Source organism: Nostoc sp. ChiVER01 (assembly GCF_034531155.1).
Lineage (GTDB): Bacteria > Cyanobacteriota > Cyanobacteriia > Cyanobacteriales > Nostocaceae > Nostoc.
The window spans coordinates 1-57,671 of sequence record NZ_JAVRBS010000042.1 but is presented as its reverse complement, the minus strand read 5'-3'; the positions used below and the strand labels follow the sequence as shown (position 1 = coordinate 57,671).

Annotated in this window: 42 protein-coding genes (1 of these 42 running past the window's edge); 26 read left to right on the top strand and 16 right to left on the bottom strand. The window is 41.1% G+C overall.

The window, feature by feature from the left end; all coding sequences use genetic code 11:
• Both RMY00_RS33335 and pip read left to right on the top strand, forming a co-directional pair.
• Positions 1-811, top strand: partial view of a hypothetical protein gene (locus RMY00_RS33335; RefSeq protein WP_322651639.1) — the 3' portion only. Its footprint begins 86 nt before the window's first position; 811 of the gene's 897 nt are visible here — the last part of the coding sequence; its start codon lies off the left edge, out of view; it ends in the stop codon at positions 809-811.
• Between the two features lie 130 nt (positions 812-941).
• A complete protein-coding gene (pip, locus tag RMY00_RS33330; protein WP_322651638.1) occupies positions 942-1,889 on the top strand; it encodes a prolyl aminopeptidase in 948 nt (315 codons plus the stop codon).
• A 193-nt stretch (positions 1,890-2,082) separates the two neighbouring features.
• On the opposite strand, the gene RMY00_RS33325 is transcribed toward pip, so the two are convergent.
• Positions 2,083-3,099, bottom strand: coding sequence for an SMP-30/gluconolactonase/LRE family protein (locus RMY00_RS33325; RefSeq protein ID WP_322651637.1), 1,017 nt, complete (start codon positions 3,097-3,099; stop codon positions 2,083-2,085).
• Positions 3,100-3,611: 512 nt separating this feature from the next.
• Between RMY00_RS33325 and RMY00_RS33320 the strand changes: the two genes are divergently transcribed.
• Both RMY00_RS33320 and RMY00_RS33315 read left to right on the top strand, forming a co-directional pair.
• Complete coding sequence (locus RMY00_RS33320) at positions 3,612-4,256, top strand: DUF4232 domain-containing protein (RefSeq protein WP_322651636.1); 645 nt, start codon at positions 3,612-3,614, stop codon at positions 4,254-4,256.
• Positions 4,257-4,354: 98 nt separating this feature from the next.
• The gene (locus RMY00_RS33315) at positions 4,355-5,149 is read left to right on the top strand and encodes a GH25 family lysozyme (protein ID WP_322651635.1); all 795 of its coding nucleotides are present in this window, start codon (positions 4,355-4,357) and stop codon (positions 5,147-5,149) included.
• Between the two features lie 533 nt (positions 5,150-5,682).
• Here RMY00_RS33315 and RMY00_RS33310 read toward each other — a convergent pair.
• Together RMY00_RS33310 and RMY00_RS33305 are read right to left on the bottom strand one after the other, a co-directional pair.
• A complete protein-coding gene (locus RMY00_RS33310) occupies positions 5,683-6,132 on the bottom strand; it encodes an NUDIX hydrolase (RefSeq protein ID WP_322651634.1) in 450 nt (149 codons plus the stop codon).
• Between the two features lie 604 nt (positions 6,133-6,736).
• Positions 6,737-7,702, bottom strand: a complete 966-nt coding sequence (locus tag RMY00_RS33305) for an RsmB/NOP family class I SAM-dependent RNA methyltransferase (RefSeq protein WP_322651633.1) — start codon at positions 7,700-7,702, stop codon at positions 6,737-6,739.
• A 164-nt stretch (positions 7,703-7,866) separates the two neighbouring features.
• Here RMY00_RS33305 and RMY00_RS33300 point away from each other — a divergent pair, with 164 nt between their 5' ends.
• From RMY00_RS33300 to RMY00_RS33280, 5 genes are all read left to right on the top strand, one after another.
• Complete coding sequence (locus RMY00_RS33300; protein WP_322651632.1) at positions 7,867-9,282, top strand: DUF2157 domain-containing protein; 1,416 nt, start codon at positions 7,867-7,869, stop codon at positions 9,280-9,282.
• A 172-nt stretch (positions 9,283-9,454) separates the two neighbouring features.
• Entirely contained in the window at positions 9,455-10,165 is a 711-nt protein-coding gene (locus tag RMY00_RS33295; RefSeq protein ID WP_322651631.1) for a GDYXXLXY domain-containing protein, read from the top strand.
• Positions 10,166-11,789: 1,624 nt separating this feature from the next.
• On the top strand, positions 11,790-13,166 hold the full coding sequence (locus RMY00_RS33290) for a cytochrome P450 (RefSeq protein ID WP_322651630.1): 1,377 nt from the start codon (positions 11,790-11,792) through the stop codon (positions 13,164-13,166).
• A gap of 328 nt (positions 13,167-13,494) precedes the next feature.
• Positions 13,495-13,950: a DUF1392 domain-containing protein gene (locus tag RMY00_RS33285; protein ID WP_322651629.1), complete on the top strand. Its 456-nt coding sequence runs from the start codon at positions 13,495-13,497 to the stop codon at positions 13,948-13,950.
• Between the two features lie 304 nt (positions 13,951-14,254).
• Positions 14,255-15,046, top strand: coding sequence for a DUF3891 family protein (locus tag RMY00_RS33280; protein ID WP_322651628.1), 792 nt, complete (start codon positions 14,255-14,257; stop codon positions 15,044-15,046).
• A gap of 299 nt (positions 15,047-15,345) precedes the next feature.
• Here RMY00_RS33280 and RMY00_RS33275 read toward each other — a convergent pair whose 3' ends face one another.
• Positions 15,346-15,609: a hypothetical protein gene (locus RMY00_RS33275; protein ID WP_322651627.1), complete on the bottom strand. Its 264-nt coding sequence runs from the start codon at positions 15,607-15,609 to the stop codon at positions 15,346-15,348.
• A 114-nt stretch (positions 15,610-15,723) separates the two neighbouring features.
• On the opposite strand from RMY00_RS33275, the gene RMY00_RS33270 reads away from it, so the two are divergent.
• From RMY00_RS33270 to RMY00_RS33255, 4 genes are all read left to right on the top strand, one after another.
• Positions 15,724-16,680, top strand: coding sequence for an ABC transporter substrate-binding protein (locus RMY00_RS33270; RefSeq protein ID WP_322651626.1), 957 nt, complete (start codon positions 15,724-15,726; stop codon positions 16,678-16,680).
• A 171-nt stretch (positions 16,681-16,851) separates the two neighbouring features.
• Positions 16,852-18,405 (top strand): sugar ABC transporter ATP-binding protein, encoded by a 1,554-nt coding sequence (locus tag RMY00_RS33265; protein WP_322651625.1) that lies wholly within the window; start codon positions 16,852-16,854, stop codon positions 18,403-18,405.
• Complete coding sequence (locus tag RMY00_RS33260) at positions 18,398-19,345, top strand: ABC transporter permease (RefSeq protein WP_322651624.1); 948 nt, start codon at positions 18,398-18,400, stop codon at positions 19,343-19,345. Before RMY00_RS33265 ends, RMY00_RS33260 begins: the two co-directional genes overlap by 8 nt.
• A gap of 6 nt (positions 19,346-19,351) precedes the next feature.
• Positions 19,352-20,320, top strand: coding sequence for an ABC transporter permease (locus RMY00_RS33255; protein WP_322651623.1), 969 nt, complete (start codon positions 19,352-19,354; stop codon positions 20,318-20,320).
• Between the two features lie 586 nt (positions 20,321-20,906).
• On the opposite strand, the gene RMY00_RS33250 is transcribed toward RMY00_RS33255, so the two are convergent.
• Positions 20,907-21,317, bottom strand: coding sequence for a universal stress protein (locus RMY00_RS33250; RefSeq protein WP_322651645.1), 411 nt, complete (start codon positions 21,315-21,317; stop codon positions 20,907-20,909).
• Between the two features lie 89 nt (positions 21,318-21,406).
• Here RMY00_RS33250 and RMY00_RS33245 point away from each other — a divergent pair, with 89 nt between their 5' ends.
• Positions 21,407-22,609 (top strand): phosphoglycerate kinase, encoded by a 1,203-nt coding sequence (locus tag RMY00_RS33245; RefSeq protein ID WP_322651622.1) that lies wholly within the window; start codon positions 21,407-21,409, stop codon positions 22,607-22,609.
• A gap of 66 nt (positions 22,610-22,675) precedes the next feature.
• Positions 22,676-23,293 (top strand): NUDIX hydrolase, encoded by a 618-nt coding sequence (locus tag RMY00_RS33240; protein ID WP_322651621.1) that lies wholly within the window; start codon positions 22,676-22,678, stop codon positions 23,291-23,293.
• Positions 23,294-23,646: 353 nt separating this feature from the next.
• Here the strand turns inward: RMY00_RS33240 and RMY00_RS33235 are convergent, their stop codons facing one another.
• The 5 genes from RMY00_RS33235 to RMY00_RS33215 all read right to left on the bottom strand — a co-directional run bounded on the left by RMY00_RS33235 (position 23,647) and on the right by RMY00_RS33215 (position 34,269).
• Positions 23,647-25,437 carry a calcium-binding protein gene (locus tag RMY00_RS33235; RefSeq protein WP_322651620.1) on the bottom strand — a complete coding sequence of 597 codons (1,791 nt, stop codon included), beginning with the start codon at positions 25,435-25,437 and terminating at the stop codon, positions 23,647-23,649.
• Positions 25,438-25,912: 475 nt separating this feature from the next.
• Complete coding sequence (locus RMY00_RS33230) at positions 25,913-27,724, bottom strand: DVUA0089 family protein (RefSeq protein ID WP_322651619.1); 1,812 nt, start codon at positions 27,722-27,724, stop codon at positions 25,913-25,915.
• A 743-nt stretch (positions 27,725-28,467) separates the two neighbouring features.
• Positions 28,468-28,749 (bottom strand): peptidase, encoded by a 282-nt coding sequence (locus RMY00_RS33225; protein WP_196525661.1) that lies wholly within the window; start codon positions 28,747-28,749, stop codon positions 28,468-28,470.
• A 235-nt stretch (positions 28,750-28,984) separates the two neighbouring features.
• Entirely contained in the window at positions 28,985-29,410 is a 426-nt protein-coding gene (locus RMY00_RS33220) for a DUF4363 family protein (RefSeq protein ID WP_322651618.1), read from the bottom strand.
• 182 nt (positions 29,411-29,592) lie between these two features.
• On the bottom strand, positions 29,593-34,269 hold the full coding sequence (locus tag RMY00_RS33215; RefSeq protein WP_322651617.1) for a GAF domain-containing protein: 4,677 nt from the start codon (positions 34,267-34,269) through the stop codon (positions 29,593-29,595).
• A gap of 242 nt (positions 34,270-34,511) precedes the next feature.
• Here RMY00_RS33215 and RMY00_RS33210 point away from each other — a divergent pair, with 242 nt between their 5' ends.
• The 4 genes from RMY00_RS33210 (at position 34,512) to RMY00_RS33195 (ending at position 39,120) form a co-directional block, all read left to right on the top strand.
• A complete protein-coding gene (locus tag RMY00_RS33210; protein ID WP_322651616.1) occupies positions 34,512-34,835 on the top strand; it encodes a YnfA family protein in 324 nt (107 codons plus the stop codon).
• Positions 34,836-35,338: 503 nt separating this feature from the next.
• Positions 35,339-36,763: an ammonium transporter gene (locus tag RMY00_RS33205; protein ID WP_416212124.1), complete on the top strand. Its 1,425-nt coding sequence runs from the start codon at positions 35,339-35,341 to the stop codon at positions 36,761-36,763.
• A gap of 166 nt (positions 36,764-36,929) precedes the next feature.
• The gene (locus RMY00_RS33200) at positions 36,930-37,796 is read left to right on the top strand and encodes an SGNH/GDSL hydrolase family protein (RefSeq protein ID WP_322651614.1); all 867 of its coding nucleotides are present in this window, start codon (positions 36,930-36,932) and stop codon (positions 37,794-37,796) included.
• Between the two features lie 115 nt (positions 37,797-37,911).
• Positions 37,912-39,120: a 4-hydroxy-3-methylbut-2-enyl diphosphate reductase gene (locus RMY00_RS33195; protein ID WP_322651613.1), complete on the top strand. Its 1,209-nt coding sequence runs from the start codon at positions 37,912-37,914 to the stop codon at positions 39,118-39,120.
• A 225-nt stretch (positions 39,121-39,345) separates the two neighbouring features.
• On the opposite strand, the gene RMY00_RS33190 is transcribed toward RMY00_RS33195, so the two are convergent.
• Positions 39,346-39,603: a hypothetical protein gene (locus tag RMY00_RS33190; RefSeq protein ID WP_322651612.1), complete on the bottom strand. Its 258-nt coding sequence runs from the start codon at positions 39,601-39,603 to the stop codon at positions 39,346-39,348.
• Positions 39,581-39,802, bottom strand: a complete 222-nt coding sequence (locus RMY00_RS33185; protein ID WP_322651611.1) for a hypothetical protein — start codon at positions 39,800-39,802, stop codon at positions 39,581-39,583. Before RMY00_RS33185 ends, RMY00_RS33190 begins: the two co-directional genes overlap by 23 nt.
• A gap of 106 nt (positions 39,803-39,908) precedes the next feature.
• Between RMY00_RS33185 and cbiE the strand changes: the two genes are divergently transcribed.
• The 4 genes from cbiE to RMY00_RS33165 all read left to right on the top strand — a co-directional run bounded on the left by cbiE (position 39,909) and on the right by RMY00_RS33165 (position 42,460).
• Positions 39,909-41,117, top strand: a complete 1,209-nt coding sequence (gene cbiE / locus RMY00_RS33180; RefSeq protein WP_322651610.1) for a precorrin-6y C5,15-methyltransferase (decarboxylating) subunit CbiE — start codon at positions 39,909-39,911, stop codon at positions 41,115-41,117.
• Positions 41,118-41,402: 285 nt separating this feature from the next.
• Positions 41,403-41,663 (top strand): hypothetical protein, encoded by a 261-nt coding sequence (locus tag RMY00_RS33175; RefSeq protein WP_322651644.1) that lies wholly within the window; start codon positions 41,403-41,405, stop codon positions 41,661-41,663.
• A gap of 370 nt (positions 41,664-42,033) precedes the next feature.
• On the top strand, positions 42,034-42,237 hold the full coding sequence (locus RMY00_RS33170) for a type II toxin-antitoxin system HicB family antitoxin (RefSeq protein ID WP_322651609.1): 204 nt from the start codon (positions 42,034-42,036) through the stop codon (positions 42,235-42,237).
• Positions 42,215-42,460, top strand: a complete 246-nt coding sequence (locus RMY00_RS33165; RefSeq protein ID WP_322651608.1) for a type II toxin-antitoxin system HicA family toxin — start codon at positions 42,215-42,217, stop codon at positions 42,458-42,460. The genes RMY00_RS33170 and RMY00_RS33165 overlap by 23 nt, the downstream gene beginning before the upstream one ends.
• 20 nt (positions 42,461-42,480) lie before the next feature.
• On the opposite strand, the gene RMY00_RS33160 is transcribed toward RMY00_RS33165, so the two are convergent.
• The gene (locus tag RMY00_RS33160; RefSeq protein WP_322651607.1) at positions 42,481-48,159 is read right to left on the bottom strand and encodes an alpha-2-macroglobulin; all 5,679 of its coding nucleotides are present in this window, start codon (positions 48,157-48,159) and stop codon (positions 42,481-42,483) included.
• A gap of 494 nt (positions 48,160-48,653) precedes the next feature.
• On the opposite strand from RMY00_RS33160, the gene pbpC reads away from it, so the two are divergent.
• Positions 48,654-51,047, top strand: a complete 2,394-nt coding sequence (pbpC, locus tag RMY00_RS33155; RefSeq protein WP_322651606.1) for a penicillin-binding protein 1C — start codon at positions 48,654-48,656, stop codon at positions 51,045-51,047.
• Positions 51,048-51,230: 183 nt separating this feature from the next.
• Here pbpC and RMY00_RS33150 read toward each other — a convergent pair whose 3' ends face one another.
• The 3 genes from RMY00_RS33150 to RMY00_RS33140 form a co-directional block, all read right to left on the bottom strand.
• Positions 51,231-52,877 carry a sensor histidine kinase gene (locus RMY00_RS33150; RefSeq protein ID WP_416212123.1) on the bottom strand — a complete coding sequence of 549 codons (1,647 nt, stop codon included), beginning with the start codon at positions 52,875-52,877 and terminating at the stop codon, positions 51,231-51,233.
• A 16-nt stretch (positions 52,878-52,893) separates the two neighbouring features.
• The gene (locus RMY00_RS33145) at positions 52,894-53,394 is read right to left on the bottom strand and encodes a hypothetical protein (RefSeq protein WP_322651605.1); all 501 of its coding nucleotides are present in this window, start codon (positions 53,392-53,394) and stop codon (positions 52,894-52,896) included.
• A gap of 256 nt (positions 53,395-53,650) precedes the next feature.
• On the bottom strand, positions 53,651-54,580 hold the full coding sequence (locus tag RMY00_RS33140; protein ID WP_322651604.1) for an NmrA family NAD(P)-binding protein: 930 nt from the start codon (positions 54,578-54,580) through the stop codon (positions 53,651-53,653).
• A gap of 261 nt (positions 54,581-54,841) precedes the next feature.
• Here RMY00_RS33140 and RMY00_RS33135 point away from each other — a divergent pair, with 261 nt between their 5' ends.
• Both RMY00_RS33135 and RMY00_RS33130 read left to right on the top strand, forming a co-directional pair.
• A complete protein-coding gene (locus RMY00_RS33135; protein WP_322651603.1) occupies positions 54,842-55,906 on the top strand; it encodes a nitrilase-related carbon-nitrogen hydrolase in 1,065 nt (354 codons plus the stop codon).
• A 150-nt stretch (positions 55,907-56,056) separates the two neighbouring features.
• A complete protein-coding gene (locus RMY00_RS33130) occupies positions 56,057-57,475 on the top strand; it encodes an aldehyde dehydrogenase family protein (protein WP_322651602.1) in 1,419 nt (472 codons plus the stop codon).
• The last annotated feature ends 196 nt before the right edge of the window (positions 57,476-57,671 follow it).

Sequence of the window (57,671 nt, the reverse complement as noted above, 5' to 3'; positions counted from 1 at the left end):
ACATCAACATCAAAATTTAGGAGAATTTTTAGGCGCTAGAGTCTATGAAATGTGGCGTGGTGAAGGGCGTTGGGACAAAATTGAAAAAGGCAGTCATGTGATAGTTGTTTTCTATCCTGATGAAGCTACATTTGCAAAAGCTAGTAAATTTTATAATTCATGGAGATACTTGTTTTACTGTAGACATAAAATCCTTTGGGCCTATGAACAGGGACGGGAACTAAAAGAAAGACTGTCGAAGCAATATAAGCATGGTTTAATAGACCAGAATAGTTTAGAAAGTTTATCAACGAAAGGATTGCAAGAGCTAAAAAGCGAATTGCAAAAAAACATTAATACTGTATTTAATTACGTCCAAGATATAAACCTGCTACAAACTCAACAGCACACAGTTGAAGTTAATGAGCGTAACTACGAAAAACACTGTAAAAACAATTTTACAACTGAGAAATTTTTAGAAGAATTTAGCAAGATAGTCAAAGACAAATATCAGGTACAATTAGAAAAAGACTATCTCGGTCTAAATCCAGGATTAGCAATATTAGAAAACTTGACCGCTACAATTCGCGGCATGGTGGAGATAGAAGAAGCACAGCGCGATCGCAACCTCAACACTAATATTGCGATTGTAGGTATTGGACTAGCAACAAGCCAGATTGCATCCTCTGTCATTCTCGCTCAACAAACTCCACCTAAAGATATTCTTTTCTACCAAACAAAAGCTTTTTGGTACAGTATTGGCACAGGTGCGATCGCCAGCCTTGTTTTCTGGATTATTCTAACCAAAATCCTACCCCGGCTTCGTCGTTAAATTCAGCCGTGTAAAACTAGGAATTTTTAGAAGATAATCTTCCTTGTGTAATGCGTGCGAGCGCGCCAACGATCTAACAACTCAGGGCTGACGCGATCGCGATGATAATATTACTGATAAAATATCGAAAATGCGAGAACTTTACCCAGCGATCGAGCCTTATTTAGAAGGTAATTTACAGGTTTCTGACCTTCATACCATTCATTTTGAAGAGTCAGGGAACCCGCAAGGTCAACCCATCGTTTTGCTGCATGGGGGCCCTGGTGGTGCATGTCCAGCTTTTTATCGGCAATATTTCCACCCCGAAAAATGGCGGTTAGTCATGTTTGACCAGCGCGGTTGTGGTCAAAGTACGCCTCATGCTGAATTACGAGAAAACACCACTTGGGATTTAGTCAGTGATATTGAAAAACTGCGCCAACATTTAGGTATAGAAATGTGGGTGGTCTTCGGTGGTAGTTGGGGTAGCACTTTATCATTAGCCTACAGTCAAACCCATCCCTCTAGCTGCGCGGGATTAATTCTGCGTGGTATTTTCATGCTAAGGCAAAAAGAGTTGCGATGGTTTTACCAAGAGGGTGCTAGCTATATTTTTCCTGATGCTTGGGAAGAATATCTCAAACCAATTCCCATAGACGAACGTGATGATTTAATCGCAGCATATTACAAACGTTTGACCAATCCAGATTTAGAAATTCAATTAACAGCAGCGCGTGCTTGGTCAATTTGGGAAGCTAGTACCAGTAGACTTTTCTTAGATCCAGAACTCATGCAAAAGTTTGGGGAGAATGAATTTGCTTCAGCTTTTGCACGTATTGAATGCCATTACTTTATGAATAAGGGATTTTTGGAAACAGAAGATCAATTACTCTTAAATGTAGACCGTATCCGCCATATTCCGGCTGTAATTATTCAGGGACGCTATGATGTAGTCTGCCCAATGATATCAGCTTGGGAATTACATCGCGCTTGGCCAGAAGCTGAATTTATAGTGGTTCCTGATGCCGGACATTCGATGAGTGAAGCAGGAATTCGTAGTGCTTTGATTGAAGCAACAGATAATATCGAATTTGAGTAATGCACTTCCAAAAAATAAAATCGCCAATCAATAGTAGTAATAATTTTTATTAGAAGGGGAGTAGTAATCATTGGCTACTACTCCCCCTCCAAATTGTAATAAATTCCATTTAGATGCAAATTTTTGGGTATTTGGAATCAAAATGCTCAAATCGCCTGGGCTGCCTACTCAAACTACAGTGATTGCTGGATTTTTATGATGTGGCTTTTTGCTTACGCCTAAGTACCTTGCTTGCTCCTAGCACAGCACCAAGTGCCAACACAGCTAGCCCCATTCTAGGTTCAGGAATAACAGTGCTATCTTCAGTGAAAGCCAAAAAGCCAGCCCCATTTAACCCACCTCGACCGGCAGGGATAAAGGTGTCAATAAAAGCTCCAGTCTTGCCATCGTAACGCAACACGTTGTTACTATTTAAGCCACTAACGTAAAGGTTGCCGTTGTTACCAAAGATTGGCTTGACAGGCCCGTTAAGTCCCCCACTGCCAGCAGGAATAAAGGTGTCAATAAAAGCTCCTGTTTTTCCATTAAAGCGCGAAATATTGTTACTCACAAAGTTAGCAACATATAGATTGCCATCTGCTCCAAAGGTCAAACCAGCAGGTTCTGAACTTTTTGCCTCTGTAGCAAAAGTGTCAATAAAAGCTCCTGTTTGTCCGTTGTAGCGAAGAATATTATCCGTTAGAGAGCTACTGACGTAAAGGTTATTGTCTGAACCAAAGCTCAAACCAAAAGGAGAAGTGAGTCCGCCGCTACTTGAAGGAACAAAAGTATCAATAAAAGCTCCTGTTTGTCCGTTGTAGCGGAGAACACTATTACTAGTGCGGCTGTTAATACTGGTAACGTAGAGGTTGCCATCAGGCCCAAAAACTAAGTTTTCAGGTGCATCTAGTCCACCACTACCGGAAGGAACAAAGGTACTAATGAAATTCCCTGTTTTCCCGTCGTAGCGTTGGATACTACCGTTCAAAATACTGCTTACATAAAGATTATTATCCGGGCCAATAGTTAAACCAGTTGTTCCCTTTAGTCCACCACTACCTGAAGAAACAAAGTCATCAATGAATTCTCCCGTTTTTTCGTCGTAGCGCAGAATAGAATTATTATTAAAACTCCCGACTAAAACTGCTGCATTAGCTCTTGGGGCTATCCATCCTAGCAAGGCAAAGCCGATCAGTGGAAGACTGATCTGACAAAAATTGAAAAATCTCATAATTTTGTTAGCTACAACAATCGTAATTACTTACTATAGTTAACCATACATTTGTAGCGTTTCTATAGTTATGTAAAGTAAGTTGCTAGTTAATGCTCCTAACCTGTATCAAAAAGATACAAAAATCGAGATTTGAAGCATTGCTAAATACCAAAAATTCAAAATTTATAGTTCTAAGTAGGCGCTTTTTGATAACTAGTAACTTGGGTTATGTAGATAGACGATCTGAACCAGATATAAATCTATTTCTCTACATTATTTAAAATTCCAAAGGATAAATCGCATTTTGTCAATACGTTTCTTTATAAACTTACACTTAATTATTAGTTTCTATCTTTTCTAAGAGATGCTCTGCGAACGCGGAGAGTACTTGACGGTTCGTTTAATAATTCAGTGGATCTTTATAGTAAATTTGTATAAGATAAAACGCACAACGAGGCAATCCTTAGTGAATCTGGAAACTTATACTGTGTGTGAAGCATCAGTGTAAGTAGTTAACTACAAAAAAAGATATGCGAATTTCAATTGTGAAAAGCAGTATATTGTTGCTCCTAACTGCAATGACAACTGGCTGTGTCGGTTCTTCCTCTGTTACAAAACAGCCGCAAGCTTTGCCAACAAGCACTGAGCAGCCGACGAAAGAAGCTGTATTAAACTCAACAGCTACACCGACAGCAAAACCTATAGAGCATTCCACCCCTGAAGCCACTATTGCTGCAAATCCGACGCGCTGTGAAACTAGCCAATTATCAGTGCGCCGAGTCTCTGAAGATGCTGGAGTTGGGAATGTTGCACTTACCTATGCCTTCACAAATAACGCCTCATCCCCTTGCACCCTCTACGGTTATCCAGGATTGGCACTACTGGATGAAAAAGATCAGCCTTTGAAGAAAGTAAAAATTCTTCGCTCCGAGAGCACTTACTTTTCGAGTAAGCAACCTCGACAACAAGTAACTCTAGCTCCGGGAAAACAAGCCTCATTTCAGATAGCATATAACCACATTCGTTCCACGGAGGAACAATGCCCAATGTCTAGTAAGATTGAAATCACACCTCCTAATGCTTATAAGCACTTTACCCTCACAGAACAAATTAATCCTTGTACAGGTAAAGTCAGAGTGACTCCAGTGCGATCTGCTGACGCTCAACCTAAGTAAATTTCAGTAATTCACTCAAATACCCAAAAAAAGCATAAATTTAATCAAAGCCTCTGATAAGTTCACTATTGTACTAATCAAAAAGGTTAAAGAGTTATATGGAAGGAATTGATGTTTTCGATCAAGACGGCAGAGTAGATTGGACAGCAGTAAAAAACTCTGGTAAAACTTTTGCATTTGTCAAAGCCACAGAAGGAGTTACTATCAAAGATTCTGCTTTTGCTCATCACTGGCAAACCATGAAAACTGTTGGTATTATTCGGGGTGCTTATCATTTCCTTCATTCCCATACATCAAACCCGGTTGAGCAAGCAAAGGAATTCTTGAAAACGCTGGGTAAATTAGAACCAGGAGATTTACCACCAGTTTTGGATGTAGAGGTAACTGATAAAGGAGGAAATAGCCAAGAAGTAATTAATGCAGCTAAACAGTGGTTAGCAGAGGTGGAAAAAGCCCTTCTACAACAAACACAAAAACCAATCAAACCGATTATTTATACTTACCCTAATTACTGGGAACAAATTGGCAATCCATCTGATTTTGCTAGTTATCCATTATGGATTGCCCACTACGGAACTAAGAACCCAACTATTCCTAGTGCTTGGCAGGGACAATACCTAATCCATCAATATGAAGGTGACGTATCTGGTGTAGCTGGTGTTAGTGGTCGAGCCGATTTGAATAGATTTAATTCCTTACAGCTAGGAGATTCTGGGCTAAGAGTCAAACAATTACAACAGCAATTAAAAAATATTGGATTGTATACTGATAGCATTGATGGGCTTTTTTCTGAGTCAGTTAAGAATGCAATTGTTAGTTTCCAAACATCTAAAGGATTGCAAGCTGATGGAATTGTCGGGATCAAAACTTGGGTAGCTTTATTGTGGATTTAGAACGAACACTCAATAAATATATCCATACCACCATTAAATAAATGTAAATATGGGTAATGTTTAACGTCTAATATTTACTTGTTTTAACTATAGCTACTTATTGAAAATCTCTCAGAGGCTGTTTTAAAAGTAGTTTGCTGTAATTTTAATCACATTCTTACCTCTCTTAATCCCCCCGATGTTTTAGGGGTAAACAAGAAAAATCTGGTTCCCTCCCCTTTATAAGGGGAGGGTTAGGGTAGGGTAAAAAATATTTGATACATCAATTATGACTTTTCAAACAATCTCTCAAATTGTTCCAGGGTTTTTCAATAAGTAGCTATTACCGCAAGGCGGAAGTCAAAAGTCAAAAGTGTTATGAAATAAGCTCTTCAAGGCTTTTCAATGAGCTGCTTATTTACGCCATGCTGTACTAGCCATAAATTCATTTAATTTTGTATGTAGTAGAAACCTTGCTATAAGCAATGAATCGCTCAGTACAAACTAGGATTTTATTGTATGTTTAATTATGCATATTTAATTACTAGATGTTTCTATACTTGAGTAGAATCTCGAAATGCACAAAAGTGAGATTCGACCTGGAAAAAACCTTTAAGAATTCGTTTAAGTGAATTAAACTTAACCCGCCTGATAGCTTTAGTAACTTCTACCCACTGCCGTTTTCTTTTACTTGCTTCTGGATAATCTTCACTTAGCATCTCAACTGGTAACAAATACATCTTGACTCGATAAATTTTTCCTCCTTTACGGTACTTATAACTACCGAGTTCATTGGTGTCTACTTGCCCAATTACCCCTGCTTCTTCCCAGGCCTCTTTGGCTGCTGAAGCGGGCGGACTCATGCCATTAGGAATATCTCCTTTCGGAATTACCCAGTGTTGAAAGTTACGGGTTGTGATTAGCAAGATTTCGACTTTGCCATTGTTCACTCTATAAGGAATTACTCCAGACTGTTTAAAGACTTTGCTGATTTTTCGACTCATGTCATTTGCATCCTTTACGGTATAGCTTTTTTGTACAATGTTTATTTCAAAAAGTCGAGAGCTGATACCGGATAAATTTTAGTTAATTTAAGGTTATGAAAAGGTTAAAATTGTTTTTGTTAACCATAAAAGTTAATTATTGAAAGTTATTAATTGTTGAAGTAGTACCGCACAACCGCAAGGCGGAAGTCACGCATTCACGCATTCACGCATAATTGTATTCCAAGCTTTTGTGCTATTTGAAATGGTGAACCAGCGTTGCGAGAGGGTTTCCAACGCCAGATGCTCCACTTGGGGAGACCCCAAGACCGCACTGGCTCCTTTGCAGGCAACTGGTGTTAGCGTAGCGGTAGCGTTAGCGAAGCGGTAGCGATAGCGCAGCGTTAGTGAGGAACGAACGTCGGAACGAGCGTCCGTAGGAGCGTCACCCGAAGGGTACGCTTATTTCTACCGTGCTGTACTAGGTTTGTAACCTTATAAATATAAAATCAATTGCTGTAAAAAGTGTACTTCTGGTGGCTGATTGACAAATGTAGCACTATTCAAAACATGAGATATTTTATAAGGCTTAATGCCAAAATATCTGCCATCAATTTAACTAACTTTACTTTTTCAAATTTTGGTAGATATACAGCGAAGAGATTGTATTGAAATCTACTTCTTTACCCTCCTTTTCATGCTTGTTAGTATTTTTAAACAGTATTGTAAATGCGCCAGCACCTAACATATCTTGAGGAAACATCCGATAACAAGGTATTTTAGTTAAATGCGACTGATATTTGGCTAAATTACTAATTTCTATTGCCTGAAACTGGGGAAAGCGTTCCAAAAACCATTCACAAACTTGCTCATTTTCTTCGGGTGAATATGTGCAGGTCATATAAGCAAGATAGCCTTGTGATGAAACAAGTTTAGCAGAGTTAGCTATAATACGTTTTTGCCGATTGGCGCTCTTGTTAATAGCAGTTGGGTGAAAACATCCAGGAGCTTTTTCACCTTTAGCAAGTAAAGATTGCCCAGTACAAGGAGCATCTACTATTACTAGATTGCTAGAGTCGGAAAACATTTCGGCAAATATACTCGAATCTCTATTAACTACTGCACTGGGGCTAATCTGGCAACGTTTAAAATTAGAAATTAGCATTCCCAGACGTTTGCCAATTACTTCGTTACTAATAAGTAAATCAGGTTGTAAAGCTTTCCAAGCAAAAATGCTTTTACCTCCTGGTGCAGCACACATATCAAAAACTAAACTTACTGGTTGAGAAATAGCTAACAAAGTAGTAGCTGCAAACACCGAAGAAAAGTCTAAACAATAGAAATATCCTTGTTGATGTAAGGGATGTTGACCGGGTTTTTCTCCCAAACATAAACGGTCTATAAATTGTGGTTGCCAATAGGTTGATGTTTCCACTGTCAAAGGCGAAATATCTGGCTTTTCTTTACACCAAAGAATGCTGGGTGAAAATGGCTGAGGATTCATTAAAGCCTCAATAAATTTTTCTTGCTCATCTAGATTAGTGAACAAACGCCGTGAGACTTTAAGTAATAAATTAGAAGGTTTTTCCATGTAGATTATTAATTACGAATTAGAAATTAGTCAGTTGTATCAAAATCAAAATAAAACTGTTACACAAGAACAATGTAATTAAGGCTTTTGGCTTCATACTCAAAATATAATGACCGCCATTGGGAACGCAATGGCCAAGCTACCCCACTGCACCGGAGAAGGTCATGTTCTTAGATAGTTTTCCGCAAAAATTACGCAAAGAAGCACAATTATGGAGGGATGAAGGATTAATTAGTTCTTCGCTCTATGAGCAAATAGCAGAACGTTATCAGTTTAAAAACCTGGAAGCTGCTACACGCGATCGCAATAAAGCGATCGCAATCGCCATAGGCGGCGTCCTTCTATGCTTAGGCATAATTACTTTTGTAGCAGGAAACTGGCAGGGAGGATCGCGAGAAGTTAAGTTTATTCTGCTGATAAGTTTGTTTTTTGCGATCGCAATCACTGGTTTTTACAATTGGATAACACCTGAAGGAAAGAAGCCACAAAAAAGCAAACGCTTACTGGGAGAGGGGTTGCTCATTTTAAGCGCCTTAATTTTCGGTGCAAATTTACTGCTGATGGCCCAGATGTTCAATATTGCTGGTTCAACTTCCCAACTGTTTCTCGCCTGGGGGTTGGGTGTTGTAGTGATGGCCTTTAGTTTGTGCTTAAATTCTTTAGGAATTCTGTCAATTATCCTCGTGGAAATCGGCTATTGGACAGGATTAGAAGACTTGTGGTACGCTTCAACCGATCCAACTTGGTCGCGCCTAGTGGTGCAGCACATGCCTTTGTTGGCATGGATAGTATTTGTACCCTTAGCCTACTTCTGTCGTTCGCGTTGGATTTTTGGTCTAGCAGCCTTTGTCTTTGCTAGTTCTTTACAGGCCAACCTTAATCCTCTACCACTGCTGAATTATGCTGATATAGCCCCTTGGGTGGCATCTTTTGCTTTTGCACTCCCACCTGCATTATTCTGGAGTTATGATGACTTGCTGTTTCCAAGCATAAATTATAGGTTGTTTCAATCTCTGGCCCGTAATTTAGCCTTGTTAAGCTTCGGCATTGTCTTTTATATCTTGTCTTTTCGTTGGGTCTGGGAATCTCCAAATTATAGTTATAATCAGCCTACGAATGTGACAAACTTATTCGCGTCTCTGCCGATTATCGATTTGGGGATTCTCAGTGGCTTGGCGGTATTGCAATGGTTGTTTCTACTGCGTCAAAGAAATAACCCTCCGCGCCGCGAAGTGATTTTCACGACTGCTGTCATTAGTACCTTTCTTGCCTTTATTACTGTAGTACCTTTTTGGCATCAAACTATCAGCCGGATTGATGAACTTGGTGTTTTTATTTTCAATGTACTTCTAGCAACATTAGCCTGGGGACTAATTCAGGAAGGATTGAAATTAAACAACAGAAGTTCCTTTTGGGGTGGTATGTTGTTAGTAACACTGCAAATTATCAGTCGCGTGCAAGAGTACGATACCGATTTACTTTTCAAGTCCCTAGTCTTTGTTTTGTGCGGTTCTGCTTTAATTAGTGCTGGACTCTGGTTTGAACGCCGCTTACCTGGTGGTAGTGCGAGTAAAAAATAGTGTAAAGGATGAAAGAATCTGTGCAAATTTTAGATTTTGAATTTTGGATTTTGGATTGAATCTAAAATCTAAAATATAAAATCCAAAATAAAGTTTTTAAAGTTTCTCTGCGTCAGTCCTAATCTCGTTACTTTTGACCTCCTCAATCCCTCTGCTTTTTAGGACTACGCTCATGACTAATAGTTCTTCTGAATCTAAAAATAAAACCTTGTCTCCCGAAGCTGAGTTCTCTAGTAAAGTGACTTTTCGGGATTACTTGATTGCGAGTGAACAAAAATCGAATAAGCCTTTGCCTTTTTGGCGGTTACTAGCTCCCCTAGCGCTGCAAACAGGGCTAATTATGGCAGTACCAGCCCAAGCACTTTATACAGATGTGGCAGGTAAGACAGTGATTTTGCAAACCGTACCTGTAAACCCTAACAATGTGCTAGAAGGTAACACCTTAGACTTAGATTACAATATATCCCGCACTGCAAATTTGAGCAGATTACCTGGTTGGCAAACATTAGTCAGTAAAGGTCGTGGAAGTGGCAGAAGATTGCCTGAAGGAACCAACATCTACGTGACTTTGCAAGAGCAACTATCCACTGGTCGCGGTGTTCCTAGAGCTTGGAGACCGTTACGAGTAAGTAGCGATCGCCCCACAACTCTAAGAGCTAATCAGGCAGCCTTAAAAGGTGTTTATCAAGATGGTTCTGTTAACTACGGCTTAGAAACATATTACATCCCAGAAAACCAACGGCAGCAAATTAGGAACGATTTGCAAGCCCAACGCGCCCGTAGAGGACAAGTACCGCCCATTGTGGTGAAGGCGAAAGTTGATCCACAGGGCAAAGCAGTGCCAATTAGTATGTGGGTGCGCGATCGCAACTATCGCTTTTAAGCTAGTAGGCAAATAAACATTGCATATTTACACGCAAGATTTATCTTCAAAGTTCTGAGCATCGGCTTCCGGCGCTCAGACTTCTTTGTTTGTCGTTTGTAAATACAAATGACAAACCAATAGAAAGCATTATTAACTTAATTTTAATAATTAAAGCCGAGTTATACCAATTCTGTATGAAGATGCGCTAAACCATATTTAAGTACAAGGAAGAAAAACGAACCGCAAAGGACGCAAAGTACACAAAGAAAGAATTTAAGAAGGTTTGGCGCAGCCTCACAAAGAAATGGTATTAACACTCTTAGTATTGAGTTAACTCTAAGTTACTGTTGCACTTAAATAACCGTTAACTTGCTATGTATAATTGCCTGAACCGAGGCTTACAAAGCATCTATAATTTTATAACTTGTAACAGTGAAATAAAAATATAAAGGACATACAAAGTTCAGTAGTTATTATATACATTTATTAGTAAATAATATAAAGATTATGCAAAGATATTTTTGAAAGATAGACATTTAAGTAAATTTTCGCTACGCAAGTACTATTATGTTCAGGTGTTACCTATTTTCAAGTGTTGAATAAGAGATTATTTGTCGTTATTAACACTCTTAAAAGTTGTTGGAATCAAAACAGATAATTCATTAGCCAACAATTGTAAAGTCTGAAACTTTCTAGTTATGACTTTGTGAATTTCTGATCAAAGAAAGCCTGATATCAGAGTTCTCTGTGAATTCTGACTTAAAGCAAGATTTTCAGGGTTTAAAACTCTATCACACTCAATTGAGGAAAGTTATATTATGGCCAGATTAATTGTTTCTTTGCCCCCGTTCATAGGTACTTCTGGTTCCGATTCAGTGGTGGGATTAGAGGATAATGCATTCCCAGCAATTGGAATTGAGGTTTAAAAAAAGGGAGTCATTGATACCCAAGCAGGTAAAGACACTATCAAGGGTACTGGCAGAGGCGGAAAAAATAACACCGAAACTGGCGGCTCAGGCATAGGTATTACTAACAGTGGCATCATCAATGCAGGGATAGGAGACGATACTATCGAGGGCACAGGCGCTGGCGGTGAAGGCTTTCGAGGTCACCTTGCAAATGGTATAGGTATATCTAACACTCAGGGCGGTTACATTAATGGAGGAGATGGAAAAGATTCGATCTTCGGAACCGGAAACGGAGGCAACTTTTCTATTGGAGACCTTAAATTTGTTATAGGCATCAATAATACTCAGGATAGCCGCATTGATGGAGGATTTGGGGACGACTTTATCACAGGAACTGCACTTGGATTTGAAGACACTCATGTAGGAATCTCTAACACTGAGGGCAGTGATATTAATGGAGGAGAAGGGAACGATTCCATCAAGCTCCAACAATTACACCATTAAACGTGATGATTTCACCCTTAATGTCTTGAATGTTGAGAATATCGTCTTCTTTGGCGCTGCTCCCCAGTAAACTATGCTTTGGGTTCCTGATGGGATGAGGGAAAGGCGTATAGCCTTTCCCTTCCTTTTTAATTGGCGATCGCTTCGATTTTCAGATGCAAAGCCCAACCTGTTCAGTTACCCTAAATACAGACAAATCTTGTAGATGGCAAGGCTGAATAGTTGAACCCATGAAAATCCAACAAAAACAATCACAAAACCAAAACATTCTGACTCAAAATCAACTCCCTTTACCTCCCGGAAGCTTAGGCTTACCATTGATTGGAGAGACAATTAGCTTTTTGCGTGATCCAGATTTTGCTACCAAACGACAACAGAAGTACGGCAATATTTTTAAAACTAATCTATTTGGTTCGCCAACTATTATGATGGTGGGAGCAGAAGCTAATCGTTATTTATTTAGTCACGAAAACCAGAATTTTGTAATTAAATGGCCAGAGAGCGTTGCAACATTACTCGGCCCTACTTCTTTATCAATGCAAACGGGTAGCATTCATCAAAAAAGACGCAAATTATTATCACAAGCGTTTCAACCGAGAGCTTTGGCAAGTTATCTACCAGCAATGTCAGAAATTAGCGCTCGCTACTTCAAAAAATGGGAAAAATTGAATCAATTCACTTGGTATCCTGAGCTTAGGCAATATACTTTTGATATAGCTTGTAAATTATTAGTAGGAACAGACACTACTAAGGATACCCATTTTATTGAAGTATTTGAAGAATGGTGTGCCGGATTATTTACTCTCCCTATTAGGTTACCTTGGACGAAATTTGGTAAAGCATTAAAATGCCGAGAAAAGTTATTAGCAAAAATTGAAGAGATTATTTTACAGCGTCAACAACAAGGAAATAATCATCAAGATGCTTTAGGTTTATTGTTAGATTCCAAGGATGAAGATGGTAATAGTTTAAGTCTAGAAGAATTAAAAGATCAAATTCTAACTTTACTATTTGCTGGGCATGAAACCTTAACTTCTGCACTATCTTCTCTATGTTTGCTGTTAGCGCAAAATCCAGAAGTTTTAGCAGCCGCTAAAAGAGAACAACAACAAATAAGTTGTGCAGGTGAGCTAAAATCTGAACATCTGAAACAAATGACTTACCTAGACCAAATACTCAAGGAAGTTTTGCGAATTACTCCTCCAGTTGGTGGTGGTTTTCGTTCGGTTATCCAAACTTGTGAGTTTAAGGGGTATCGTATTCCCCAAGGTTGGTCTGTATTATATCAGATAGGTAAAACCCATCGAGATCAGAGCATATATAAAAATCCTGATAATTTTGAGCCGCAAAGGTTTGGTATAGATAGGGTTGAGGATCAATCTAAACCTTTTGGTTACGTTCCTTTTGGAGGTGGAATCAGAGAATGTTTAGGTAAGGAATTTGCTAAATTAGAGATGAAAATATTTGCTGCTTTGCTATTGCGTGGTTATGAATGGGAACTTGTACCAGAGCAAGATTTAGATTTAGTAATGATACCCACGCCCCGACCCCGTGATTCTTTAAAGGTAGTTTTCCGTTCCATACAGGGGGTAAAAAACTCAGGTTAAAAAAGACCTTATATTTTTAAACCTATCGAGCTAGAACATTTGCTTTGGGAATCACTTTGCAAAGTGCTGCGTAAGCGTTCGCGTAGCGTCTCGTAGAGAAGCTCATCGTAGACATTGCTGGATTGGTCAACCATCCTTGAAGCGGATAATATATATCATTCCCGTTGTCCTTCCAGGCTTCTACTCGCCCCCTGCCCCCTGCTCCCTGCTCCCTGCCCCTTGCCTCTCTGGAGTAGCTCACCAAGATGTTGCTGTGACTGGATTTTGAAATTACATCCGGATTATACAAGTGCAAAGTAGTTTATGTATAAAAAAGAGATTACTTTGCATGATTAATCAAATTGTCGCTTTAGAATCTTGTTGGCATAGTTCTGTACCGTGGGGAAAAGACATGCCACCATTGGCAGTTCAAATCCTGGAAAAAGTTTTTTTATCAAACTCTGATATATCAGGCTACTGTTGTGGTGTTCAATGGGAGAGACAGGAATGGATTTATGCCATTGTCTGTTGTCGTGAAATACTCTATTTGTCTCAAAAAGAATTTTCTGGAACAAACTTAGTAGAAAAAGCTCCAGTTGCTACACCAACTTTTAAATTGGGGGATGTGGTGGAAGTTGATTTTAGTGAAGAACCATCACGTCGGATTATTCAAGGGATTTTTAGCTTGAAAAACAATTGGCTTTATGCAGTAGAATGGCGTTCCCCAATTTTGGAAGAAATGGCATCGGTTCAAAGTAGAATTATCTGGCTTGCGGATGTAGATTTAGTAAAAGTGAATGCATGACTATGTTTTTGGAGCTGTACCAAAAAAGTTAGTGCGTTTATCTAAGTCTGCGCTTAATCATTTAGGTTGATTTTCTATTGCTGGGATTGAATCTGAATAGTAAGTCAACCAAATCCCAAATCCGATATTACTTTCCAAAAATTGCATCATCGCTAATGTTCAACTTTGGGCATTTACAGTAACTTTTATAGTTAGGCAGTGCTAATTCTCAAATTAGACCTACAGTTAGACCTACAGATTGTAGAAAATTAGCCCTTGTTTTGTATAAGTTGAAAGATACAATAACAGGCTAAAATTTAAACTCATGCTACATCGTGTATCAAAGTATGGAGTAATTTGTATCACTCAACCCCATCATGCCTGGCTTTCAGGTCAATTAGCACGAGCTTGGGGAAATGAGCAATTTGGTCAGTTTATTCCTAAAGAAGAAGTTTATCTGGCCGCAGAACAGCATGACATTGGGTGGTTGCGGTGGGAGCAGCAGCCTACGCTTAACCCCCAAACTGGCTACCCTTACAAATTTACAGAATTGGCAACTGAGGTGCATATAGATATTTGGTCGGGTGCTAAACAGCTAGCACTTCCTTTAGGTAGATATGCAACGCTACTGATTTCATTGCACGGAACAGGATTGTATGAGAGATTCACAAGTTGGCAAAACTCAGAGAAGTCTACTCAAATTGTTCAAGATTTTCTAAAAAACGAGTATGCATTTCAAAACCAGATTATTGAACTTCTTAAAAAAGATGGATATTATGCACCTTATGTAATGCCAAAGCTAATAGAGCGCAATAAAAAACTAGTGGCAACATGGGATGCACTTTCGATAATTTTATGTGAAGGAAAAACTGGAGAAAACTATGTTAATCAAGTTCCAACCACTAATGGTACAACTACATTAAAGTTAAGTTTGACAGAAGATAAAGAGCATCATCATACAGTAATGATATCTCCTTGGGCATTTGAGCAAAGCGAAATCAAGCTAGTCTATGAAGGACGCCTTTTGCAAGAAACTTTTAAGGATGAAGCAGTGATGCGAGAGGTTTTGACAAATGATTGTTGGGTAACTCTAAGTACTACTTTGATACCAGGCTGACGGATGATATTTTGAACAACTTACTGCACCTTCAAGAAATATCGCCGCTTTCGTGTCCACACCCGTCACAATTTGCGTGCTGTTCAAAACACGCAGTATTTACACTGTAGTATAAAGATTTACTATTGGATAAAATAATGCTTAGAGGCATAAGATACGTATACACTATATACTCTACTGAGGCAAATAAATCGGTAGAGTATTTTTTTGACACTCTCCCACCAAGCTTACGCGTTTGCCAAAAAAGTTTTTAAACGCCGATTCCAAGTTCTTGAGTAACTGTTGCAGAACAGGTATTTTTATTGCCCAACAATACAGGAAAGAAAAACCCGTCGTACTTCAGATGCACCGCGCAGACTTGGCTCGATCATCGCTGTGAACCATGATGGATCTTGAAACTCTGGAAACAGGCGATCGTCATTCTGGACGAGGAGTTGTCCTGGATGAACTCCATACTCGTTATATCGTCCGCAATCTAAAATTGAGTCTCCAAAGGTATATAGCGTCAGCATTGCTTGCTCCCGTCGATTGCAGCCCAAGAGAGTCAGGAAAGACGCTAGCATGAGCAGATGGTAGACAATATAAATCAGAAGATGGATCTAAGTATAATTAGCGATCGCACACGAGAAATAGAATATCTGATGGGGTTATGAAAAGTGAAACCTGTCCGAGTCTATATGTCAAAGTTTCTGGTATTTAGCGTCTACGCTGTGATTATTGTTGCGGCTTTCTCGCAGTCTGGCTGTGTGCGTGAGAAAACAAAAAAAATTGTCGGATTTTCGCAAACAGAGAACATTGGGCCGTGGCGCATCGCCGAAACGAATAGTATCAAAGAGGAGGCTGCCAAGCGTAAGAAAACTTACGATTTCTTGATGACGGATGCTCAGGGGCAGACATCGAAGCAATTTTCCGACATCGAAGATTTAATCGCTCGACAAGTCGATGCCATATTTCTTGCGCCACGCGAATATGAGGGTCTTACACCTGCTCTTGAAACAGCGAGAGCAGCAAAAATACCAGTGTTTCTCATTGATCGTGAAGCTGCGGGAAGACCAGGCGAGGATTTCGTCAGCTTTCTCGGTTCGGATTTCATTGTCCAAGGCCACCGCGTTGGCAAATGGCTGGCTCAGGCTACTAATGGCAAGGCGTCTATTGTGGAACTCACTGGAACAGCAGGGTCATCGGTCGCAATTGATCGGGCAAAGGGATTTCGGGATGCGATCGCCAGTTATCCCAATATGAAGATCATCGCCACCCAAACGGCGGATTTTTCGCGGGCTGCGGCCGTGCGTGTAATGGAAAACATCATCCAGGCTAAAGGTTCTGATATCACCGCAGTTTATGCTCACAATGACGAAATGGCATTGGGCGCAATCCAGGCTCTCAAGTCAGCAGGCATGAAGCCTGGTAAGGATGTGATCGTCGGTTCAATCGATGGTCAGAAAGCCGCACTTGAAGCGATTATTCGCGGCGAACTTGGCGTGAGTGTCGAGTCGAACCCACGTTTTGGCCCTCTTGTTTTCGCTACGATGGAGAAGTATTTTGCTGGCAAAAAGATTCCTCCTAAAATAATTCTTCAGGACAGACTCTTTGACGTAACAAACGCCAAAGATTTTGTGCATGAAGCATACTAATACCGCAAAGCAAAAGTCAAAAGTCAAAAGTCAAAAGTCAAAAGAATTATATTTATTCCGAGCTTCTTGCGCCATATAAATAAAGAAAAGATAGCCAGGAAATATGTTGAACTTGGATGATGAATAAAGAAGATGACTATGGGGTATCAGGACAAAAATTAGGTAAAGCCTATGACTCAGGCAACTCGAACTGTCTTGTGCATGAGGGACATAAAGAAAAGTTTTTCCGGGGTGTCGGCGCTCCGGGGTGTGGATTTTGAGCTAAAGGCGGGCGAGATCCACGCGCTGGTTGGAGAGAACGGGGCTGGCAAATCGACACTTATTAAGATCATGACGGGAGCCTATCGACGAGATTCGGGTGTTATGGATTATGGCGATCCCGTTACATTCCAGAACCCGACCGAAGCGCAGGCGGTAGGCATCGTAGCTGTCTACCAGGAGATTCAGCTTGTGGGTTTCCGAACCGTTGCTGAGAATATTTTTCTTGGCAGAGAACCGCATCGCTTCGGTATTATTGATAGACGGCGGATGAATATCGAAGCATCCGAAATCTTGGAGCGCCTGGGGTTGGATATCGACCCGCGCTCTGTGGTTAATTCGCTCAATATTGCCCATCGCCAAATGGTGGCGATCGCACGCGCCATATCCTTTAGTGCGCGGGTGCTGATCCTCGATGAACCCACGAGTTCGCTTACCGAAACTGAAGTTTCTGTTCTTTTTAACGTCATGCGGCGGCTAAAGTCGGAAGGGACATCCATCGTTTACGTCAGCCACCGTTTTGAAGAACTTTACGCCGTGTGCGATCGCGTTACAGTTTTGCGTGATGGGCGTAACATCATAACGCGATCGCTCTCCACGCTCAATCGCCTGGAACTCGTTTGTTCTATGCTGGGTCGTGAGCCAGAAGAAGTAAGCAAAGGAGTCACGGCGTTTGTAGGGCGATCGCAAAATGCGGTAGATCGGCCAGTGCTGCTCCAGGCGGAAGCTCTCAAATATAAGAAACGCCTCGATGGTGTCTCGATTGAAATGCGGCATGGGGAAATCGTTGGGCTTGCGGGTTTACTCGGCTCTGGTCGAAGTGAAACAGTGCGTACCCTGTTTGGGGCAGAACCACTTGAAGGTGGAACTGTAAAACTTGAAGGTAATCTTCTATCCTTACGCGATCCTCATGATGCGATCAACGCTGGGATAGCTTTTCTTTCAGAGGATCGCAAAGCAGACGGCATCATCCCTGAGCTTTCGGTGCGAGAAAACCTCACCCTCGCTGCACTACCGAACCTTACGCAATGGGGCATCGTTTCCAGAAAACGACAGAATGAGCTTGTCGATCGTTTTATGCACCGCCTTGGAATTAAGGCGGCCAGCGCCGAACAGAAGATCCACGAATTATCAGGCGGCAATCAGCAGAAGGTTCTTCTGGCGCGATGGCTGTGCAAGAATACAAAACTTCTTCTCCTCGACGAGCCGACTCGCGGTATTGACGTTGGGGCAAAGGGGGAAATCCAGCGCCTGATCGCCGAATTAGCAGAGCAAGGGCTGGGAGTTGTGATGATTTCATCGGAAGTGGAAGAGTTAGTTGAAGGTTCGCAACGTGTTATCGTCCTTCGTGACGGGCGGTCAATCGCAGAACTCAGTGGCGAGCAGAAGAATATAAAGGCAATTCTGCACGTAATGGCGGAAGTTGCAGGTCAGGAAGCCGTGAAGAGCAGCACAGATCATGAATAGCAAGAAGCCTTACCTGGGTTGGGGAACCCTATGGAACCCAGACTTTGGCGCACCTGCGGCACTGTTAATTCTCTATATTGCGAACGCCGTTTTCACTCCGCGTTTCGCTACAGTTAGCAACACCTTGAACATGTTGCTCCAAGTATCCACCACAATGTTTATTGCCGTTGGGATGACATTTGTCATTGCCTCGCGTGGCATCGATTTGACGGTCGGCTCTACTATGGCATTGGTTTCTGTCATTGTGGCATTGCTTATTAAGTATGGAATAACTGTTGCCATTTCGTCCGCCTTGTGCTGTGCCCTGTTGGTTGGTCTGATCAATGGCTTTCTAATCTCACGTCTGAAACTTGACCCCCTGATCACTACCTTGGCGGCTCTGATTTTATGGCGTGGGGTTGCTCAGGTGATCGGGGATGGTCAGCTCGTTCCCTTCACCAATCCCACATTTGAAGCACTCGGAAAAGGCTATCTCGGTTTTATACCAATTCAGGTTGTAATTGCGGCAGTCGTCATTGCAGGAGCCTTCTTTTGTATCCGCTCTACACTTTTTGGGCGTCAGATTGTTGCAGTTGGGGGCAACGAGAAGGCCGCACGGCTTGCGGGCATCCGTGCGGAACGCGTGAAATACATTGTCTATATAATTAGCGCCCTGCTTGCAGGGCTGGCCGGACTCGTCGAGACGGCGAGGCTGGGTATGGGCGATCCTAGTAAGGTCGGTGTCAACGCAGAATTCGAGGCGATCGCAGCTGTTGTTGTTGGCGGTACGCCCTTCTCCGGTGGTCGCGCCAATGTACTCGGAACTGTTGTCGGAGCCTTGATTATGCAGGTGATTTCCACAAGTTTCAACATGCTCCTGATTCCCTTCACCTGGTCATTAGTTTTAAAATCCGTAATCATTCTTTTCGCTATTTTTTTACAGCGTCCTAAGGAGGTTTAACGCGTCATGGCTGCTACAAAGTCTCTTGCACTTGCTGGGAAGCGTCTCGCCAGACTCCTCACCTCGCAGGGCGTGCTGCTCATGCTCCTTAGTTTGGCTGTTTTCGCATCGTTTCGTTATGAAACCTTCCTGACACCTCTTAATCTCATGAACATCATGCGACAGAACAGTATGCTAGCGATCGTGGCACTGGGCATGACTGTCGTGATCCTGAGTGGAGGAATCGATCTCTCGGTGGGTTCCCTTGTTGCTCTAGGCGGTGTCATCGCAGCATTGCTTGCTGGACAAGGAAGCTTTGTAGCAATTGTTTGCGGCATTGTCAGCACTACCTTGCTTGGTGTGGTAAACGGTCTTCTTGTGTCTCGTGCGAGGCTCCAGCCGTTCGTTGTTACGTTATTCACCGCAAGCGCGGCACGGGGGCTGGCGTTGAGCATCACTGAGGAGAAGTCGATTGCTGTATCATCGACAGCATCGGGACTTGTTTGGCTGGGTAGAGGGTTTATTGGTTTCGTTCCTGTCCCCGTGATTATAGTTGCGCTCTTATATTTTGCAGCTTGGTTTATGCTACACAGAAGCCGATTAGGGTTGCATGTGTTTGCTATTGGCGATAACGAGGAAGCCTCCCGGCTGATGGGCGTGAATCCAAACCAAGTAAAGCTTGCAGTCTACACATTTAGCGGTATGCTTTCAGGGCTTGCTGGTGTTGTTCTCGCAGGTCGTCTAGGGGCAGGTCAGCCTGTGGCTGCCTTTGGCTGGGAAACAGATGCGATCGCTGCAACCGTCATGGGAGGAACATTTCTCGCAGGCGGTCAGGGAAGCGTGTTTCCGACGCTTATAGGTGTTCTTCTCTTAGGAATGATGTACAACCTTCTGAATCTTGAGGGGACTATTACTCCGTGGTGGCAGCTTGTGCTTCGAGGTGGCTTTCTACTTCTGGTCGTGATATTCCAGCAGCGCATCGCCCAGAGGGGGTAAGTAGGTCGGTGTAAATAATTATTGTTGTAATAAGGCAGGGGGCAGGGGGCAGGGAGCAGGGGAAGAAAGAGTTTGAGTCTTATTTACTTTTGTTTATATAGTTTGATTTTATTGCACCAACTTACTTAATACCAATTCAATTAATGATTTCAAACACATCCTTGGGTAAAGACGCGATTCATCGCGTCTCTACAGATGGTCTATTTGTCGCATTCTTTTTTCAAATTGGTATTACGCTCTACTTGCAAGAGCTTCCGTCTTCCCTGTAAGAGCTTCCGTCTTCACGTTTCAGTGTTTCGCGCACCCTGCAAGAGCTTCCGTCTTCCCTGTAAGAGCTTCCGCCTTTACGTTTCAGTGTTTCGCGCACCCTGCAAGAGCTTCCGTGTTCCCTGTAAGAGCTTCCGCCTTTACGTTTCAGTGTTTCGCGCACCCTGCAAGAGCTTCCGTCTTCACGTTTCAGTTGGCTGATGACTGTTGACGGGTTTTCAGTCATCAGTCATCAGTCATCAGTCATCAGGTAAATGTACAATATTATTTGCGTAACAGTTTATTCAGCAACACACTAGCTCCTGGGTACTTATGACTGCTAAGGCACAATCAGCACTGGGCAAGGGGAAAGATTAATCACGCGAGTAGTAACACTATCATCGGCTCCCTCTTCAGTCAAGCCTAGCCCCCGACACCCCATAATTATTAAATCGGCTCCGATTTCATCAGCGACATCGCAGATGGTAAAAGCTGGTTTACCCCGCCTTTCTAAGGTTTCAGCTTGAATTCCTTGCCCAGAAAATAAAGATTGGGCATTTTCCAGCAGTTTAGCAACTACCTCTGGTGACACCATCGGATCATCTGCATTAGGCGCATCTGGAAGTGGTTCTTCTACCACAGACAGCAGCACCAAGCGACTGCCGTACTTTTTGACTACGTTGGTAACAACATCAGCAGCTTCCCGCGTTTCCCGGCTTTGATCAATAGGAAATAGTACTGTCTTAAATATCTCTGTCACTTGGGTACCCCTGACTCCGGTAAAATCTTGATGGTTCTACTTTCAAAACAATAACAAAAAGGCAATCAGGAGAGTTTGGTGTGTCCAAAAAAAGTTTAGCAAGTTTATCTTCGGCTGATATCTCTGGGAAACGTGCCTTAGTGCGGGTTGACTTTAACGTGCCTGTGGACGATCAAGGCAACATTACCGACGATACTCGCATTCGCGCCGCTCTACCAACCATCCAAGATTTGACGCAGAAGGGAGCTAAGGTCATTCTCGCCAGCCATTTTGGCCGTCCTAAGGGTGTGGATGACAAATTACGCCTAACTCCCGTTGCCAAGCGTCTCTCTGAGTTACTGGGGCAAGAAGTCGTTAAAACTGATGACTCTATTGGCGATGAAGTTGCAGCTAAAGTTGGCACTCTGCAAAATGGTCAAGTGCTGTTACTAGAAAATGTCCGTTTTTACCCAGAAGAGGAGAAAAACGACTCAGAATTTGCAAAAAAATTGGCAGCTAATGCTGATTTTTATGTAAATGATGCTTTTGGTACTGCACACCGCGCTCATGCTTCTACTGAAGGTGTGACTAAATTCCTCAGCCCTTCTGTGGCTGGATATTTGGTTGAGAAGGAATTGCAATATCTGCAAAATGCTATTGAAAATCCCCAACGTCCTTTGGCAGCAATTATTGGCGGTTCCAAGGTTTCCAGCAAAATTGGCGTAATTGAAACGTTGCTGGAGAAGTGCGACAAGCTAATCATCGGCGGTGGGATGATTTTCACCTTCTATAAAGCCCGTGGTTTGAATGTCGGTAAGTCGTTGGTAGAAGAAGACAAGCTAGAACTAGCGAAGTCTTTGGAAGCTAAGGCTAAAGAACGGGGCGTTGCTTTATTGCTTCCTACAGATGTGGTATTGGCAGATAACTTTGCCCCCGATGCCAATTCTCAAACCGTTAGCATTGAGAATATTCCAGATGGTTGGATGGGTTTGGATATTGGGCCAGACTCGGTGAAATTTTTCCAAGAGAGCCTTGCAGATACCAAAACGGTAATTTGGAACGGGCCAATGGGTGTGTTTGAGTTTGATAAGTTTGCCAAAGGTACGGAAGCGATCGCTCATACCCTCGCTGAAATTGGTAAAACTGGTACTACCACCATCATTGGCGGCGGCGACTCAGTAGCGGCTGTGGAAAAAGTTGGTTTAGCTGACCAAATGAGCCACATCTCCACCGGCGGCGGCGCTAGCTTGGAGTTGCTTGAAGGCAAGGTATTGCCTGGAATTGCAGCTTTAGATGATGCTTAATAGCCATCTTTAGAATTATGTAGAGACGTTATATTTAACGTCTCTATATTAAATAGGGAAAAAACTGTGGAAACAAAATGGCTGGAATGGGCACAAAAGTTACAAGCGATCGCTCAAAATGGTCTAACCTATTCTGAAAACCCTTTTGATATCGAACGCTATAAACAATTACGAGCGATCGCCACAGAAATTATGGCGACTTACTCAAATGTAGAACACAGCCATGTTCTCGATTTGTTTAGCCGTGAAGTAGGATATGCTACTCCCAAAGTTGATGTGCGAGGAGCAATTTTTCGTGATGATACTATATTATTAGTCAAAGAACGAGCAGACGGTTGCTGGACTTTACCTGGTGGATGGGCTGATGTCGGCGAGTCGCCCAGTCAAGTAGTTATGAAAGAAGTATATGAAGAATCTGGATATCAAGCACGCGCGATCAAACTACTAGCAGTCTATGACAGAGACAAACAGGGACATCCACCGCTTCCGTTTTATGTCTACAAGCTGTTTTTTAAGTGTGAACTTATTGGTGGTTCTCCATCATCAAGTATTGAAACTGAAGAAGTAGGTTTTTTTGCTGAAGATGCGTTACCAGAACTTTCCATCGGACGTGTGACACCAGCGCAAATCACGCGACTTTTTCAACATTATCGCCAACCAGATTTACCGACAGATTTTGATTAAATACCTCTGCATTACGAAGATGGGCATACAGAATTTATGGCTTTATTCTGACTCATAAAATAGCCCGGACTTGTAATATAAATTTCATGTGGAGCTGCACAAAATAATTAACCCTCTATTCTTGGCGCTCTTGGCGTTCTTGGTGAACCAGCGCTGTAGGCGGGTTTCCCACCGTAGGCGACTGGTGAACCCGAAGGGCGGTTCGTTTTTAATTCTATGCATCTTCATAAAGCATTGGTATAAATAGTTTCTTGTTGGGTAAGGGGGACACGTTGCCGTGTTCCCCTAGCCAGGAGGAAAAGTATCCTTGAATCTACTTCAGATGACAGTACAATCTTAAATTGACAACATTCTTATGCAAAACTGACTTCTAGGTTATAAGAAAAATCAGGTATAGAGCTGCTACCAGAGAAAATTCCGCCATCTTCAGGTAAGAAACTAAATTTACTCACTGAAATGGAGTACGTACCTGCATTCAGGAAAGTAGTGATTAATGATGACTGGTTGGAACCATTATCGTCGTTAGTTTCTAATAAAGCTCCAGCAGCGTTAAACAGACCCAGAACTGTATCTTCAGATGTCACCGTACTGATAGTGACAGTTCCTGGATTTGCTACAGAAAATTTAAAAAAGTCGAAATCAGAATTATCCCCTGGTTGAACTGTTGCCAACTGCGCTGAAAGATTAAGGTTTGAGCCTGATGATAAGGAACCTAATCCTTCAGCGCTATCTAGTGAGTTATTTGTATCTTCTCCAGCATTTTCCCGCTCATAGAAAAGGAAGTTATCACTATCAAGTCTAAGATTGGTTGTCCCTTGCAGAACACCTATGATTTCATCTTGCTCTCCTGTCGGTTTCTCTAAAAATATTCGTGTGTTGCCTGCAACAACTTGCAAGCGGTAGTCTTCTGGAGTTCCTTTGAGTTCAATTCGATCTTGGCTAGAGTCAAAGTCAGTAATAGTAGCCAAGTCCCCAAAACCAGGATTCGTAGTATTGTTATCGTCGTAGAAAACATTTGCAGCGTCACCCAGGATAAATCTATCTGCCCCAGCTCCACCTGTGAAGCGATCAGTTTCTCCTATTCCAGGTGGAAGTGGACTACCGGGGAAAGCACCAATGAGGATATCGTCTCCAGCGCCGCCATTGAGTACCTCATTACCTGGCCCACCCTGTAGACTATCATTGCCGTCGCCACCATTGAGGATATCATTACCATCACTACCATCTAGAGTATCATTGCCTCCTCCACCATTCAAAGTGTTGTTAGAAGTATTACCAAAAATGAAATTGCTAAGACTGTTACCTGTCCCGCTAATGTCACCACCTTCCCTCAGTGTCAGGTTTTCCAAATTGTTGCCTAGTCCGTAAGAGACAGAAGACCGGACGCTATCTGTGCCTGAATTAGCAGCCTCTGTAATGGTGTCGGTAGTAGTGTCAACGAGGTAAGTGTCGTCGCCTGCTCCCCCAATCAAAGTGTCAGTACCTAAGCCTCCATCAAGTGTGTCATTACCCTTATTACCGGATAATCGATTATTTTGCCTGTCACCAACAATGCTGTCATTTCCATTTGTGCCTTTGACATTATCAAAGTTGACTGCTGTAAATGACAATGCTCCCAAGCCAGGAACGTTACTGGCAGATAAACTTTGGGTTTGCAGATTAACAGTGATATATACCCCAGCCAAAGATTGGGATGCATCTATAGTGTTGTTGGCAACATTAGAATTAGCAATAACCTTTTCGACTCTAAAGAGTTGGTCTTGACCAAATCCGCCAGATTTTTCAATGGTTCCAAAACCTGACAAGATAATGGTTTGATCTAGTTGACTGTAGTCTGCGGTATCAGTGCCATCTCCGCCATTAATGCTGTCGTTACCCTGACTGGCTATGAAGGTGTCATTACCTGCACCACCTATTAGAGTGTCGTTTCCTGTGCCACCATCAAGTGTGTCATTGCCGTTTCCACCACTTAGACTGTCGTTTGCTGTCCCACCTGCAAGAGAATCGTTACCATCTGCACCATTCAAAGTGTCGTTACCAGAAGTACTATTGGCATTACCACCACTAGCCCAACCAACTATCGTGTCATTTCCCGAAGTCCCAGAAAGATTGTCAGCACTTGTTTTGCCGAAAATAAATGCCATGTTATTTCTCCTGAATTTCTCACTAATACGTAAGTTCAGCCTCAGTCAAAGAACTATTCATCAGTTCAATGTAGATTACTTCCCATTTGTGTAATCTATAGCAATCCGAGTCAGATTTTTTGGTAGCAAATCTTTTTTTATACCAAAAAATAATTTTCTATTAAAGAAATGCATATTAATATGCATTTCTTTAATTCATATAGGGATCTAAAATTTATGTAAAACTTAATAATACTTAAGCATTACATAATTATTCGGTCGATTTAGCCGACCAAATGAGCCACATCTCTACCGATGGCGCCAGCTTGGTGTTACTTAAAAGCAAGGTATTGCCAGGAATTACGGTTTTAGATGATGGTTAATAGCCATCTTTAGAATTATGTAGAGACTTTACATGTAACGTCTCTACATTAAATAAAGGAAAAACTGTAGAAACTAAATGCCTGAAATTACAATCTTTAATTTAACAACGTTCTTATACCACACTGACTTCTAGCGTATAAGAAAAATCAGGTTTAGAGCTGCTACCAGAGAAAGTTCCGCCATCTTCAGGCAAGGAAGGAAATTTACTCACTGAAATGGAGTATGTACCCGCACTCAACGAACTAGTAATTAATGACGAATTGTTACCACCACCATCGTCGTCAGTTTGTACCAAAGTCCCAGTATCGTTAAATAGTCCAAGAACTGAATCTCCCGATGTCACTGTCGTGATAGTGACAGTTCCTGAATTTGCTAAAGAAAAAGTATAAAAGTCGACATCAGAATTGTCTCCCGGTTGAACTGTTGCTATCTGACCTAAAGCATTAACGTTTGAGCCTGATGATAAGGAACCTAACACTTCAGCAGTTAACAGTGAGTTGTTGGTACCTTTTCCAGCAATTTCCCCCTCAAAATTGAAAAGGAAGTCATCACTATCAAGTGTGAGATTGTTTCTCCCCTGCACAATAGCTATGATCTCATCTGGCTCTACTCCCGGTTTGTCTAAGAATATTCGTGTGTTATTTCCAATAACTTCTAGACGGTAGTCTAGTAGAGATCCTTTGAGTTGAATTTGATCTTGGCTAGAGTCGAAGTCAGTAATAGTAGCGAAGTCCCCAAAACCAGGACTGGCAGTGTTGTTATCGTCGTAGTAAACACTTATAAAGTCCCCCAGGATAAATCTATCTGCCCCAGTCCCACCAGTTAAGGTATCAATTTCCCCTAATCCAGGTGGAAGCACATTACTACCAGCCAAACCAGCAGCAAAAACACTGATGAGGACATCATCTCCAGACCCGCCATTGAGTCTGTCATTGTCGAGTCCGCTTCGTAGTCTATCATCGCCGTCCTCACCGTTGAGGATATCATCGCCGCTACCACCGATTATTGAGTCATCGCCTGCTCTTCCATTCAGAGTGTTGCGGCTCAAATTAGTACCAATGAGAATGTTATCAAGACTGTTACCTGTCGCATTGATGGCGCTAGTTCCCGTTAGCCTCAGATTCTCTAGATTGGCGCCTAGTGTGTAGGTAACAGAAGACAGGACGGTATCTGTGCCTGAATTAGCAGCTTCCGTAATGGTGTCGGTAGTACTATCAACGAGGTAAGTGTCGTCGCCTGCTCCCCCACTCAAAGTGTCAGTACCTAAGCCTCCATCAAGTGTGTCATTGCCATTATTACCGGATAATCGATTATTTTGCCTGTCACCAACAATGCTGTCATTTCCATTTGTGCCTTTGACATTATCAAAGTTGACTGCTGTAAATGACAATGCTCCCAAGCCAGGAACGTTACTGGCAGATAAACTTTGGGTTTGCAGATTAACAGTGATATATACCCCAGCCAAAGATTGGGATGCATCTATAGTGTTGTTGGCAACATTAGAATTAGCAATAACCTTTTCGACTCTAAAGAGTTGGTCTTGACCAAATCCGCCAGATTTTTCAATGGTTCCAAAACCTGACAAGATAATGGTTTGATCTAGTTGACTGTAGTCTGCGGTATCAGTGCCATCTCCGCCATTAATGCTGTCGTTACCCTGACTGGCTATGAAGGTGTCATTACCTGCACCACCTATTAGAGTGTCGTTTCCTGTGCCACCATCAAGTGTGTCATTGCCGTTTCCACCACTTAGACTGTCGTTTGCTGTCCCACCTGCAAGAGAATCGTTACCATCTGCACCATTCAAAGTGTCGTTACCAGAAGTACTATTGGCATTACCACCACTAGCCCAACCAACTATCGTGTCATTTCCCGAAGTCCCAGAAAGATTGTCAGCACTTGTTTTGCCGAAAATAAATGCCATGTTATTTCTCCTGAATTTCTCACTAATACGTAAGTTCAGCCTCAGTAAAAGAACTATTCATTAGGTCAATGTAGATTACTTACCATTTGTGTAATCTAAATTAAAAACTACTAACTTATTTGGTTAATAACTTATAAAGAAAAAATATCCAGCTATTTATTGTGGGCTGACCTAAAAAACCCGCTTTTGCTTACGCACGAGCGAGACGCCTACTTTAAAGAATTAGATAGTTTTTTTTGAAAGTCTCTTAATTAAGAATCCAAATAGTAAGCAACTATATCAAATATTTTGGTTCTTTTTCCAAACTTTTTTAAACCGACGCTGTAACTATTTAATTATCATGAAGTACAAGGTTACATCAACTACTTTATCAAAACTTTAAATTTTCAATAAGTATGATTGATAATACATTCAAATATAGGTGTTAAATGTAAAATTTAATTAATTATTATTTCAACTTATTGATTTCTTTTGGTAAAATGCTCCATAAGCATGACCATATTCACAAGAAAATGCATCCACTGCTAGCATCAAACTGGGGTAAAGTACACCTTGAAAAGGCTAGTACTAAACTTTTTACTATGCGATCGCACGGAAAGTGAAATTAAGCTAACGCGCCTATATATTGCACTATTTTCCGTGTAGACCTTCATTAGTAATTAGTCATTTGTGTTTACCAACCACAAAGGGCAACCTCACTAGTGGATGTACAATGTTTATTTGCGTAACAGCTTATATATTTTCTAATCCTTCTCGGATTTTGGCCTTTTCCTACCAAACAAACTAGTCATACTTAAGCCAGTAACTAACAATCCCAATAGTCCTAGTCCGTTCAAAATTGGGTAGATTCCCTGTAAACCAAATATTTCACCACGATGAATAGAAAGCAGTAGACTACGGCCTACTCCCAGGTTAGCTGACCACTCACCTACCAGCGTAGCTGCAATTCCAGTTAACAATGTTACAGCAAGCGGTAAAGCCAGAATAATCGCCAGAGTCCGGTGGTACTTGCGAAATGAACGCATTATCCAAAATCTCCAGTGGAAACTATAGCACTTTGCTATTTGTTCAAAGCCAGATATAAAGACTGTTTTTCTCCTATCTTGTGTCCTTTGACCAAATAATAATTTGGATACAGAGCAAATAATTTTATTTATGGGGCCAAATTATTGACTTTTGAATGTGTGACTTTTGACTTCCCCAAACGCAAACAGCGTCCCCAAGGGTTGGGGCTGACTTCTGCTCTATGTTAGCTTTACCTCACTTTTTAGAAACACTGGCGATATTTGTGTCAAGTGTTTGTAACCCTTTAAGAGCTTTCGCTTTATCTTTTGCCTTCAGCGCACCCTTCACCTGGGTCGCAGTATCTTCGATTACATTATAGGTTTTTGAAGATTTAGTTTTGACACCATCCTCAACCTTAGACCAAGAGTTTTCAAACTTATTAAATTCTTGTTGAGCTTTATCAAAGTTTCCGCCTTGCACCGCAGTTTTGGTATTTGAAACTACACTGACCAAACTCTTAAAACCTCCCTGTGTCGCAACAGTTGTTTTGGATACTGCTGTCCCCGCAGTGGTTTCAGTGGCAGCAGGAGCCTGGGTAGTAGATTTTTGATCGCTGTTGCATCCTACTAATGTCAGTAAGGCAATTGTAGTAACGGGAATGATGTAGATTAAGCGTTTCATAAGACCTCTTGAATAATGATAAATCGCCAAATACCGACGATATCAGCTACTATATCAGCTAAAGTTGTTGAAAATGTAGGAAGATTGAATGCAGCTTTTCGTTTAGTCTAAATTTGTAATATTATATACATTTTTTTTACTAGCACGCGTACATCAAGGCTGTTTTTGCATTAATCGCGGGTTTATGCATCATCATTTTTGGTTGGTAACAAGGTGCTATTTGTTACCTGCTTTCTGATTAAAAAATCTTGAATGCAGTTAAGAAGTTCTTTTAACTCTAAAATTAAGTTAGTAGTATTTCTAAGGTCTTGATGGTAAGCCAATCGTTCTAGTTTATCAGCTGCTAGATACATGGCTGTGGCTCCAATGTTGGCACTAGCGCCTTTAAGGTGATGAGCTTCTTGCACAATTTGCCCAAAGTCATGAGATGCGATCGCTGCTTTAATTATTTCTAAACGGGGTTTAATATCTTCAACGCATACTTGCAATAGACTTAACTCAAATTCTGTGTCATTTCCCGATATCCGATGCAAGTGTTCCCAATCAATTGCTAAATCAGTAGTAACTGTCTGCTCATATACAACTGCCTCTTGTTTTGAAAGGATCACACCTGTCCAATGCTCTAGGGTTGTAGCCAATTTTTCTTTAAACACTGGCTTAGTTAAATAGTCATCCATTCCGGCATTGAGACACCTTTCTTGATCTTCTTTCATGGCATTAGCAGTCATCGCAATCACTACAGGACGACGACGGAGAGCAAAAGTATCTTCTTGCCAACGATGAATTTCTTTTGTGGTTTCTAAACCGTCAAGAACTGGCATTTGACAATCCATTAGAATCAAATCGTAAGGAATTTTTTCTAATAGCTGCAAAACTTCCTTGCCATTAGCAACGACATCGGCTTTGTAGCCCAGACTATTGAGTTGCTTCAAGGCTACTTTTTGATTTACCAAATTATCTTCAGCTAAGAGAATTCTTAATTTCGATTTAGTAGCCACGTAAGGGGAAGAGGAGGTTAGAATACTTGAAGTTTCTGAACTCTGGATTTTTTCAGTAGCATTTAACCAAGAGCCTTTAGCTCCTTGTTTTGATTCCGACTGAGTTTCTAAAATAGTCATAATGGTATCGAGAAGTCGTGATGGCTTAATCGGTTTGACCAAATAAGCAGTAAATCCAATTTTGAGCGTCTGCTGCACTTCATCACGTTGATTAGTAGAGGTGAGCATAATCAAAGGTATTTCAGTAATTGCAGAATTGGCTTTAATTTGTTCTTTTATTGTCATGTCATTTTTTATATCAACCAAGGCAACATCATAAGATTTTCCTTGCTCATAAGCTGACTGAATAACTTTGAGGGCAGCAGTAATACTATCAGCTTTATCTACCTGCATTCCCCAATGATTAGCTTGATAGTAGATAATTTTGTAATTAATAGCATTGTTATCCACTAATAACAAACGGCGATTGTTCAAAAGTCCGCGTTGGCACTTTGGTAAAGCAGGCTCAACTTGCTTGGTAAAAAGTACTTCAAACCAAAACTTAGATCCTTTACCGATCTGACTCTCTACCCCAATTACTCCTCCCATCAAAGTTACTAGTTGTTTACAGATGGCTAATCCCAAACCAGTACCACCATACTTGCGAGTAGTCGAAGCATCCACTTGGGTAAATGGCATAAAGAGTTTGCGTTGATCTTCAGGGCTAATGCCAAGACCTGTATCTGTGATGGCAAAATGGATGGTGGCTGTAGTAGAAGTAAGAGAACGCAATTCGGCTTGTATTAATACTTCGCCAGCACTAGTGAACTTGATAGCGTTGCTGATTAAGTTCATGAGAATTTGCCGCAGCCTACCAGTATCTCCTTTGAGGTGGGTGGGGACGTTATGTTCAATCAGTGCGCCAATTTCTAATCCCTTGTTATGCGCTGAGGGAGCTAATAATTCCACTACTTCTTCCACACAAGTGGATAAGTCAAAATCTAGAGTTTCAAGAGCCATCTCTCCAGCCTCAAGTTTGGAAAGATCCAAAATCTCGTTGATTAAACTTAAAAGGGCGTCTCCACTACTACGAATTGTTTCAATAAAATCTCGCTGTTCTGGATCTAACGGAGTATCTAACACCAAACTAGTCATGCCCAATACAGCATTCATCGGAGTGCGAATTTCATGACTGATATTTGCCAAAAAGGCACTTTTAGCCTGAGAAGCTAATTCAGCTTGGCGACGGGCAATTTCAAGTTCTTGTCGCTGACGAGTTTCTGCTACTAATAGTTGGGCTTGGGCTAAGGCAATACCTACTTGGTCGGCTATTTGGCGCAAAAGATGAGTTTCAAAGCTAGACCAGTGGTGAGAATCATCACACTGATGAACTATGAGCAAACCACGAAGTTCTTCTTTGACAAGAATGGGCACAACCAAATTGACTTTGACCCCAAACTGTTGGATTAATTCTAAATGGTTTTGTTCTACTTCTGGCAGATCGAAATTAGCTAGTCCTAAAATTTGTCCTTGACGGTACTGCTGTAAATAGTACTGCTGTAAATATTCGGCTCGAAAGTAGGGGGCGCTAATATTTTGCTCTTTGATTGTTGGTAAGCCAGAAACTACTGCTTCAATAACAGTAGGTACAGATTCATCAGGCAAAACTTGATAGATTAAAACTCGGTCAGTCTGGAGAATTCTTTGTACTTCCTTGACAGTGATTTGGAGAATTTCTTCAATTTGTAAAGATTGGCGAATCTTAAGAGCGATTTCGGTAAATAATTGCGATCGCAAGTTTTGCCGTTGTACCTCTTCTTCAGCTTGTTTACGCTGGATAAATTGCCCCAATTGCTCACCAATAGAATTCATCGTTTTGATCAAATCTTGGTCAGGCGGTTGGATTTGACGGTTAAAGCAGGTAATCACACCAAGGATTTTATGACCACTGCGGATCGGAAAACCAAAAGCTGCGTGTAGTTGTACTTCAGGGCTGATTTTGAAGCGGGAGAAACTGAGTTCTTTAACGATATCAGCGATCCAAACAGGTTCAGAACTAGCCCAAACCCGGCCAGGTAGTCCAATTCCTGGTGCAAGGGTGGTTTGCCGATTTAGTGCTGCTAACTCCTGTACATCAAGAGATGCCTCATACCACATATCGACAAAACGCAGCACATTTGCCTGCTCATCCACCATCCAAATTTCACCCAAATCCCATACCAAACTCTCGCAGATCCCTTGCAGGGTTTGCCAAGTAGCTTCGCTAATCGTGGCGGACTCTTCTAAAACGCGAGTTGCAACATATTGAGCAGTCAGATGTTGTTCTACTCGTTTGCGATCGGTGATGTCAATGCCAGTACCAACAATGTATTCCACCGATCCTTCATAGTCTTTTAAGAAGGTATTCGACCAGGCAATCAGTCGGCGGCTGCCATCCTTCATTACCCAATAGTTTTCGTATTCTAGGAGGCCTCTACCAGTTAACAATTGCTCAAAAACTGCTTTGGCTGACTCCACCTCTTCAGGAAGTAAGAACAAGTTCCAGAAATGCCTATCCCTCACCTCATCGAAGGAGTAACCTGTTGTTTGCTCACAAGCTTGATTGAAGCGAACAATTTTTCCTTGGGAGTCGGCAACTACTACTAAGGCGCTGGCTGTATCCAGGACTGCTGAGATAAAGTTGCGTTCTTGGTTTAAGGCTTCTTCTGTCCTTTTGCGCTCAATGACCTCACGATAGATGAAGTAGTAGACTACAGCAAGAACGATAAAACTTAGGCAGATGGCGATCGCAAGTATCAGAATTGTGTTGCGACTAGTGGCTTTTTTTGCTTGTAACTGCTGTTGAAGTTGTCCCTTTGCCTCGTTTTCCATCTCATTGATCGCCTTGCGGATATCATCCATGAGATTTTGTTGCTCATTTTTCACTAGTACTTGCAATGCCGCTTCTAATCCCTTGTTTTGGCGCAAGTCAATAGTTTGTTTTAGTTCAGTAAATTTAGTCGTTATTAGAAATTCAAGGGTTGCAATTTGCTTTTGTTGATTCGGTTGATCTGCTGTTAGACTTTTCAGGTTGGCAATTTCTTGCTCGACGTTAGCAAGTGCTGCTTGATAAGGTTTGAGATAAGTTTGTTTTCCAGTAAGGACGTAACCACTTTGTCCAGTCTCAGCATCCTTTATCTGGTACTGTAGTTTTTCTAGACTCTCAATTTTTTTATAAGTATTTTTTACTATACTGCGATTATTAGTAGATACTCTTGTATTTTGATAAGAAACTACGCCAATCAGAACTAAAATTGCCGATGCTAAACCAAAACCTGCTGCAATCTTTTTAAAAAATTGCTTGTGTACTCTCTGCGCCTGTTTGCCTTTCTTGCTTACAAGTACCAAACTTGCTAAATTTCGGCGTAATTCCAGTTGCTTGATCACTTGACGACCTAAAGTTCGTAATGCCTCCACTTGTTCTGGTGTAAGTTCTCGTGGTACATAATCAATTACACATAGAGTTCCTAGCGCATATCCCTCAGGATTAGTCAGAGGTACACCAGCATAAAACCGAATCTTTGGGTCAGATGTTACTAGTGGGTTGATGGCAAACCTTTCATCATCTGTTGCATCAGGCACAATAAAAACATCAGGCTGTAGAATAGCATGGGCACAGAATGCAAAATCTCGATGCGTTTCTATGGCTTCTATTCCGAGTCTTGACTTGAACCACTGACGGTTTGTATCAATTAAGCTAATTAAAGCAATAGGAGTCTGACAAATATACGAGGCTAAATGGGTGAGGTCATCAAAAGCGGCTTCAGATGGCGTGTCGAGAATCTTATACTGCAAAAGCGTCTCGATTCTTTGTGCTTCGTTATCAGGTAATGGTGCTTTCATCCTTATTCTGGGGATTAGGGACTGGGGACTGGGGATTGGGGATTGGGGGCTGGAGATTGCGGACTAGGCGGAATTATTAAAAAAGAAGTCTTTATCTTGTTTTGTCCCCCTTAATACTCAGTCCCTAGCCCCAATCTCCAATCCCTAATTTGTCAACAAACTTACTTTAATTAATGACAACACTTTAGTTAAAAGCGTTAGCGTAATTTTACTGAGTTCGATTTTATTAAAGAATCTGTTAAATGATTAAGTCCCTAGTGTATTTTTTGTGGGCTGGTTTATTGGAAATCGGTGGCGGCTACTTAGTCTGGTTGTGGTTGCGCGAAGGTAAGCCTTTGTGGTGGGGCATATTGGGTGGAATTGCTTTAGCTTTTTATGGGATTATTGCAACTCTCCAATCGGCAAATTTTGGCAGAGTGTATGCGGCTTACGGTGGCGTGTTTATTGCAATGGCAATGTTTTGGGGCTGGAAGGTAGACGGGGTAACTCCAGACCGCTACGACTTAATCGGAGCATGTTTAGCTTTAGTGAGTGTTCTAATTATCATGTTTGCACCCAGAACTTAAATAGAATGTTTGTATTATTTTTTACCAATGTTTTTATAGTATTCCCTTTTAAGCAGATAATAACCTCATCCAATGCAAAGGTTTTTTAGCAACTAAGCTCGAAGAAGAAGCCCTGTGGATATATATCTACACCTTTATAAGGGAGATATGAAGATAAATCATCACATTTTTGGCAAAATTCTCTGATAATTTACAAGACTTTTCAAGGATCACAAGTATCTTGATTTGTAACAGTAGGTAACTAAAAATTTAGAATTTTGTAGCGCTTGAATAAAATGCTATTGTTCAAAAAAAAATGCAATCAACAATCAAATGATTGAGTGTATACATTGTTATTCCCATCTTGGCAACTACAAACAGGATTATATTTTTGTTAACATTTCAAGAAATTTAAGATTAAGTAACTTTCAACACAAAAATGTGTAACTAAAAGTAATCAAATGTAGTCAAGTATACAAATTATTGGTGGTTAGGAAGAAAAAGAAGTGTTGAAGAAAGTTGTGATGATTGGGGTTATTACCCTACTGTTTTTAGGAGGGCCTTTGATGGGCAATGCTTTTGCCCAAACACCAGCTGCTGTGCCTGCTGCTGATACTGGAGATACGGCATTTATGCTGATCTCAGGAGCACTAGTGCTGTTAATGACACCAGGATTGGCGTTCTTTTATGGTGGATTTGTGCGATCGCGTAATATCCTAAACACATTGATGATGAGCTTTGTGTTAATGGCGATCGTGGGAGTTACCTGGATTCTCTGGGGTTATAGTCTTTCCTTTGCACCAGGTTTACCATTTATTGGTGGATTGCAATGGTTCGGGTTGAATGGTGTTGGTTTAGAAACTCAAGGCTACTTGCCGCATCTGCCTTATGAAGACGCCCTCAAAGCAGCAGACCCCAAATATGCTGATGTCGTTTCATACGCCGGAACGATACCCCACCAGGCATTCATGATCTACCAAGCCATGTTTGCCATTATCACCCCAGCTCTAATTTCTGGAGCGATCGTTGAGCGAATGAGTTTCCGCGCCTATTCGCTGTTTGTGCTGCTGTGGTCAACCTTTGTTTACGCCCCCATTGCTCACATGGTGTGGGCTAAAGGTGGATTTTTAGGTTTAGCTGGTGGATTAGGTGCCCTCGACTTTGCAGGTGGCACAGTAGTTCATATTAGTTCTGGCGTTTCAGCCCTGGTAGCTGCGCTCGTCCTTGGGCCTCGGAAAACCCATCCCGATCGTCTTAGCCCGCCACACAATGTCCCCTTCATTTTGCTGGGTGCTGGCTTGCTGTGGTTTGGTTGGTTCGGCTTCAACGCTGGGAGTGCCTTATCTGTTGCTAGTGGAACTTCTGGTAACTTAACAACAAATTTAGCAACAACAGCCTTTGTTGCCACCAATACGGCGGCGGCGGCGGCGGCTTTAATGTGGCTAATTTTGGAAGCAGTTTTACGGGGTAAACCGACAGCCGTGGGAGCGGCTACAGGAGCCGTTGCTGGTTTAGTTGGCATCACTCCCGCCGCCGGATTTGTCACACCGCTATCGGCGATTTTAGTTGGTTTCATCACTGCCTTTGTTTGCTTCTATGCTGTGAGTTTTAAGCACAAGCTAGAAGTTGATGATGCTTTAGATACCTTTCCCGTGCATGGCGTTGGTGGTACGGTGGGGGCTATTTTAACGGCCATCTTTGCCACGACTCAAGTCAACGGCGGAGGTAAAGACGGGGTACTGCGTGGTAACTTTGGTGAATTGGGAGTTGAACTACTAGCAATTGCCATTGCTTATGCGATCGCAGGTGTTGGGACGTGGGTTATTCTCAAGATTATCGATGCTACAGTTGGTCTGCGAGTTAAAGAAGAAGCCGAATTGCAAGGTTTGGATATCAACGAGCACGGAGAAGAAGGTTACAACTCCGAGTTTGGCGATCGTCCTACTTAGTAAAAAGTAGCGAGTGGGGAGTAGGGAGTACAGACGCGATTAATCGCGTCTGTACAGGAGTTACGAGTTATTATTCTCCCCCATTCCCCATTCCCCAATTTAAATGTGTAATTTGCGATCGCTAGCGTTAAAATTTGATTCAAATAATTGGTAAATTTCGCTAGTCGTGTCTACATCTGCAAAAACCTTTCCTATCTGGGCATTTTTCTCGCTGTTAACTAACGGCATCCTAATGTTGGCGGTCATCCTGCTAATTTGGCAACAGCAGAGATTGTCCGCTTTTTTTGGGATAGTAACATCCCCAGAGCCAATCAGTCGTAACTTCTCACCCGAAATTGCTACATCTGATTTAGGTCGTCGTCACCAACTCTCTTACCAGCAGTGGGTAGACATCCTTACGCAAGAAGCCAAGGTAGCCGCAGACCAACGTCCTCCGCATTTAAGCATCCTAGTGGGAGATTCTTTGAGTTTGTGGTTTCCGCCTGAGTTATTACCTGAAGGTAAAAATTGGCTCAATCAAGGAATTTCTGGCGAAACCAGTAATGGACTCTTGAAAAGATTGGAGATATTTGACCGCACCCAGCCAGAGGAGATTTTTCTGATGATTGGCATTAATGACCTAATTCGGGGGGTGAGCGACAGAGAAATTTTAGATAATCAGCGTCAAATTATTAATTACCTACGAAAGAAGCATCCCACGGCGCAAATTGTTGTCCAATCGATTTTGCCACATGGCGCAGAAGAAGCAACCTGGAAAGGACGAGATAAACTTCTGGCTGTTGACAATAGTCGCATTCGTGAGTTAAATCAGCAGCTGCAAAGTATTTGTAACAAAAAAGGTGTCAAATATCTCGATTTACATCCCCTGTTTACCAACAAACAAGGTAATCTCCGCCGCGAATTTACTACTGATGGTTTACATTTAAGTCCTGAAGGCTATATAGTTTGGCGTTCTGCATTGCAGCTTTATGGCGAGATCGAATTAAAACCCCAGCAAGAAGAAGAGGGGAAAAGGTTAAAGAATAAAGGGTAAAGGCATTAAATCCTTTTCCCTTTACCCTCTCTGATAATATCTTTGAATACAACTCTGTATAAATTGCGTCTGGGCGCGAGAAAATAAGAAATAGTGGTTTAAGTAGACAAATCTAATGGATACAAAAGCTTTTAAGCGCAGCCTGCAACATTCAGACAATTACAATCGCAAAGGGTTTGGTCATCAAGCAGAAGTTGCCACCCAGTTGCAGTCTGAGTATCAGAGTAATTTGATTCAAGAAATTCGCGATCGCAATTACACTCTACAACGAGGTGATGTGACAATCCGGCTAGCACAAGCCTTTGGCTTTTGTTGGGGTGTAGAACGCGCTGTGGCAATGGCCTATGAAACCCGCCAGCACTTCCCTACAGAACACATCTGGATTACTAACGAGATTATCCACAATCCCTCTGTCAATCAGCGAATGCAGGAGATGGAAGTCGAATTTATTCCCATTGAAGGAAAGAATAAAGACTTTTCTGTTGTTGGAACTGGTGATGTAGTGATATTACCCGCCTTTGGGGCTAGCGTTCAAGAAATGCAGATACTTCACGAGAAAGGCTGCAAAATTGTTGATACAACTTGCCCTTGGGTATCTAAAGTTTGGAATACAGTAGAAAAGCACAAAAAAATCGATTATACATCAATAATTCACGGTAAATATAAACATGAGGAAACAGTTGCGACTAGTTCCTTTGCTGGCAAATATTTAATTGTGTTGAATTTGCAAGAAGCACAATATGTTGCTGACTATATTATGAATGGTGGGAACCGTGAAGAATTTCTGACAAAATTTGCTAAAGCTTGTTCAGCAGGATTTGACCCCGATCGAGATTTAGAAAGAGTTGGCATTGCTAACCAAACCACGATGCTAAAAGGCGAAACTGAGCAAATCGGCAAGCTTTTTGAGCGGACTATGTTACAAAAGTATGGCCCCACTGAGTTAAATCAACATTTCCAAAGCTTCAATACTATTTGTGATGCCACTCAAGAACGCCAAGATGCAATGTTGGAGTTAGTGGAACAAAATTTAGATTTAATGATAGTAATTGGTGGGTTTAATTCATCGAATACTACTCAATTACAACAAATTGCTTTTGAGCGGGGAATTCCTTCTTATCATATTGATACTGTTGAACGGATTAAATCAGGAGATTCCATAGAACATCGGCAATTAAATGGGCAGTTAATAACTACAGAAAACTGGTTGCCAGATGGAGAAATTGTGGTCGGAATTACTTCTGGTGCTTCCACGCCAGATAAGGTAGTAGAAGATGTAATTGAGAAAATTTTTGCAATGAAAGCAACAGCAGCACTGGTTTAACAGTTTTCAAGTAAGCACGTTCGTAGTAAGGATTAAAGTCCTTACTACGAACCTTCAAAACTAGCTTAGACATTGTATTAGTGTTCACTGATATATGAAATCGCCACAGGTGTCAAAGACTAGCAGCAAACATCAACACAGCACGCATCATAAGAGATTGCTGATAACTATGAAAATAATCACGGAGATTACTTGTTTGTAATTACCGAGAAAGTAGCAATATTCTTATTCAATCAGCCCTTCATACTCATCATGCGATCCAATCCAGATCCAGTAATAATCCTCGCCTTTCTTGATTGCTAGTGCGCGATATCCACCACTAATCCTGACTGACCACAAATCATTTTCTACTTTTTTGAAATGCAAAGACGGATGAAATTGATTATTAATCCAAAGGCGATATGCCTTTTTAGCTTGCTCTTTAACTTCAAATGAAAGTGCAGAATATGATCGCCAAAAATCAGGGGTTGTTAAGGATTTCATCTAACGATTTCACCCGATTAGCTTCAATATCTGCTTTTGCACGCTGGATTAACTGATCCAATCTACCAGATTTTGCATCTGCTTCAATTTGCTTGTCCCAGGCATCATTGAGATATTCTTGAAGCCACTTTGATAAATCCCGCATTTCACCTTCAGACAGTTGCATAATAGCAGCTTCTATTTCTGGGAGCGAGTTCATCCTATTATCCTCAATCCAGCACTATGAATTATATCCTACCAAAATTGACGGAATAATTCAGAATTAGAATTAGCGTCAAATCTTAATTATGAATTATGAATTAGCAATGACACAGAAATGGCTTTCTATCGTCGGTATTGGCGAAGATGGGTTACAGGGGTTAAGCGCGATCGCTCGTTCTTTACTCGATCAAGCTAAAGTAATTGTGGGAGGCGATCGCCATTTATCGATGCTCCCTACAGATGATCAACGTGAGGAACTAGTCTGGACATCTCCCATTAGTACTTCTGTAGAGGAAATTCTCAAACGTCGAGGTGAGTCAATTTGCGTACTTGCAAGTGGCGATCCTATGTGTTATGGCATTGGTGTTACCTTGATGCGGCGAATTCCCGTCTCTGAAATGACAATTATCCCCGCACCTTCAGCCTTCAGCCTCGCCTGTGCCAGGGTTGGATGGTCTTTAACTGAGGTGGAAACCTTGAGTTTGAATGGTCGTCCATCCTCTCTACTCCAGTCTTACATTTACCCAAAAGCACGGCTGTTGATTTTGAGCGAGGGGAAGGACACACCCGCCATTGTTGCTAAAATTTTGACAAATCGCGGCTATGGTGGCAGTAAAATGACCGTATTGGAGCGTATGGGCGGCGCTCATGAAAGAATTGTGGAAGGTACGGCTGCATCCTGGAGTGAAACTGAAGTTGCGACTTTGAATGCGATTGCAGTTGATTGTATTGCTGATGCTGGGGTTATCCCATTACCAAGATTACCAGGATTACCAGATAACGCCTATCACCACGATGGACAGTTAACGAAGCGTGAAGTTAGGGCAATTACTCTAGCAGCTTTAGCACCCATACCGGGAGAATTATTGTGGGATGTTGGCGCGGGTTGCGGCTCAATTTCTATTGAATGGATGCGGAGTAATGCTCGGTGTCGAGCGATCGCGATCGAACAAAATGCTTCTAGACTACTATATATTGCCGATAATGCTGCGACTCTCGGAACTCCAAATCTACAAATCATTGAAGGTAAAGCGCCTCATGCCCTGAAAGACTTGCCTACACCAGATGCTATTTTTATTGGTGGTGGAGTGACAGCAACAGGACTTTTTGATGTTTGTTGGGAAGCACTGCGGTCGGGTGGACGTTTAGTGGTAAATGTAGTGACGATAGAGGGTGAGCAAACTTTATTTCAATGGCATGAACGAGTCGGTGGTGATTTAACTCGTATTGCCATTCAACGGGCGGAACCTATTGGTAAATTTTTGGGCTGGCGAGGAATGGCGGCTATCACGCAATGGGTAGTTATCAAATAACAAGATGATTCCATAAACTAAGGAAACTTGATTTAAAATTGAAATTTTTATTACTTATGATTACAACACTATTACCAAAGCTGGTATAGTTCACACTTAATGTTCACAATCGAAAAACCTTACTGTTATTGCAGCTAATAAGCAGCTAATTGCTGTATAATTAGTTTTATGTTCCCTTTTAGACTCGCTCATAGTTTGCAACAATCGCACCAATTTTTTATTGAAGCAATCTCTGTCTCTGTTGTGATTATCGTTGGCAAAAAGTCACTTATTGGGGGTAAGGTAATGGACGAGCATAATCTTGACGACAAAAACAAATTTCTTTACCCTCGTAGTCGCTATTACGGTCAAGTTAAGCCAGAGAATTTAGTATTTAATGCTAACCTTCAAGAATTTGCTCAAAAAGTTGGCTACATTACCAATTTAGAAACATCTGGAAAGCTTGAAACAGAAGATGCTTACGAACAGATTAAAGCACTTTGGAAACAGTTAAAGCGTAGTAAAAAAGCATTGTTAATTGATGAGGAACCACGAGAAAAATCCTGAAGTTGTTTAAGAAACCCGCTAAATTCAACAATAATAATGTAGGCAGGAAATTCACCATCGGAAGGATTAGTTTGCTCGATTTTTTGTTTTATTCTAGCTCTAAGCCTGCTATAGCAATCCTATTTGATTTGTGAAAATCACTAGGCTTAGATCCCCGACTTCTTTGAGAAGTCGGGGATCTTGTTGTTCACGAATGATTTAGGTAGACCTGAAACTTCCAACCGTACTTTATTTTGAAACGGAAGTTCACCAGCTTCATCTTCGCTACCTAACCAATAATCAAATCCAGTACCTTTACGCGATCGCTCTTTAATTACAATATGATTGCCATAAATCACTAAAAATAGAAAAGTAGGTTCATTGTCAAGTTATGAAACTTAAAGTTGTATTAGAACCCAGTGACGAAGGCGGATACACCGTCCATGTTCCCTCACTTCCTGGCTGTATCAGTGAAGGAGAAAGTGTGGAAGAAGCATTAGAGAATATCCAAGAAGCAATAGAACTTTACCTTGAACCATTGGAAGATGAATTGATTACTCAAGAAGGCGTAATTGTCAGGGAATTGGTACTGTGAGCAAAGTTCCCATTTACCCTATACTCAGATTATCGCTGCTTTAGAACGGGATGGATGGATAGTTGTACGCCAGCGAGGTAGTCATATTAGATTAGAAAAAAGCATACCGGATGAAATCTTGAAATTGACTGTTCCAGCTCATCGGTCAGTTAAGCGTTCCACCCTAGCTAAAATTTTAAAGCAGGCTCGTATAGACTTGGAAAGATTTTTAGATTTGTTGTAGCCAAAAGATGGCAGAAATAATTACTTCCCATCCTCCAGTATTAATGTAGACTCAGCAGTACGCCCAAATTCTTCTGGTGCATATTGCAGATGAACTTCTGCACCAGGCCAAGAAAATGTACCAGGAGTAACAGAACGGACTAAGTAATGCAGACTATAAACTCCTGGTTCTAAGTGGTCAGCATAGGCGATAATGCGATCGCGGTAGATATTTCTAAAGCCAAGTTCCCAGCTATCGGCTTTTGCTTGTAATGCAGCTGTGGTAGTTTGAAAACTCGCATCCACCGCCTCAAAACCTGATGGTAACGGATCTTTAATCACCACATGATCCACAGGATGATCGGCAATGATTTCTAAACCAATATCAAACACCTGTCCAGAGGCTAAAGTCAAGGGTTTATCGAACGCGTAAAGACCTGTTTTTTGTAAAACTTTATCTTTATTTACTTGACCAATTTCTCGTGTTATGCGTAAACCATTAAATCTGCCTGGTTGATTTCCTTGCAAGCGATAATTATAAGCAACCAGATAGTGTAAAGTGCCATTACCTGATTTTTGTAGCGTCAAATCATTACGCCCACGAGGTAATAGATTTATCGGCACAATTAGTTGTAAATTAGGATTTGTGTAACCTTCAAACCGGTTTTCTCCTAACTTATTACCAGCTAATTGTACTGTGGCAACAAAATTAGGTGGTGTAGGTTGTAGTTGGCTATATTCTACCAAAGCTGTTAAAGCTTGGGCATTATTATAGTTAGTTTGCCATGTGCCATCCCGCCGTAGTGCCAGAAGACTTTGGAATAATTTATCTATAACTTCGGGTTTACTTTGTTTGGCAATAAATAAACGTAAAGCTTGCGCTTGCGTCGTCGTAGATGAACTCATCCATCCCCAACTACTGGGTAAACTCACAATTGCTGTGCGACCAGTTTCATATATACTTTGTTGCAGCTTATTCACTAATTGTTGAGATTCATCTTGCCATTCTGGGAATTGAGATAAATATCGCGCCAGTTTGATTTGAGTTACTAAATCAAAATTATTGCGCTGTTCATAAATATCTGCGAGGAATGTATTGCGTTTTTCATCCAGTTCTGCTAAAGCGATTAAAGCATTAAGTTGCAGTTGTCTTTTACATAGTTGCTGTTTACAAAACTCGTATTCTCCAGGATTCGCCAAAACTTTTTGCAGATAAGTTTTGAGGCGGGATAGCATTGCAGAATCGACTAAATTAGGAAACACCTGACTGGCTTTAGCTAAAGATTCACCTGCATAAGAAGAAACCCAAGGGTCAGATTTTTCTTGTTTGGGGAAAGCAGCAAAACCACCATCTGCTATTTGGAGTTTTTGCAATTGTTCAATGGCTTGTTTTGCCTGTTGGTTAGGATTAAATTCTGCAAAGGTTTGACCATATTTTTGTGTAAGATTTTGCAGATTAGCCGCAATCATTAACTGACTTGCAGCCGGTTCTGTAAACGGCAAATCATTATCTTCTAAAACCTGCTTTGCTGGTGCTTGAATCTCTGGTATCAGAGTACTCGCCAACTGAATATCTAAACCTCCCGCGTTAAGGAAGGTATTTTTATCAACATTCAAGGGAATTTTTACTTGTTTTTCAGTAACACCAGCTTCAACGACTTGTTCTGTAATTTCAATTGGCTTAATTTCCAAAGGAACTTCAAAAGCATCTGCGGCTGTACCATTTAGCTGAGTGCTAAAGCGAACTTTTCCAACTCCCACACTATGCGCCACCATTGGAAAACGATAAGCGTGAGTTGCAGATTCAGCTTTGGTTTGCAAAGCAGTAGCTGTAGGGTTTTTGTCAGCAAACTTTACATTACCGCTAAGTTCGCCATTTATTGAGAGATTTCCTGTATTCCCAGTGTTGTTAGTTACAGATAAACCAGCAAGGATGCGATCGCCTGGACGGGTAAACTGTGGCAAGATGGCATTAGTTAGTAGTGGCTTTGTGGTGATAAACGTTGCGTCTCCATTCCCAAAACGCAGATTTCCATCAGTAGCGACAGCCATCACCCGCCATGTAGTTAAGTCATCCGGGAGTTTAAAGGTTATCTGTGCATTACCATTTACATCGGTGACAACAGAACCGTTGTAGTAAGCTAAGGCTTGAAAATCTGTGCGAGTGCGAGTATTGGCTGCACCAGTTGAGAAACCACCGCCATAACCCCAACCTTTAGGTTTAGCTACATCTTGTGGTTGTAATATGACATCCGCGCGATTATCGTTAAAGCGGGTAGATATCGGCTGTTCTGCATAAACTGTATTTACTAAGTCTGGCGGACGATAACCAGAAAGTTGTAACACCGCTTCATTTACCACCATGACTGTAAACTGTCCTTTGGTGGGATTACCTTGATTATCCTTCAGTTCTAGTTGTACCGTTGACTCTGCACCAGGTTCTAATGATGCTTGCATCGGCTTAACTTGCAGTTTTAAATACTTATCTTCTAAGTTAACTTTAAAAGGTGTAAAACCAATCTTCACCAAATTATCTAAACTTCCAGCTTTCACTTGGTTTATCGGTTTACCTTGTCTGACTAAGACAGCTTCAATGGCTGCATTTGGTAGCATTTCTGGCGTGACTTTAAACTGAATTTGTGGTGCGCTTCCCTGAGTTTTGGTAATTTGCTGATAAAGAGGTTTGTCTTTAATTACAGCAAAGTACAATTCTGCATCTGGATAAGGAGATTGAATTAGTACAGTAGCAGTTTCACCAGGTTTAAACTCTTTTTTATCTAACTGAATTTCTAAGACATCTTTATCTTTAGAACCCCAAAATACTGGATTTTCCCCAGTTGCCCAAATCTGTAAATCTGTGGCACTTAATTCGTCTTTGGCATCACTAAAATTAACTCTAATCCGATATGAACCAGATTCCGGTGCTGTCAAATTCACCGATTGCGGATTGCTAGCAGATGTAATTTCTGCTTGTCCGACTGTTTTATATTCAACTTGATTTTTTGGAGTTCGGCTACCTTCCACCAACTGCGTGACGCTGCTGTATTTAATTTGTTGTAATTCCAGCCGCACCCGTTGACCTATTATCGCTTTTCCTGTAGGGTCAGTAACAATAACTTCAATGGGAAAAGCCTTACCAGCATCAGCGATGAAATTACTTTTTAACCCGATGAGACGATTACTTGGTAAGGCTGTAAAAGTTTTGGAATTGGCTACAGATAGATTAGAAACATCTGCAACTTGCACATCTACTTGGTAAGTCATCGGATATGGCAAATCATTAGCCACATTTACAGTTTGACTACTTTTACCATTAGCATCTAGCTGGGCATTAGTTTGCAATACATCACTAGATATAGTAGGAGTTTCTTCTGGCCATAACCATTGCCTACCAAAAGTAAATTCATCCCAACCTTTTGGAACAAAATTAGCTTGTTGGCGAGTGATAAAGTATTTTGCTTCGCCACCTTCTACAGGCGCACCGAACAAATAATTACTTGTAGCATTAATATTAACTTTCTCGTCAATGAGAGCAAATTCTTTATCTAAATTGAGTTCAACTTTAAAATTGGGTGGCTTAAACTCAGCTACCCGAAATTCTCCAGAAATTTCTTGCCCATTCTTCCCCTTAGCCTGGATTGTATAGTAGCCTAAGCGCTGAGTAGTCTTTATGGGCAGTTCTAGAGAAAATGTACCAAATTCATTTGTAGTTTGCGTACCTAAATTAGTCTTTTGCCCATCAGGATTAACCAAAGTTAATTGGTAAACAGCATTTTTATCTTGCTGGATTGCACCATTTTGCAATAAGTCAGCAAAACCGGTAAACAAAGCTTTTTCACCTGGTTGATACAACTCTCTATCCGAGAAAATTACCCCGCGTGATTCAGGTTTCCCAACTTGCCAGCCTGCATCAATACCATATCCATAAACGCCGCTATATTCTTCAACTCTGGCAAATGCCCAATCTTGATTCTCACGGGCAATTACTAATAATTGTGGTGATTTACTAGAACTTTCATTTCCCGAATAACATTGCTGTAATCTTTCACGAGTAATTGCCAAAGTTCCATTTTCATCAGTTTTACCTGTTGCACAGGGTACTGGTTCGGGGCGAGATTTAGCCTGTAACTTTGATTGATAAATTTCCACAGCAGCCGCTTGAACTGGCGAACCATCCGTAAGATGATTGACGCGAATTAAGCCTGACTCAGGAAACCACTGAGTAAATACGCCCAAATTCGTCAATTCAACCATGCCATAAGTCGTAGGTTCACGCCACAGTTCCTTACCATTCTCCTGATATTTATTAGTGCGGGCTTGCACTCCATAAGCTAACATTCCTGTAGCTGCACTTATTTTTTCCCGCAGAGGAACAGCAATATCAACTGATTCATTTTTTTTACCCGATACCTTAAAACTTTGCCAATCAGAAGGTTCTGGTAATAAATCACTACCATTATTAAAATAAACTAAATCTGTCGGTTGAACTACTCGATAAGCCGCTTTGTACTTCGATTCTGGCAAATTTCCGGTACTAATATTTAGCTGTAAATCTTTACCTGTGGGGAAAATATTTAAATCTGAGGGTACCCAGATATCCCCAGCTAAATCTCCAGTATCATATTTAAGTGTGATAGGTTTACCTAAAGTCTGCCCAAACTTATCTTTGAGGTTTCCGCCGATAGTAATTGTATAAGTCTTCGCAGGTTCTAGTGCATAAGGATTGATGCCGACAACTTTATCTTCATCGTTTATTTGGATAATTCTCGAAATTTCTTTTGGTGCTGGATTAATAGTAATATTTTCTTTAGCTGAATCTGGCAATAAGACGTTACTAAATTCTAGCTGAGGACTGCCTTTAACAAATCTTCCAAAAGTTCCACCTGCATCTGGCTGTCCGTAAAAGTTAATTTTTTGAAATGCTAAAGGCGAATAAGTTACTAGCTTACTGGCAAATTCTTTCTCTGTAGGTAGATTACCATAAGCAGGACGGATTCCGGGAGAAAATACTAGACGATAAGGGGTTGCTTTTTCGAGATTTTGCTGGGGGATAAGGTTATAAATCCAGTTACGTGCTGAAGGGTCAAATTTTTCTAAAGGTTCTTCTTCATTTTTTAATGGTTTTTCTTCTTTATTTAATTCAACTTTAAAGCCTACACCCTTATTTTTACCTTCGGGAATTAACTGTAAATGTTCTTGTACAGAAGCTAAATCTAATTCTACATTTGAAGTAACCTGTAATTTCTGTTGTAAATCAATTGGTTCAATATCAGCTTTTTCAATGGGATTTACACCGGGTAAATTAGTCAGGTTGATAGATTCGGTATTAAAAGTCCAAGGCAAATCTTTGTCTAAGCGATGATTTTTTAAATCGGCTAAACCTGTTTTGAGGGTAACTTGAAATCTTGTCGCTATTGGCAATGCTTTCTCGGCTTGAAAACCTACCATGCGCGGTGTCAAAAAGCGAAATTGACCGGGTAGAGGCGGCCAAAGGGCAAATTTTTCTAATATTTTCTGTTGTTCTGGACTGTCAAGACTTTCAACTGGGATTAAAGCTTCTTTAAAACGGATGCGGATTTGATTAAGAGATTTTGCATCCCCAATGGGACTAATTTGTTCAATCCAGTCTGGTAGTTTAGGCGGCGTGAGTGCGGATACTGTTGGGAGTTGTTCTTTACCTGAGTTGATACCAAAAAAGTTACACCCTGCCATCCCTAGCATAAATGTAAAGAGAAGAAGATACTGTATTTTTCTCTTCTGGCTTGAAGAATAACTAATTTTTTTTAATAAACCGCCAAGTGCGCCAAGTACGCCAAGGAAGAAATAGAGAATTTTTTGGTGGAAACGAAGGAAAGCTCTGATAATCATATTTTTAGTAATTACAAATAAAAATTCACAAATTATAGAGAACAAAAGTTTGTCTTCCCTCATTAAGTTGGCAATGCCAAGACTAATAAGGGAAGGCTGATGACTATTTTTTACTCAAATATTGGATAAAACTTATGTTTATTTACATAGATAACCAATACCGTGTGATTGTTCCGCAAAATCACTACAAATCTTAACTATGAAGAAGTATTTAAGTTCTGCAAATATTAATTTATATCTGCTAAGTTAGGAAAAATTACTTATTAAGTATTTGACATAGTTATTGATGTAGATGTAATAATCTTCGCGTCACAATTAAGGTAAGTTTTTTGGGCAGGGATTCCCTGATGAAACTAATTTTACGATCGCTACTCAAACTTAAGCGCACTAGTAAGGTTATCCTGGCTGTGCTGGTAATCTGTCTGGTTGTACGCCTACTACCTTATTTTGCGCCTATTCGTGCCGCAGATATTGCTCAAAATCAGTTGGCAATACAATTTAGCGATCGCAATGGTTTACCATTAGGAACATTACTCACCCGTGACCAAGAGCATACATCAGTAATACCACTAAATCAGGTTTCGCCCCAGTTTATCCACGCTATTTTAGCCGCCGAAGATGGCAGCTTTTATCGTCACGGGGCGTTGGATATGAAAGCTATTATCCGCGCCAGCAAAGAAGCCATCCACGCCAAACGAATTGTTTCTGGCGCTTCCACAATTACTATGCAGTTAGCGCGGATGTTATATCCAGTGCCGCGTAGTTTCTCTGGTAAACTAAGTGAGATTTGGCTATCTTGGCGGTTAGCAGCAGGGATGAACAAAGATGAAATTCTGTCTGCATATATCAATCGCCTGCCAATGGGAGGGAATATATATGGTGTGGAAGCAGCAGCGCAGACTTATTTTTCCATCCCAGCGAGTGAGTTAAATCTTGCCCAAGCTAGTTTGTTAGCTGCTATTCCTAATAATCCCACATACTTTAACCCTTATCAGCATTGGGAACGGCTGAAGCAGCGACAAAAATACATCCTCAATCGGATGATACAGGAAAAATATATTAGTGGTGCGATGCCTACGGCGGCAAGCTACGCAGCCCGAACATCCGCCGAAAAAGTTGTGTTTCAATCTCGTCAACGGGGAATTATCGCCGCACCACACTTTTTGTTTTGGTTAGCCAATCAAATTCCCCCTAGTTCACCTTACAAAGGGGAGAATCAAGCCCTTTTTAAGGGAGATTTGGAGGATAAATCCATTATTCGCACCACGATAAATCGCCCCTTACAGCAGTTTGTCGAAGCACAGGTGCAACAGGTAATTTCTTCCTTAGCCGCCAACAATGTCCATGATGCAGCTGCGTTAGTGATTGACAACCACACTGGCGAAGTCTTGGCTTATGTAGGTTCGCCTGATTACTTTAATGAAGCCAAACTGGGACGCAATGATGGAGTACAGGCACTACGTCAACCAGGTTCTACCCTTAAGCCTTTTGTCTATGAACTAGCCTTAGAAAAAGGTTTAATTCGCCCAAATACTATTTTGGCAGATGTACCCGCCCATTATGCCATTCCTGGCGCGAAACTTTATAGCCCCACAGATTACACCGAACGCTTTCTTGGCCCTGTGCGGGTGCGAATCGCTTTAGCAAATTCCCTAAATGTCCCCGCAGTGAGGGTTTTAGAAAAAGTAGGTGTAGAAACTTTCTTAGAACGATTGCATCAACTGGGATTTGAACACCTTAATCAAACCCCAGAACATTACGGTTTAGGGTTAACTCTCGGTAGTGGCGAAGTTAGTCTCTGGGAGCTAGCTCGTGCCTACCTTACTATGGCACGACTTGGAGAAGCTACGCCGCTAATAAGCACATTTTTAGATACCCCACTCCCCAGTACAGACGCGATTAATCGCGTCTCTTCCCACTCCCCACTCCCTAACCACACAATATGGCAATTAATTACCAACATACTTAGTGATAACCATGCTCGTGCAACAGCATTTGGTGTAGACTCAGTGTTAAATTTACCTTTCTCTGTTGCTGTTAAAACTGGCACTTCTTCCAATTTTCGGGATACTTGGACAGTTGGCTTCACTACAAATTACACCGTCGCTACTTGGGTAGGTAATTTCAACGGCGAACCGATGCGTCAGGTTTCAGGTGTTACCGGGGCTGCACCCTTGTGGAATCGAATTATGTTACACCTGCACGAACATCAAGAACCAGCAGGTTTTCCACCTCCAGAAGGTTTAGTGCAATTACCTGTTTGTGCAATTTCGGGGTTACGACCAACACCAGATTGTACCTCAGTTGTGCAGGAATATTTCTATCCAGAAGATAAAATTGCCTATGAAGGTAACAACCAATTCAATTTATCACCAGAGTATGATGAGTGGTTGGCCAAACAACAGCAATCGAGCCTTGTTTCTAACAATTTGAGAATTTTATCTCCGCATCATGGCGATTTATTTTTACTGTATCCAGGTGAAGAAGCGAAGCAAAAACTCGAATTTAAACTAGTAGGAAATAAATCTGCGTCTATTGAATGGTGGCTAAATGGAGAAAAGCTAGATACAAACTCAGCTAATTCTTTATTTTGGAATTTGCGTCCTGGTAAATGGACTTTGGAAGCAAGAAGCGGCGAAATGGCCGACAAGGTAAGTTTTCAGGTGGAATTAGCTAGTATTAAACCTACGCGTCGAGGATTTTCTATTAGTAATTCTCAGGTAAACGGGAATCGTCCATAAATAAAAAAGGCAGGGATTACCTGCCTAGTTCCGTTAAACAGTTTGATGAGTAAACTATTGCAGATCATATTGACAAAGGCATTACAAAATTATGTCAAAGGTATGACCACAAATAATAAGCTTGAACAAGAGCAAGGAAGCAAGAACAGATAGAGAAAAATGCTGCACAGTCGATATATTTGCTTACCGCGTCTGCTTGATAGGAATCTCAATTAAAAACTCTGTACCCTTACCAGGTGCAGAAATACACTCGATTTTTCCCTTGTGCTTATCTACTATAATCTGGTAACTAATAGATAATCCTAAACCAGTGCCTTTACCTATAGGTTTAGTAGTAAAGAAAGGATCAAATAATTTAGTCTTAACTTCCTCTGGTATTCCTGACCCATTATCTTTAATACTAATAAGCACGCACTCTTCATTCTTAACTTGAGTGTGGATAATAATAGAGCTAAGGTGTTTTTTAGCCTCTCCTTTTAAACTTAAACACTCTTCTTCCCATTCATATAAAGCATCAATAGCGTTACTTAAAATATTCATAAATACCTGATTTAGTCCTCCTGCATAACATTCAACAAGAGGCAAATCACCATAATCTTTGATTATTGCAATCTCCTGCTGTTTATGCTTTCCTTTAAGACGATATTCTAAAATTAATAGAGTGCTATCAATTCCTTGATGAATATCAACAGGTTTCATTTCTGCTTCATCAAGACGCGAGAAGTTACGCAAAGTTAGCACAATCTCACGAATGCGTTCAGTACCAACTGCCATTGAAGATAAAACTTTCGGCAGATCATCAATAATAAACTCTAAATCTATCTCATCAATCAGACTACTTAGTTCTGAATTATAATTAAATTTTTGTTGTTGATACAGGTTAATTAAACTTAGTAAATCCTGACTATATTCTCTAACATGCACCAGATTACCATAAATGAAATTAACTGGATTATTAATTTCATGAGCAACACCAGCAACTAGCTGACCTAATGAAGACATTTTTTCAGTTTGAATCAGTTGTACTTGGGCGTGTTGCAATTCTTGCAGTGTCTGTTGTAATTGATTATTTTTGTGTTTTAGTTTTGCAGTTCTCTCTGCAACTTGCGTTTCTAATCTATAATTTGTTTCTTCTAAGGCGGCTTGAGCAATTTTTTTAGCTTTTAAGTATTGCTGTAATAAGTGCAATACTAAAAGCCACGCTGGAATCAGCATTGCTAAACTTATAATAGATTCTAAAATTGCCCAAAACATTCTTTTGTAATAATCATCAACTTTTTGCTGTAACTGAAGTGAGATATTACGCTTTCTTTTGGCAACACCATCAGCATAAATTTGTTTTTGATTTTCATACTCACGGCTAGAAAGTAATATTTGTGCTATCTCTTTTTTGTCTTTTTTAACCAATTCAAAAGATTGATATTCCATTTCTACTAAGCGTTGATTAGCAGCATCAACTTTTTTAGCATCCTCATTTTCATATACTTTAGGAGCCAATTTAATAGATTCTTTAATAGCAAAATCAAGTTTAGGTTCAAATTGACGATACCGTTCTTCCCAAATAAATTTTCCTGTAGCAGCATTCATGCGTGCTGACATCGTTAAGACTTCATCAAGATAAGTAATTTCATCACTCAGTATTTGGAGTTTAAATTCATATTTAGTAATACTGTTAAAGTTATAATATGCTTGCCAATTGAGGCAAATCTGAGGAATAAATAAGATTAATGTTAGCAGTAAAGTTATACTTACTATTTGAGAGGGAACGAATCTCAGTTTCTTAGAAAGGTAAAGGTGCATTTTGATAATATTTTTTAGATATATAGTCATTTAGGATTAATTAAATTCAATACTCTCCTATAAGTTTTATATCATAAGGATTAATTCCAAAAATATTTCTCAAATCTTTTATAGGCTCATCTTGATAAAATTCAAAGTTAATCTCATTTATTTGTTTAATTTTAATTTTTCTGCCATATATAAAACCCAAGTTAAAATTTATTAAATCTAATGAAGAGAATTTGTAAGGATATGGATATATAAATTTAGCAAAAGTTTTATAAATGAATAAATGTAGTTGATTAGTCTTTAAGTCATTACCCATTGTAAATCCAATTACAAAAGCTTCATCTTGAGGAGAAAGACCTCTACCTAAAAGTATGTGAATATAATCATGATGACGCAGACTAATTTTTCCAGGTAAGGCCAATGGACTATTAGGGTTCTCTAGTAACCAAATTACAAAAGGAATTTTTGGGTTATGTAAACTAAATATTACTGTATGTACTTTTTTTAAATTCATTTGAGCTATGTCTAGTTGAAACTTTTCATCTAAATCAAAAGCCATAGGTATACTAATAACAAAAGAACTAACTTATTAGTATTTGTTTTTACTCTGATTTGTCTATATTTACTCATAAAATTATTTTTATTTTTATAATTAAGTATAATAAAATCTATTTTCTATGAATTTACAGTAAAATTACTTATTTTGGAGTAAGGGCAAAGGTATCTAAATGAGAAATCATAGACTGATAAACTGTCATTGCGATCGCTCATGCAAAACTCCATAACCGTCTACTTCTGCCACAGTATACTTCCGATCACAGGCTTTCGTAGGTAAGTTGCGTATTTGCCCAGTTGGTTTCTGCCAAAAATTCCCTAAATGTGGTCAGAATTTCAGGAAACTCTTCTTCTCGTAAATGCTGGACATCGGCTTGATAACCTTGCTTGCGATACCACTGAATCAAATCGAACAGTTCCTTTTGCAGCAAGAGTAAGAAAATCCAGGCGGGTGTCTCTTTATAAACAACTTTCATCCCCTGCGCTTGAGAGAATGCCTCTGCCATCTCAAGAGGAGTCAGCACATCGCCAGCTAGCTCAATTTCTTGACCAATATACTTAGTGGGATGTTTAATGACGTAAGCAGCAACGCGGCCCATGTCCTTTGTTGTAATTAGATGAAGGGGCTTGTTTGGTTGAATGGAAAATGGGAAACTACCTTTGAGAATGGAAGGTCGCGTGTACTTCTTCCAAAACTCCTCCATAAACAAGCAGGCTCGCAACATGGTAGTCGGTAAGCCAGCTTCTTTGAGAATTTTCTCTACTTGATACTTTTGCTCTATGCGGGGGATTCCTGAATTCCTGTCTGCTCCACCTGCGGAATTGTAGACAAAGTGCTTAATGTCAGCCTGTTTAGCTACTTGTGCAACTCGCCTTGCTCTCTCCACCTCTAACGGGTCAATTTTAGCGGAGTCCGCAGAAGTAGCGTGGCAGTAAACAGCCGAAATTCCTGTAAAGGCTTCTATGAGGGAGATTTCATCGTCGAGGTTGGCTTTTACCAGTTCAACTCCAGCATCGTTGAGTTTTGCAAGAGTTGGACGATTAAGGTCAATTTCTCTAGTAATGACTCGCAGGTTGGTAACTCCCTGTTCGAGAAATCCCTTAACGACATTTCCACCTGTGCCGCCAGTAACTCCAATGAGTAAAACTTTATCAGTGTTTGACTCTGTGCGATCGGGGAAATTTGACATTCTTTCTTCTACCTGGAGTTATTTATTTAAATTAAGTTTATCCAAAGATCAGAATTGAAGAAGAATTCAGAAGTCAGAATCAATTCGACCTCAGATCGATAACATTTAAGGAAAAAGCTTCAACAAAGCCCGAACAACTGGAAATTTGCGGCGACAAAAACAAAGTCCTTGGATCGGAATTGACAAATAAACCTGTACGATATCTCTGGGGTGGCGTAGGCGTAGCCCGCCATAGGCATCTATAGCATTTGGTGAGGAATTTTGGACAATAACACCGATAATCTCGATTCATTCCGAGCTTTAGCGCTGCAAATTACCTGTGATGCAGTCAACCAAACAAGCGATGCCTCCGGCGGGCTACGCCTACGCCAACAAGCGCGATCGCTCATGCAAAACTCCATCAACCGCCTAGCGCAACAAATTGCTGCCAGTATCGCTTTCATCGGCTTCGATTGTCGTTTAATTGTACTACCAGAATATTTCCTCACTGGTTTCCCGATGGGAGATACTCTAGGAGGATGGGCAGAAAAAGCTTGTATAGAAATGGCTGGTGCTGAGTATGACGCACTTGGTAAAATTGCCCAAAAGCATAAAATCTTTTTAGCTGGTAACGCCTACGAAGTTGACCCCAACTTTCCCGGATTGTACTTCCAAACCTGCTTTATTCTTGACCCCTCTGGCTCAATTGTTTTGCGATATCGGCGGCTAAATTCTTTATTTGCTCCTACACCCCATGATGTTTGGGATAAATATCTTGACTGCTATGGTTTAGAAGGAGTTTTTCCCGTAGCCAAAACAGCGATCGGTAATTTGGCAGCTTTAGCATCAGAAGAAATTTTGTATCCAGAAGTGGCGAGGTGTCTGGCAATGCGAGGAGCAGAGATTTTTGTTCATTCCACTTCGGAAGTGTATAACAAAAACCTCACCCCCAAAGACGCAGCAAAAATCACTCGTGCCGTTGAAAATATGGCTTATGTAGTTTCAGCTAATACCGCAGGCATCGCTAATATTGCTATCCCCATTGCTTCGGCTGATGGTGGCTCTAAAATCATTGACCATCGCGGAATTGTAATAGCAGAAACAGGTGCAGGTGAAAGCATGGCAGCATTTGCAGAAATTGATTTAGGAGCATTACGCCGCGATCGCCGCCGACCAGGGTTAAATAATTTACTTTCACGCCAGCGATTTGAACTATACGCCGAAAGTTATCGCCAATCACACTTTTACCCAGCTAATACTATGCTGGAGGGAGAAGTAGACCGCAAACACTTCCTCCAAACGCAGCAAGCCACCATTGAGCGGTTAGCCAAACTGGGAATTATTTGAATTGGGGAGTGGGGAGTGGGAAGCAGGGGGAGCAGAGGGAGCAGGGGGAGCAGAGGGAGCAGGGGGAGCAGAGGGAGCAGGGGAAGAATAACTATTAATTATTGACCAATGACAAATGACAAATGACAAATGACCAATGACAAATGACCAATGACAAAAACAATAGAAGTCCGCAATCCCCGAACTGGCAAATTTGACTACGTAATTATCCCGCCGCCTCCAAGGCTGCTGGCACAGCAATGTAAGCGTACCCGCAGGGCGCAGGTTAGCTGGCATAAACTGGGTTTAGAGGGGAGAATTGAAGCCTTACAGCAATGGAAAGAAGCAATATTATCAGGACGCGATCGCTTGACGGAGGCTTTGGTAAATGATACGGGAAGATTATCGACCTCAGTATTAGAAATAGACTCCTTCCTCTCTAGCATTGATCGCTGGTGTAAGTTAGCGCCGGAATTGCTGCAAGACTCTGCCAAAAACACAGCAATTCCATTTATTGCTTTGCAACAAACATCCGTTCCTTATCCCCTAGTTGGGGTAATTAGCCCGTGGAATTTTCCGCTATTGCTGTCTACTATTGATACCATTCCGGCATTACTGGCGGGTTGTGCTGTCATTGTTAAACCCAGTGAAATTGCTCCCCGCTTCGTAGCACCACTGAAAACAGCAATCAGCGCCGTTCCTGAATTACGCGACGTATTAACTTTTGTTGAAGGAGCAGGCGAAACTGGATCTGCTTTGATTGAAAATGTAGATTTGGTGTGCTTTACAGGCAGTGTAGCAACGGGGCGAAAAGTAGCTGAAGCGGCTGCTAAACGGTTTATTCCGGCTTTTTTAGAATTGGGAGGAAAAGACCCTGCGATCGTTTTAGAATCAGCCAATTTAGAATTAGCAACCTCAGCAATATTGTGGGGTTCGGTCGTAAACACCGGACAGTCGTGCTTATCAATTGAGCGAATTTATGTTGCTGAATCGATATTTGAAAAGTTTTACCATCAATTAGTAGCCAAAGCTTATCGCCTTCAACTAGCGTACCCCACAGTAGAAAGTGGAGAAATTGGCCCAGTCATTGCCGAAAAACAAGCAGCGATTATTAGCGACCATCTTTTAGATGCAGTGGAAAAGGGAGCAGTAATTCACTGTGGCGGTGTAATTGAAGATTTAGGTGGGGGTTGGTGGTGTCGTCCGACAGTTCTGACCCAGGTTAATCATTCTATGAAAGTGATGACCGAAGAGACTTTTGGCCCCATTATGCCAGTGATGCCTTTTTCCACAATAGAAGAAGCAGTATCTTTAGCGAACGACTCAATTTATGGATTAAGTGCTGCTGTGTTTGCCTCAGAAACAGAAGCCTTAGAAATTGCCCAACAGATTGATGCAGGTGCTATTAGTATCAACGATGCTGGATTAACTGCCATCATGCACGAAGGAGAGAAAAACGCCTTCAAATTCTCCGGTTTGGGAGGATCACGCATGGGTGCGGCGGCACTGAAACGGTTCATGCGAAAAAAAGCTATTTTGATTAAAACTAATGCAACAAATGACCCTTGGTGGTTTGAGACTGGGGAGTGACCAATGCCATCATCACTATGCAATTCATTACTGTAACCAATGGCGTAGGCGTAGCCCGTCGTAGACATCGCCTCTGCCACAGTTTCGTCTATTATAACCAAAGCACCTGGAAGAACTTTCATAGTTTTGGTTCAGAACACAAGTCCATTCGTTCAGAACACAAGTTCATTCGTTCAGAACACGAGTCCATTCGTTC

Excerpts from the sequence above, each read along its gene's own strand:
- pip (WP_322651638.1), top strand. The coding sequence starts at position 942 with ATGCGAGAACTTTACCCAGCGATCGAGCCTTATTTAGAAGGTAATTTA.
- RMY00_RS33325 (WP_322651637.1), bottom strand. The coding sequence starts at position 3,099 with ATGAGATTTTTCAATTTTTGTCAGATCAGTCTTCCACTGATCGGCTTT.
- RMY00_RS33320 (WP_322651636.1), top strand. The coding sequence starts at position 3,612 with ATGCGAATTTCAATTGTGAAAAGCAGTATATTGTTGCTCCTAACTGCA.
- RMY00_RS33315 (WP_322651635.1), top strand. The coding sequence starts at position 4,355 with ATGGAAGGAATTGATGTTTTCGATCAAGACGGCAGAGTAGATTGGACA.
- RMY00_RS33310 (WP_322651634.1), bottom strand. The coding sequence starts at position 6,132 with ATGAGTCGAAAAATCAGCAAAGTCTTTAAACAGTCTGGAGTAATTCCT.
- RMY00_RS33305 (WP_322651633.1), bottom strand. The coding sequence starts at position 7,702 with ATGGAAAAACCTTCTAATTTATTACTTAAAGTCTCACGGCGTTTGTTC.
- RMY00_RS33300 (WP_322651632.1), top strand. The coding sequence starts at position 7,867 with ATGTTCTTAGATAGTTTTCCGCAAAAATTACGCAAAGAAGCACAATTA.
- RMY00_RS33295 (WP_322651631.1), top strand. The coding sequence starts at position 9,455 with ATGACTAATAGTTCTTCTGAATCTAAAAATAAAACCTTGTCTCCCGAA.
- RMY00_RS33290 (WP_322651630.1), top strand. The coding sequence starts at position 11,790 with ATGAAAATCCAACAAAAACAATCACAAAACCAAAACATTCTGACTCAA.
- RMY00_RS33285 (WP_322651629.1), top strand. The coding sequence starts at position 13,495 with ATGATTAATCAAATTGTCGCTTTAGAATCTTGTTGGCATAGTTCTGTA.
- RMY00_RS33280 (WP_322651628.1), top strand. The coding sequence starts at position 14,255 with ATGCTACATCGTGTATCAAAGTATGGAGTAATTTGTATCACTCAACCC.
- RMY00_RS33275 (WP_322651627.1), bottom strand. The coding sequence starts at position 15,609 with ATGCTAGCGTCTTTCCTGACTCTCTTGGGCTGCAATCGACGGGAGCAA.
- RMY00_RS33270 (WP_322651626.1), top strand. The coding sequence starts at position 15,724 with ATGTCAAAGTTTCTGGTATTTAGCGTCTACGCTGTGATTATTGTTGCG.
- RMY00_RS33265 (WP_322651625.1), top strand. The coding sequence starts at position 16,852 with ATGACTCAGGCAACTCGAACTGTCTTGTGCATGAGGGACATAAAGAAA.
- RMY00_RS33260 (WP_322651624.1), top strand. The coding sequence starts at position 18,398 with ATGAATAGCAAGAAGCCTTACCTGGGTTGGGGAACCCTATGGAACCCA.
- RMY00_RS33255 (WP_322651623.1), top strand. The coding sequence starts at position 19,352 with ATGGCTGCTACAAAGTCTCTTGCACTTGCTGGGAAGCGTCTCGCCAGA.
- RMY00_RS33235 (WP_322651620.1), bottom strand. The coding sequence starts at position 25,437 with ATGGCATTTATTTTCGGCAAAACAAGTGCTGACAATCTTTCTGGGACT.
- RMY00_RS33230 (WP_322651619.1), bottom strand. The coding sequence starts at position 27,724 with ATGGCATTTATTTTCGGCAAAACAAGTGCTGACAATCTTTCTGGGACT.
- RMY00_RS33225 (WP_196525661.1), bottom strand. The coding sequence starts at position 28,749 with ATGCGTTCATTTCGCAAGTACCACCGGACTCTGGCGATTATTCTGGCT.
- RMY00_RS33220 (WP_322651618.1), bottom strand. The coding sequence starts at position 29,410 with ATGAAACGCTTAATCTACATCATTCCCGTTACTACAATTGCCTTACTG.
- RMY00_RS33215 (WP_322651617.1), bottom strand. The coding sequence starts at position 34,269 with ATGAAAGCACCATTACCTGATAACGAAGCACAAAGAATCGAGACGCTT.
- RMY00_RS33210 (WP_322651616.1), top strand. The coding sequence starts at position 34,512 with ATGATTAAGTCCCTAGTGTATTTTTTGTGGGCTGGTTTATTGGAAATC.
- RMY00_RS33205 (WP_416212124.1), top strand. The coding sequence starts at position 35,339 with ATGATTGGGGTTATTACCCTACTGTTTTTAGGAGGGCCTTTGATGGGC.
- RMY00_RS33195 (WP_322651613.1), top strand. The coding sequence starts at position 37,912 with ATGGATACAAAAGCTTTTAAGCGCAGCCTGCAACATTCAGACAATTAC.
- RMY00_RS33190 (WP_322651612.1), bottom strand. The coding sequence starts at position 39,603 with ATGAAATCCTTAACAACCCCTGATTTTTGGCGATCATATTCTGCACTT.
- RMY00_RS33185 (WP_322651611.1), bottom strand. The coding sequence starts at position 39,802 with ATGAACTCGCTCCCAGAAATAGAAGCTGCTATTATGCAACTGTCTGAA.
- cbiE (WP_322651610.1), top strand. The coding sequence starts at position 39,909 with ATGACACAGAAATGGCTTTCTATCGTCGGTATTGGCGAAGATGGGTTA.
- RMY00_RS33175 (WP_322651644.1), top strand. The coding sequence starts at position 41,403 with ATGGACGAGCATAATCTTGACGACAAAAACAAATTTCTTTACCCTCGT.
- RMY00_RS33170 (WP_322651609.1), top strand. The coding sequence starts at position 42,034 with ATGAAACTTAAAGTTGTATTAGAACCCAGTGACGAAGGCGGATACACC.
- RMY00_RS33160 (WP_322651607.1), bottom strand. The coding sequence starts at position 48,159 with ATGCTAGGGATGGCAGGGTGTAACTTTTTTGGTATCAACTCAGGTAAA.
- pbpC (WP_322651606.1), top strand. The coding sequence starts at position 48,654 with ATGAAACTAATTTTACGATCGCTACTCAAACTTAAGCGCACTAGTAAG.
- RMY00_RS33150 (WP_416212123.1), bottom strand. The coding sequence starts at position 52,877 with ATGACTATATATCTAAAAAATATTATCAAAATGCACCTTTACCTTTCT.
- RMY00_RS33145 (WP_322651605.1), bottom strand. The coding sequence starts at position 53,394 with ATGGCTTTTGATTTAGATGAAAAGTTTCAACTAGACATAGCTCAAATG.
- RMY00_RS33140 (WP_322651604.1), bottom strand. The coding sequence starts at position 54,580 with ATGTCAAATTTCCCCGATCGCACAGAGTCAAACACTGATAAAGTTTTA.
- RMY00_RS33130 (WP_322651602.1), top strand. The coding sequence starts at position 56,057 with ATGACAAAAACAATAGAAGTCCGCAATCCCCGAACTGGCAAATTTGAC.